The following is a 57,671-nucleotide window of genomic DNA, read 5'->3' on the forward strand; positions in this document are numbered from 1 at the left end:
TTGTAAATTCTGCTCTTTTGTGAATTTATTAATCTGATCTAGTATAAATTGCTTTCTTTTGTCCAGCTGGAGAATTACGCTGTTTTTTTCTAGCAATTCAAAATAGTCTTTAGGTGCTTTAATAGTTAACGTCGCATCACTTGAGAGAAATCGATGGCCATATGTTGTGTTAGATGCTGTGATCCCTGCAAAAGACACAGGTATTATTTCGTCATTTAAAATGCATAAAATGTTTTTAATTGGCCTAACCCACCTTTCTTTTCCTTCGCCCCATCTCATGCTCTTCAACCAAGAAAAGTTTTTGAGCATTTCCTCCAGTTGATTTTTGAGGAATTCTCTGATGTTAAATGAGCAGCTTTCTCTTTTAATGAAGTAAAAATCCTCATTATTTACTTTTCGAACGAGCAAATCTTCTTCATTTTTCTGATATTTTCTTAAAAAACCTTCGATAGCACTTTTTGGTGCGTTAATGTTTGGTCCCTTAACTTCGTTATTGGAATCCTTTAGCTCCAAAGCATTTATGTTGTCAACAAATAGGGTAATGCGACGTGCCGTTACAAAAACCTCCATTGATGTAAATTTTACATTATTTTTGTTAAAAACATTGGCAATACAGCTCTTAACTTGAGTTGCAGCTACATTCTGCATTCTTGGTGGTATTTCTTCTGAAAGGCACTCAAATAACAACTGCAACGACATACGCTATTTACTCATGTACAATTCGCAACATTTTTTTGTCAGCTCTCTAACTCTACCAATATGCGCTGTACGTTCATTGACACCAAGCACACCTCTTGCATCAAGCAGATTAAGTAGGTGACTAGTTTTAATACATTGGTCATAAGCTGCCATTGGTAGCTCCTTTTCAATAAGGAACTTACATAATTTTTCCGTATCTTCAAATTGCTGCTGTACCACTTTAGTATCATAATAATCTAACGCTAGATAAGAAAATTCATATTCTCTTTGTTTAAAAATATCTCCGTAAGTTACACCGTTATCGTTCCAAGTTATATCGTAAACATTATCTACACCTTGTATGCACATTGCTAAACGTTCCAACCCATATGCAACCTCACCAGGAATCATCTTGCAGTCAATCCCTCCAACTTGCTGTATATAAGTAAGCTGTGTTACTTCCATTCCATTGCATGTAACTTCCCATCCAAGTCCTGATGCACCAACACTTGGGTTTTCCCAATCATCTTCAACAAACTTAATATCATATTTTTCTGTAGATATGCCAAGAGCTTTTAAGCTATCTAAATAGACGTTTTGTAAATTATTACCAGATGGCTTTATTATAACTTGATATTGGTGATGTTGATACAAGCGATTAGGATTATCACTATAGCGTCCATCTGCTGGCCTAATTACTGGTTGTAGATATGCAATTTTTGTCGGTTTTGTATCAATTGCAGACATAATTGTTGCAGGATGTAATGTACCAGCACCAACTTCAGATGTGTATGGGTGAAGTATAACGCACCCTTCACCAGCCCAAAAATCTTGCAACTCTTTTATTATACTTTGTAAATTCACACAAATTGCACACTTTTTATACTAAATATATAAATAAATAAGTACTATTCAATATTTATTTTTTTTGCAGCACTATGTAAATAATCACCTAAAACTGCTGAACTTTCCCTCACATACTGAATTATGCTTTTATTTAGGACAATTGCATCATGCATAGTTAAATCGCAGAATATAAATGCTGTTAAATACAGTAAAATCACCGCATAAAATGTGTGAAAAATCCCCTCAAATGTAATTGACATTGCATTATTATAGCTGAGTTGTATTGAACTTATTGGCCATGGTTTTATCACTTCTACGACATTAAAAAATACGTAAGGTATCATAAGAAAAAAGAAAAAGTGCATAAAATCATTAAACCAAAATGGGCATTGAAACATCTGCTTACATATACTCCCATAGAGTTTACTTACAGTATAATAAATTGACATTATTGCTGGCATTGAAAGTGCTACAGTCAATACTTGCCCTGACGCTATTTGTATTACTATGTCTTCACCACTGTTTGCTGAAGGGGCCTGAGCATGAAAAATAAATATTCCAATTAATTGCATTACTAACATAACTATTGCCAAGTTTGTAAAAATAGCAGCTACAACTATTCCTGAATTTGGCATTTTATATAGTAAAAAGTCTCCTCCATACGTGAGAATTAATATAACATCGACAATAAATAATATTAAAAAAGAAGACCAATAGTTCTGCCAACCTGGTAAATATCCTATTCCCAAAAAAGAGCTTACTGTTTTGGCAGGAAAAACCTTACCTAGCATCTTTCCCAAAAATTCAAAAAAAATCCCCATGCTCTAAGTAACACTTGGTTTATATTATTTATAATACTGTATTGTAACGGACTTATCAATAACTTAAAACATGTATTGGAAAATTTTAGGTAATATGCAGCAACAGTAGAAGAACATGCGCCAAAAATTTAGTAATTTTATAGGGCTTGTGCACTTAAATTTTTTGCAATATCAAGTGCAGCGTAAGTGAATATTGCACTTGCACCCGCACGTTTGAAACCAATCAAAGATTCATAAATCACCTTGTCATAATCTAGCCAGCCATTATTTGCAGCAGCTTTTATCATTGCGTACTCACCGCTTACTTGGTAAGCAAAAATCGGAAAATTAAACTTATCACTTGCTGTTTTGATAATATCCAAATATGGCATACCTGGTTTAATCATAATAAAATCTGCACCTTCATTTATATCCATTTCAATTTCGCACATTGCTTCGTGCGCATTTTTATAATCCATTTGATAACCACTTTTGTCTATAGAATGTGATAGCCCACATGAACCAACGACTTGCCTGAATGGAGCATAGAAGCTAGAGCAATATTTCACCGCATAAGATAATATTAATACGTCTTGAAAGTTATTATCATCTAATGATTTTCTGATTCTTCCTATTCTACCATCCATCATATCAGAAGGAGCAACTATATCACATCCTGCCTTCGCTAAAGCAAGTGCTTGCTTACACAGTACTGATATAGTTTCATCGTTTTCTACATCCATCTGATTATCTTTTAAAATGCCGTCATGGCCATGAATAGTGTATGGATCCAGTGCAACGTCTGCAATAATACCAATTTCAGGTACCTTTAATTTTACAGCACGGATTGCTTTGCAGATTAAGTTGTCAGAATTATATGCTCCCTCAGCGTTTTCAGATTTTAGTTTACTATCAACTACAGGAAAAATTGCAACAGCATTAATTCCTAAATCTTTAGCTTTCTTAACTATAGACACTAATCCATCTATTGAATAACACTTTACGCCTGGTAAGCCAGAAATTGGTTCAGTTGTTTCTTCTCTGTCGTGAACAAACAGAGGAAGAACCAGATCATTTACTGATAAACTATTTTCACTTGTTAAATTGCGAACCCATTTGCTCGAGCGCCTGCGCCTTAATCTTGTATTTGGAAAATTAAACATTGGACCCAGGTAAATTCCCAGTAAACAGCAACACTGCTGAAATGAGTACCACCCAAAGCACCGATATTGGCAGAAACACTTTCCAACCAAGGCGCATTAGCTGGTCATATCGATAACGAGGTATTGTTGCTCTAATCCAAATAAATACGAACAAAAGTATAACTATCTTCAAAACGAACCAAATCAAACCTGGAATTTTGTAAAGTAAACTGAACTCCAGCGGCGGATACCATCCTCCTAGAAAGAATATCGTCATCATAGCACTTGCTAGAATCATATTTGCATATTCTCCAAGAAAAAAGAGGGCAAAAGGCATGGATGAATATTCAACATTATATCCAGAGACAAGCTCTGCTTCAGCTTCTGGTAAATCAAATGGGTGACGATTAGTTTCTGCAAGCAAAGAAATAAAAAATATTATTCCTATAGGCATTAGTAGCAAATCAACCCAAAATGGCATATTGTGTTTCGCTACCACCATCTCTCCAAGGTTCAACGTACCAGCTGTAACAACAACTGTAGCAACTATTAAGCCTATTGAAACTTCATATGAAATCATCTGAGCAGCCGACCGTATAGCGCCAAGAAATGCATAATTAGAATTGCTTGACCAGCCTGCAATAATTACGCCGTATACTCCCAGCGACGATATAGCTAGCACATAAAGCACTCCAACATTAATATTTGCTATAACCTTAGGAATCACTACTTGCTGGCCATTTTCTACAATTACTTCAGCACCAAACGGTATAACTGCCCAGGCAATTAATGCCAAGATAAAGGTAAGCATTGGAGCCATAATGAACAGTATGGTGCTTGCTCTAAATGGTATTATCGGCTCTTTAATTATCAGCTTAATAGCATCTGCAAATGGCTGCAATAGCCCAAAAGGTCCAACTACACTTGGGCCGTGTCTCAGTTGAATTGCACCAATAACCTTACGCTCAAAGTATACCAAGTACGCAACTGAAAGTAGTAGCGGTACTAAAATAAATAAAATATTAACTAGCGTGTTCATAAAAAGCTTTAGTACAATCTGCCATTATTTTTGAAGCGCGACTTATTGAATCCGTCATATAAAAATTACACTCCTTTAAAGTAAAAGGTGTATTACTTAAGCTTATTTCACCGCTGCTGATTGGAATCCATTTATTTTTTATCACTTGATCAGCATTTCTAAAATGTGGACCGATAGTATCCAATTTTTTTCTCACGTCAAATAAACTATCATATGGTAAGGAGAGATCCAAATATTGCGAGAGATTTTTAATAATCAACCAATCCTCCTTTGCTTCACCTGGAGGAAATACAGCTAAATTTGTTCTTTGCACTTGACCTTCAGTGTTTACATAAGTTGCATATTTTTCTGTATATGCAGCACCAGGCAAGATAACATCTGCCACATGTGCACCCTTATCACCGTGATGACCTTGATAAATCACAAATGTGTTTTCTAATTTTGATGTATCAATTTCATCTGCACCAAGAAGATAAATGACTTCTATCTCACCACCTTCTGTATGCTCCAGTATTTGATTAGTGTCTTTTCCACCTTTTTCAGGAACAAACCCAACGTCCAGACCACCAACTCTTGCTGCAGCTTTATGCAGCATATTAAAGCCATTCCAGTCATCTCTGACCATGTTAAATTTTTCTGCAATTTTGCCAGCTAGAATTAGAATTGATTCAGAATCATCTCTTATTAATGCATCTTGACCAATGATCAGCATAGGGTTTTGGGCGGCTACCAGCAGCTCACAGAACTTATGATTTCCATTTGCTATTTTACTCAAAACATCAGGATTATCGCCCAATTTCTCAACATGATACAAATATTCAATGTTAGGACCAACACTTGCAATAGGAAAGTTGCCCTGTAAATATCTCTTTCTCAATCTTACATTAATGATCGGTGCTTCTATCCTTGGATTTGTATTTATAAGCAGACACAAATCTGCATTCTCTATACCTTCAATAGTGGTATTGAACACATAAGATCCGCGATTACTTGGTATAAGCTTTGCACCATCTTGCCTGCAGTCTATATTCCCCGAGCCGAGCTTCTGCATCACTTCTTTGAGTAGAAGCATAGACTCACAATCTGCTAAATCACCTGCAATTGCAGCTATTTTATTTGATTTTGTATTCTTTAATTTCTTTGCAGCAATAGTTAATGCTTCATTCCAATCAACTGGGGCTAATTTACCATCTTTTTTTACATAAGGTCGATTAAGACGCTGAACTTTTAGTCCATCATAGGCAAAGCGGGTTTTATCTGATATCCATTCTTCATTTACCTCTTCGCTCAGTCTTGGTAATATTCGCATAACTTCCAGGCCACGATAATCAACTCTAATGCTACTTCCCACAGCATCTAGCACATCTATAGTCTCACAATGTGATAGCTCCCATGGACGCGCTTTAAAGGAGTAAGGCTTTGAAGTTAAAGCCCCTACCGGGCAGAGATCTATGATATTTCCAGATAATTCAGAACTAATATGCCTTTTTATGTAAGTGCTAATCTCTACATTTTCTCCCCTTCCGATTCCTCCAAGTTCATTTGTACCTGCAACATCAGACAAAAATCTAACACACCGAGTGCAATGAATGCATCGATTCATCGCAGTCTCAATCAGTGGTCCGAAGTGTTTTTTTGGCACAGCCCTCTTATGTTCATCAAGTCTGCTGGTTCCTTTCCCATAAGCCATCGTGATATCTTGCAAATCGCATTCACCACCTTGATCGCAAATTGGGCAATCAAGCGGGTGGTTAATTAGCAAAAACTCAAGCACACCTTCACGTGCTTTTTTAACCTTAGGGGTATCAGTGTGAATAACCATCCCTTCTGCAACTGGCATTGCACAAGAGGCTACTGGTTTTGGAGGCCCACCCTCAACTTCAACCAAACACATTCTGCAGTTACCAGCAATTGCTAAACGCTCATGATAACAAAAACGTGGAATTTCAACGCCCACGACTTCACAAGCTTGAATTATAGTGAGCCCATGCTCTACTTCACATTCCTTAGAATTAATAGTAACTTTAACCACAACTATTATACAGCTTCCCACTTTATAGGATTGCCGCTTACCTCATCTTCAACCAGATTGCCGTTGTCATATTGAGCAGACACATAATTCATGCGCGAGTCACGATCTATATATCTAACAGGTTTCACCGGTTTATCTTTATACGTTTTTTGCTCAGCTTTCCTACGCTGAGTAGGGTTATTCTTACTAGCTGTCTTTGCTTTCCCACCTGCTGCCATATAAACTCCTAAAAACTTTTCATTCTATTTTAACACTTAAGTATATAGCGTCAATATTTAATAACTTTAAAATTTCAATAGATCTCTTATTATAATCATCATTTGAATAAAAAGTCACTTCTTCCAGTGCTTGACCAGAAAAAAAGAAATATATATCAGCTACTTTCATAACACTATTTCTCGAAAATAAACGTTCATGTAGTCATGAATAAACCGGTATAAAGACCTTTAATCATTCGCTTCGTAGTACTTCTCAACCAACTTATTAAGTAACCTTACACCAAAACCTACTGCTCCTCTTGGACAAATGTCAGTACCTTTTTCGTGCCAAGCAGTGCCTGCGATATCTAAATGTGCCCAGCAAGTTTCATTCACAAAACGCTGTAAAAACTGTGCAGCCATTATGCTATCTCCACCAGAGCCTGCAGGAGCGATGTTTTGAACATCAGCAATCGGTGAATAGATGATTTTGTCATAAGCTTCATTCATAGGAAAACGCCATAACTTCTCATTTACTTCATTTCCGACATCAATCAGACGATCCGCTAATTCATTATTGTTGGAAAAAAGACCAGCATATTCGTTATTTCCAAGTGCAACCACTATAGCTCCAGTTAAAGTTGCAAGATCAATCATAAATTGTGGTGAAAATCTCTCTTGCGTATACCACAAAGCATCTGCAAGTATGAGTCTTCCCTCCGCATCAGTGTTTAGCACTTCTATCGTCTGTCCAGACATTGAAGTTACTACATCACTCGGCCTTTGGGCATTACCACCCACTGCATTCTCTGCAAGTGCAACTACGCCGATCGCATTTACTTTTGCTTTTCGTCCTGCTAAAGCATGCATCACTCCAACCACAGCAGCAGAGCCTGCCATGTCATATTTCATCGACTCCATACCACGTGAAGGTTTGAGTGATACTCCACCAGTGTCAAACGTTATACCTTTACCAACAAAAGCTATTGGCTTTTGTTCTTTAGAAGCCCCATTCCATTTTATCACTACTAATTTTGGTTCTTTACTGCTTCCTTGTGCCACTCCAAGCAAGGCTCCCATTTTTTTCTCTTCCATCTGCTTTTTATCAAGCACTTCGATTTCAAGGCCAAGCTTAGTAAGCTCTTTTTTTATATGATCAGCATAGGATTCTGGATATAGAATGTTAGGAGGCTCTGTTATAAAAGAGCGCGCAAGGAATATACTCTCACCTTCTTGCCTTAAGTGCTCAAATGATTTTTCAGCATTACTTAATTGTTCATCTTTTACTAATACTGTAATCTCCTCTACCTCTGTAGTTTTTTCATCCTTTTTAGTTTTATACTTATCAAACTTAAAGCTACGCAGAAACGCACCATATGCAACATTTGCTGCACTACCTTCGACTAAAATCGCTGCTTTCTTAATTTTTAATCTGTTTAGCTCACAATATATTTTACCACCAATATTTAATTCTTTATTTTCATCCCATTCATCCTTCTTACCAAGTCCGACAACTATAACATTTTTTTCCTCTGATGAAGGAACAGAGAAAAATTCACCAAAACCTCCACTAAAGTCACTAAATTTCTTGATGTTATCCATAACTTGCTTTTCTTGTAAAACTCCACAATCACTTACAATTTCGTCACCTTCAAATAAACCTGTGACTATTGTTTTAAAATCAGATGAAATTTTAGAAATCGTTACCTTCATTGCTTGTAGCTCCATACTTAAATTAGGTAATGTTTACCAAATTGGCTGAAAAATACAAGTTTTATTTCTTACTAGAGAACTTATTATATCCGCCCAAGGTAATATTAAACGTATAGGTTTTAACGGCCCAATCATTATAAGTAAATGGTGCTATTAGAAGGCTTGCAAGCCCGCTATCAATAAAATTCTCAAGAACAGAATCAGCACAATTATCACAGTTATGGTCAGCAAAAAACATTTGTGTTGTGAATTCTGGAAAATCTGGATGTTGAACTAAAAAATTGATATGTGGGGCTCTGTCACCAATTCCACCAGGTGCTATTGTAATGAAATTATAATAGCCAAGATTATTCACTATAAATCTTCCTGATCCAGCAAAATTTGGATCATCCTCTATATTCTCATCGTAATGGTTCATGCCGCGTGAATTCGCGTGCCATATAGAAACTACAGCATTTTGTATTGGTAAACAGTTTATATCAGTAATTCTACCTACTATATTTATTAATTCTCCTGTTGCACTATTTGGAGAACCAGGTTTTCTTCTTAAATTATTTGAAGAGTTAAAATTTTTTGGCCTTGCATCAAGGTCATATATTTCTGGAGTTTCAATGCAGTTGAGCAAAACAGGATCAGCTGCAAATAGCGGCAAACTGAATACCGTTTGTACTAAAAGCGCTAATAAGATATTTTTCACATTCATTTCATTTATAATAGACTTCTTGCATAACCATATAACAAACTTTTATTGGGAATAGAAACAAAAAACTTACTTGACAAACTCCGCCAGCTCCCTTACCATGATACTGAAGGTATTCAGTTATCTTCATCTGTGCAGATTAAACAGCAAGAAAACAACGTAGTTGGCGTCTTATTTTTAATTTTTTGCACTATGTGCACCTTATGTCTTCACAACATTTCTGGGTTTTTACCTACATAAGCTGAAACGCGCTTATAAGTCGTTTAAGACAGTATAGTACGCCAATTTGCAGGATTAGAGAGTGAACACTAATTACCACGGGGTTTCTTTTGCCTTTTTTTCTGCCTAGTAAATTTCTTAAACATTTTAGCTAAGGTTAGTTGCACTTAAAAGCAGCTAAATTGCAGTGTTTAAGACTTAAAAAACGCCAAATACTGAAAATAGATAATGACCAGGGCTTCTTTTGCCTTTTTTTTCGTTTGGTAAATTTCTTAAATATTTATGGCTAAACGACAACCGTCATCCCGCTACGTGTTAGCGGGATCTATGTTAAGAGATACCGCGAATGAATCGCGGTATGACGTAGGGCTACAGGTGTCATCCCAGTGCTTGACACTGGGATCCAGCTTTTTGGTAATTTTACCGAAAATGTTTGCTCGTTTACAATCAATTTTCCTGGATCCCAGTGTCAAGCACTGGGATGACAGGAGAAGGAGGCTACTTTCATGACACCATTCTTTTTTCTGGATCCAAGTAGTCAGGGCACTGGGATGACGAGAAAGGAGCACTGGAATGACATCATAGGGGCTACTTTCATGACATCATTCTTTTTCCTGGATCCCAGTGTCTGGGCACTGGGATGACAAAAATAAGGAGGCTACTCGGATGACAGGAGAAGGCACTGCCGTCATAAAGGAACCAGTGTCAGCTACTCGGATGACACCTTTTTTCTGCTTAGTTTAGGTTATGCAAGAAGTCTAGTGCATGAACTGGTCCTTTTCGGATTTTAGCGCTGTCTGCACGAACGTCTAGCTTAGGGGTAAGATAGGAGAAAAATTAGGGCCCGCAAATTAATCCAAACACATAAGTGTAGTGTTACCACCGAATGCTGTAGTGTTAACACTTACAACTTTTTCTGTAGAAAAACGCTGTAAATAATGAGGACCACCAGCTTTTGGCCCAGTGCCAGATAGTCCTCTACCACCAAATGGTTGTATCCCAACTGCTGCACCTATCTGGTTACGGTTGATGTAGACATTTCCAACTGATATTTTTTTGCTTATTAAATCGATCTGATTTTGTATACGGCTCTGCAAAGAAAATGTAAGCCCATATCCTGTATTGTTTATATCACTTATAACTTCATTTAATTGTGACTTGTTAAAACGTATGATATGCAAAATAGGACCAAATACTTCTTGCTTTAATTGCGAAATTTTTTGTATCTCATAAATATATGGAGGAAAGAAATAACCATTATGAGAATTTGTATCCATGGGTACTTTAAATAACAGATTTGAATCTTCGTCTTCTGACATTTTTTGCGTATGTTGAGTTAGCATATCGATAGATGCTTTGTCAATTATTGGACCAATATCAGTACTAAGTTGTATTGGGTCACCAATCTTGAGTTCTTGTGCTGCACCACATATCATTTTTATCTGCTTCTCTGCTATGTCCTCTTGAATAAACAGCACTCTAAGTGCAGAACAGCGTTGGCCGGCACTGCGAAACGCAGAAAGTACAACATCTGTAGTCACTTGCTCTAAGAGAGCGGAGCTATCAACAATCATAGCATTGAGCCCTCCTGTTTCAGCAATAAGCGGCACAATAGGCCCATCCCTATCTGCAAGCATTTTATTAATTGTTTGAGCAGTTTGTGTTGAGCCAGTAAAAGCTACTCCAGCAATTCTATTGTCTGGAACTAATATTTTGCCTAAATATCCACCATCCCCAGGAATGAGGTGTAACAGATTTTTTGGTATCCCAGCTTCATGTAGTATCTTAACAGCTTCGCAGGCAATAATCGGCGTTTGCTCTGCTGGTTTTGCCAGCACTGCATTACCTGCTGCAAGTGCAGCTGAAACCTGCCCAATGAAGATAGCAAGTGGAAAATTCCACGGTGATATACACAGGAAAACTCCTCTGCCTTCAAAAAAGATGAAGTTATCTTCACCCGTTGGACCTGGCAATTTTTTCCAGTCGCTCAGTTCATTTTTTGCTATCATTGCGTAGTAACGTAAGAAATCCACTGCCTCTCTTACTTCCGCTATTGCATCAGATAAAATTTTTCCTGCTTCTACGATCAGAATGTAAATCAACTCTTTCATCCTTTCTTCAAGCAAATCTGCAGCTTTTTCAAGGCATTTAGCGCGCTTTTCTGCTGAAACATTCTGCCATTCAGTAAAAGCATTATGTGCTATTTCAAGAGCGTTTAAAGCTTGAGCACTTGTTGTATTTGACACTTCTCCAATTACATTTTCTAAATGTGCAGGATTCACCACTTCAGTAAATTTGGCATCATCAAAAAGTGACTGTCCGTCAATTATTGGCCCAACTTGCCATTTTTTTTCACTAAAGCTCTTTATATCATCTGCAAATTGTGAGACTATCACCGAGTCACTAATATCCATTCCCAAAGAATTTTTTCTTTCTGGTCCCAAAATATCTTGTGGTAATGGAATGCCTGAATGAGATTCATAATTGAAACTTATAGCTTTTTCCAGTGGATCTGAAATTAACTCATCAATTTTAATGTTAGAATCATTTATTTGATTAACAAACGAACTATTAGCTCCATTTTCAAGAAGGCGTCTTATAAGATAAGGCAACAAGTCACTATGTTTACCAACTGGTGCGTAGACACGACAGCTAACATTTGTTGCAAGCTCTGACATTGCATAATCATATAAGTCTTTTGCCATTCCATGTAAGCGTTGAAATTCAAATCCAGGGTGGTTTTTATCAGCAAGTTCCATGATAGAAGCAAAAGTATAGGCGTTATGAGTTCCAAAGCATGGGTAAAAGCTGTTTGGTTTACTCAAAAGTTTCTGTGCGCACGCGAGGTAAGATACGTCAGTATAGCTTTTTCTTGTAAATACTGAGTAATCATTTAATCCCAATTCTTGCGTACGCTTGATTTCTGAATCCCAATATGCACCTTTTACAAGTCTGACCATAATTTTGTGATTTGATCGAATAGCAACATCCTCTACAAAGTCAAGAACAGACAAAGCACGTTTTTGATATGCTTGTACAGCCAAGCCAAGCCCTTCCCACTCAGAAAGTGATTCATCAAGCCGTAATTGTTCAAACAAGATTAAGGACATTTCAAGCCTTTCTGTTTCTTCTGCATCTATGCATAATGAAATGTTGTATTTTTTTGCTTCATGACAAAGCTCTAGCAGTTTAGCTCTCAACTCTTCAGCTATATTATCGAATTGACCAAATTCATAACGTGGATGTAACGCAGACAATTTGATTGAAATTCCATGCGATTTAAAACAATCATTTATTTCAGTGGATTCACCTATAGCTTTTATTGAGTGCATGTATGAATTAAAATACTCTTCTGCATCTTCAGCTGTGTGAGCAGCTTCGCCAAGCATATCAAAAGAGTATAAAAACTTACTATTGTCATCTAGTTTTGCATACCTTAAAGCTTCTTCTATGGTTTCTCCAACAACAAAATGATTACCAAGCATAGACATTGCTTGTTTTACTGCTTTGCGAATGATTGGTTCTCCTAAATTCTTAAGTAACTTAGAAATTGCGTAATAGAACTTCGAATCGCCTTCATTATCTCTCAATATACTGCTACCTATCATCAAGCTCCATGTGGAAGCATTGACAAACAACGAAGAAGAGTGCCCTAAATATTTATTCCATTCCTGATTGGCAATTTTATCTTTGATTATTTCGTCTATTGTATAATCATCTGGTATTCTAAGTAGCGATTCAGCAAGGCACATCAATGCTATTCCTTCATCATTGGAAAGCGAGTATTGCTGCATAAAGGAATCTACAATACTTAATTTATTGTGTTTGATTTTTTCAATAACTTGTTTTGCAATATTATAAATTCTACTTTTTGAATCAGCTGAAAGCTCTGCTTTTTCTACAAGATAACGTATATAACTCTTTTCATCAGTACGATAAAATCCTTGTAAACGTTTTCTCAATTCGTTAGGTTCTTGTATAGAGGTAATCATAATTATCTATAAAACACCTTTGCTATATGTAAGGTAAAATTATATCATAACTTCGCGTAGAATAAATTATTATTTATAAAAGAGCCAGGGCTGGCTAAAAGAAGTCTAGTACTTACTTAACTTTACTAAGCCAAGAGAAGTATGTAGCTCAATACTCCACCATCCATCAAGTATTTAACCTCAGTTGCAGTTTGTACACAGCATTTGAGTTGAATTGATTGTTCAGAACTATCCTTTCTTTTGATGATACATTCTAAATTTCCACTTGGCACTATTTCACCTTTTATGCTTATTATCTCACTACCATCAAATATCTTTCTGGTTATTCCATTTTGGAATATAAGTGGAAGAACACCCATGCCGACCAAGTTGGACCTATGTATACGCTCAAAGCTTTCTGCAATTACAACTTTAATCCCCAACAATAAAGTACCTTTTGCTGCCCAATCCCTACTTGAACCTGTGCCATACTCCTTTCCTGCCACAATGATGAGAGGAACATTACTTTCTTTGTAGCGCATTGCTGCATCAAAAATCGACATAGTTTCTTGAGAAGGAATATATTTTGTATAGCCGCCTTCGATGCTTACCATTTCATTTTTTATTCTAATGTTAGCAAAAGTCCCACGCATCATTACATTGTGATTACCACGACGAGACCCATACGAATTAAAGTCCTGTGGCTCAATTCCAAGATTTTTTAAATATATACCTGCAGGACTACTTGAGGCAATATTTCCAGCAGGGGAAATGTGATCAGTGGTTACGCTATCGCCAAACATTGCCAATATTTGTGCACCTTTTATATCGATTGTTTTATCTTTATTATTTTTAGGTGATAAATTATCAAAATAGGGCGGATCTTGTATGTAAGTGCTGTTTGCATCCCAATTATAGATTTCACTTTTTTCACACTTTATCTTTCGCCAATGTTCATCACCAGAAAAAACATCCTTATACTTTTGTATAAACATCTCACGTGTTACCACATTTTTAACACAATCTTCGATTTCATTGTTTGTTGGCCATATATCTTTGAGATAGACATCATTTCCATTCTTATCTTTGCATATTGAATCTTTTGTCAAATCAGTTTGCACAGTACCAGCAAGTGCATATGCAACAACAAGTGGCGGAGATGCCAAGTAATTAGCTTTGACTAACGGATGAATTCTTCCTTCAAAGTTACGATTACCAGATAAAACTGCAGCAACAGTTAAATTTTTGTTTTTAATGCCATCTTCTATATCTTTATTAAGTGGACCAGAATTCCCAATGCAAGTTGTGCAACCATATCCAACTAGATTAAAACCCAAAGCATTTAGATCTACCTGCAATCCAGACTTTTCTAAATATTCTGTTACAACTTGTGACCCTGGAGCAAGAGAAGTTTTAACCCAAGGCTTTGATTTTAATCCAAGTTTAATTGCATTACGAGCTACAAGACCTGCAGCAATCATCACACTTGGATTTGAGGTGTTAGTGCAGCTTGTTATTGCTGCAATAACTACACTTCCATCTTGAAGCTTATCACTTTCCTTTGATTCGTTAACTGAAAATGATTTAGAAAAAGACTCTGCCACTTGTGAAAGAAAAACCTTATCTTGTGGTCTTTTGGGACCAGCCATTACTGGCTTCACGCTTGATAAATCAAGCTCTAGTGTGTCAAAAAATGCTAACTCATTATTGCCACGCCACAATCCTTGCTCTTTCGCATAAGCCTCAACTAGCTTTTCTGGCCTTCCGGTTAAGCTTAAATAATCTAGCGTTTTCTGATCAATTGGAAAAAATCCACAAGTTGCGCCATACTCTGGGGCCATGTTTGCTATAGTTGCCCTATCTGCCAAAGATAAATAATCTAAACCATCACCATAAAATTCTACAAACTTACCAACAACACCCTTTGTTCTTAGGATATTGGTAACCGTCAGCACTAAATCAGTCGCAGTTACTCCTTCCGGCAGTCTGCCAATTAATTTAAATCCAACTACTTCTGGAATCACCATACTAATTGGTTGACCAAGCATCACAGACTCAGCTTCTATGCCTCCAACACCCCAACCAAGGACTGATAACCCGTTAACCATCGTAGTATGGCTATCCGTACCAACCAAAGTATCAGGATACAAAACCCCATCCTTATTACATACAACTTGCGCTAAGTACTCAAGATTCACTTGGTGGCAAATCCCTGTGCCAGGCGGTACTACTCTAAAATTTGTGAAGGATGATTCTCCCCACTTTAAGAATTGATATCTCTCCAAATTTCTTTTTACTTCTAGCTCAACATTCTTACTGAATGCGGAAACACTTCCATAACTATCTACTTGAACAGAATGGTCGATCACAAGATCAACGGGCACAGACGGATTTATGCTGCTTGGATCGCCTCCATTTTTCTTGACATAACTCCGCATAGAAGCTAAATCGACGACAGCAGGAACCCCTGTAAAATCTTGCATCAACACCCTTGCTGGCTTGTAGCTAATTTCATGATTAGCATGTTTATTAACGCAACTTGCTAGTATTTTTATATCATCCAGCTTTACGTTTACTCCATCTTCATTGCGCAATAAATTTTCAAGCAGAACCTTAAGTGAGCAGGGCAATTTAGTTACATCTATTCCTAAAAATTCACTAGCACTACTTAGGCTAAAATAGTTGTATGACTTCCCGTCAATGTTTAAAGTCGTTTCTGCGTTTAAAGAATTATTCATCAGGTTACATCATATTAGTTAAAATTGGAATTACTACCGTTACTTTTTTGTTGTTGACTTTGCTGCTCGTACATAGTTTCAAAATCTATAGGATCTAGCATTAGTGGGGGAAATCCACCACTACTTGTAACTCTTGCAATTATTTCTCTTGTAAAAGGGAAAAGAAAAGTAGGTCCGCCAATAAACAAAGCTTGTCTTACCTCTTCCTCACTCAACTCTTTTAAATTTTCTATTGAAAAAATGCCACAATATTTCGTCTCACAAATGAAAGCTACGCCATCTTTTATACCTTCATCTTTTATCGTTGCTCTGACTTCTATATGTAAAGTAATTTCATGGAAAGATTTTTCTTCATTTGCTCCTTCTTTGTTTTCCATCCCTTCTAATTTTGCTGAATTGATATTAACCATTACATTAATATCGGGAGCTTTACCTGAAGAAAGGAATGGCGAATTTGGATTCTCAAATGATAGATCTTTAATATATTGACCATGAATTCTCATTTTTTGCTGCGACATTTCTTACGTCTCCTTTAATTGAGTTGAAGTATTTAATACTTTCCTATAATATCCATTTACAAATGAATGGCAAACCTAATTATAAATTGATATAAAATAAACATATTTTCATTAATAATTAATAATGTTCGGATACTTTATATGCCAAGGAGTTGAGTTACTATGATAGAGCTTGTAATATACGCTTTATTAGCAGCGTTCATTTTTTCACGTTTGTATAATTCTTTAGGAAGGTCAGCCAACCTCAACCTAAAAAAGCTAACTAGTGTATTGGATGTAAGCCGAAGTAGAAAAGATGTAGTAGAAAACATTGAGGGTTACATTGATAGCAATGATGAAAATTCAATAAAAGTTACTTATGAACAAATATTAAAAAAAAACAAAGATTTTTCTATTTCCCACTTTATAGAAGGTTCAAGCATAGCTTTTGAATTAATAATAAAATATTTCAATCAAGGAAATCTGTCCCAGTTAAAATCTCTCTTGGATAAAGATTTATACAACAACTTCGTAGAGAAGATTAAACATCGTAAAGAGGTGTACGAATCTATAATTGTTTCTATCGTTTCACAAAAGATTTTAGAAATAAAGCTAGTAAAAAATGTAGTGTTTATTGCAGTATATTTCCTTTCAGAGCAAATTAACTTCGTTAAGAATAATAAAGGAGATATCATATCAGGTAGTACATCCACCATTAATAAAGTTGAGGATGTATGGCAATTCAAAAAAAATATTAATTCATCAGACCCAACCTGGTTGCTTGTTTCTATTAACTATAAGAAGACAAATAATGATAAGACAAATGGCAAGCAAGATTAGTTTTATTTGAAATGGAAAGCAAGCTACGCGAAATAGTACTTGATACTGAAACAACAGGTCTTGACACTGGATCTGGTCATCGAATTATTGAAATAGGGTGCGTGGAATTAATTAATCGTATTCCAACAGGTAAAGTATTCCATCGGTACCTTAACCCAGAAAGAGATATACCTTATCACTCGTTTAAGATTCACGGTATTAGTGAAGAATTTTTAGAAGATAAACCATTATTTTCAGATGTTGCACTTGAATTTCTTGACTTTATATCTAATGATATTTTGGTAATTCACAACGCTGAATTCGATGTTAAGTTCCTTAACATGGAGTTAAGCAAGCTGAATGCTGGGTTAATTTCCTCAGATAGAGTGCTAGATACATTACCTCTTGCGAGGAAAAAATTCATAGGATCACCTGCTTCTTTAAACGCATTATGCAAGCGTTTTGATATATCGTTAGAGGGTAGAGAATTGCACGGAGCACTAGTTGATGCTCAATTGCTTGCTAGGGTATATGTTGAACTCACAGGAGGGTTACAACCCTTTTTATTTGATAATGAATGCGATCAGGACAGTAACTCTACATTTGTTCAGCATAAAGTGCGCAATCTAACTCCCAGAAAACATTTACCAAATAGTGAAGAAATTGATGAACATAAGAAACTGTTAGACAAAATTAACAATCCACTTTGGAAGAAATATATTGAATAGGTTAACCAATAAAGATACAATTTGATTTTACTGAGAGCGTTCTAATGGTAAGGTTTATAAGATTGTTATCTAATATAATAGCAGCATTAGCAGTTGTTTTTTTAGGTTATTGTTATTTCACTAAAAAAGGCATATTTGTCCCAGCAGCGATTCACAACGCGGAAGTTAAGATAGGCGGAGATTTTTCTTTAATTAATCAGGACGGACAGATTCTGCGCAGTAGTGATTTTAAAGATAAATACATGATGATTTTCTTTGGATTTTCCTCATGTAAAAGAATTTGTCCTATGAACCTTGGGATAATTTCAGAAACACTTGCAAAGTTAGATGAGAAAACTAACAACAAGCTACAAACATTCTTCATCACAGTTGATCCTGAGCGCGATAGCACGGAAAGACTTAAAGAATTTCAGCAGCAATTTGACCATAGAATACAAATGTTAACTGGTGAAAGAGAAAAAATAGACGAAGTAGTTGCAAAATATAAAGTACATGCAAGCAAAGTAGACGGGGAAGAAGAAATCAACCATTCTTCGATAATATATCTTATTGGCCCTGGAGGAAGATATGTTACACACTTTGCAGCTGATTTAAATTCAGACGAAAGTCAATCTGATAAGATTTTGGCTGAGATAAGAAAATACGTAAACTGAATTATAGATTTTTCTGTTAATTACGCAACTGCATGAGCATTATAATTTAATCTCCACCGGGAAGACGCATTGGAATGACACTATTTGCTGTCTTCAAAAATAAACGTTCGTAAAGGTATCTGTTCAGCAGAGTGGCAAAATAAGGTAGACGAGAAAAGACAACTATAGGAACAAATGGGTGTCATGCCAGTGCGTGACACTGGCATCCAGTCCTTTTGCACAGTTTCATCAAAAACGTTGTAAAGGATTAACCGCTTTCGCGTTTACCAACTTAGTGCCCAATCTGGATCCCAGTGTCAAGCACTGGCATGACAAGAAAGGGAGCACTGGAATTTTTGTTTCAGTATTTGTACATTAGCCATGCATCTGAACAGATACTCGTAAAGTTGTGCTTTTAACATGGGTTATCAGTTTAAAAATGTTGCTAACTAGTATATCTGAATGTAACATCAATTAACGTGTATAAATGAAGCAATCTAATGGAAAATAGTTATAATGCCGATGCAATAAAAATCTTAAGGGGTCTTGATGCTGTAAGGAAACGTCCAGGTATGTACATTGGTGACACTGACGATGGATCTGGCTTGCACCACATGGTATATGAGGTTGTTGACAACGCAATAGATGAATCTTTAGCTGGATATTGTGATAAAATTGAAGTTAGCATAAATAAAGATGGTTCAGTATCTGTAACTGATAATGGTCGTGGCATTCCAACTGACCTTCATGAAGAAGAAGGAATATCAGCAGCAGAGGTAATAATGACTCAACTCCATGCTGGTGGTAAATTTGACAGTAATACCTATAAAGTTTCTGGGGGATTACATGGTGTTGGAATCTCAGTTGTGAATGCATTATCAAGCTGGTTGGAATTAACTATTTGGCGCAATAAGAAAGAACACTTTATGCGCTTTGAAGATGGTGAGTCTATTGAACCTTTAAAGGTAGTCAACGAAAATACAAACAAAAGAGGAACTAAAGTCACGTTCATGCCATCAACAGAGACTTTTAATGGCATTAATTTCAGTTACTCAACGCTTGAAAGTCGTATAAGAGAATTAGCATTTTTAAATTCAAATATCGACATTACTTTACGTGATCTGCGCAATGAACCATATACAGAATCTCATTTCAATCAGAGCAATCAATCTAAAGACAATTTTGGTACAGCGAATTTTGTGCGGTACTTAGATAAGAATAAGATACATTTAACTAAAATTGCCAGTATGAAAGGAGATGCAGAAGATCTTGGCATCAGCTTGGAAATATCGATGGAATGGAATGATTCCTATTATGAACATATGTTATGCTTCACGAATAATATAAGGCAACGAGATGGTGGCACGCATTTGGCAGGATTTAGATCTGCACTAACTAGATGTATCAATAACTATGCAACTAATGAAGGGTTTTTAAAGAAAGCAAAAGTAAATTTAACTGGAGAGGATGTTAGAGAAGGTTTAACTTGTGTTTTATCTCTCAAGATGCCTGATCCTAAGTTTTCTTCACAAACAAAAGATAAACTAGTTAGTTCTGAAGCGCGTACAGTTGTGGAGAGCATAGTTTCTGATAAATTGGGCACAATCCTTGAAACTGATCCCAAATTGGCAGCAAGTATAGTAGAAAGAGCAATCAGATCAGCAAAAGGAAGAGAAGCCGCAAGAAAAGCACGAGAGTTAGTTAAAAGCAAAAACAATATTGATATTGCAACTCTGCCAGGAAAGCTTGCTGATTGCCAGGAAAAAGCCCCTGAGTTATCGGAATTATTTATAGTAGAGGGTAATTCAGCAGGTGGTACTGCAAAGCAGGGGCGTAATCGTAAAACACAAGCAGTGCTTGCCTTAAGAGGAAAAATTCTAAACGTAGAACGTGTAAGTTTAGATCGTATTTTTTCATCTGCAGAAATAGGCTCTTTAATTACTGCAATTGGTGCTGGAATAGGGAGTGAACACTTCAATATTGAAAAAGCTAGATATCATAAAATTATCATCATGACAGATGCAGATGTTGATGGTTCACATATAAGAACTTTGATTCTAACTTTCTTTTTTAGACACATGCGTGAAGTTATTGAAAAAGGCTACTTATACATAGCACAGCCACCCCTCTATAAAGTTACAAAGAATGCTAAAGACACTTATATTAAAGATGACGAAACTTTTGAAGAGTATATAATAAACTCAGCAGTTAAAAGATTAACACTAAGTGGTACAGCTACAGAATTTAACGACTTGCGCCTTATTTTGAATAAATGCGTTAGCATTTCTAATATTAGCAAAAATTATGATAGAGAAATACCACAAAATCTCTTAGAGTCATTGCTAATTTCAAGCAAAAAGAATGCTCTATCATCGGCTGATGAGATATTAAAGTATTTAAAATTAATGTACAGCGAATATACTTGGGAAGTAGAAATAAAAGATGAAGAAAAAGAAATTCACATCTCTAAATTATTTCAAGGATTGGCAGACAAATATATATTTGCACTTAGTATGCTTGAAGGCAAAGATATGCAAAACATATTAAGTTTGCTTGATGGTATAAGTAATTTATTTAATGGTGATTCATTTTTAAAATCACAAGAAACTGAAATAAGAATCACTTCTCCAAGTGCACTTGCAAAAATAATAATGGACTATGGTAAAAAGGGTTTAACTCTGCAGAGATTTAAAGGTCTTGGTGAAATGAATGCTGATCAGCTATGGGATACTACGTTAAATCCTGAGGCTAGAACTTTATTGAAGGTTGAAATAAAAGATTGTGAAGAAGCTGATTCCATATTTTCAATATTAATGGGTGATATAGTTGAACCACGCCGTGATTTTATTAATAGCAATGCACTCAACGTGCATGATGTTGATATTTGAACTTTTAGCAAAATGTACGAACGTTACGGGTTTAAGCAAAAACTGTGTCATTCAAGTGGCTGATACTGGAACCTTATCGTCATGCCACCGAAAACCGTCATACCGCCGCGGTATCTCTTAGCCGCTAACAAGCAGCGGGATGACGGTTGTCAGGGTAGCTGTCATCCCAGTGCCCAGACACTGGAATCCAGTTTTTGATCGCAAGTGTTTCATTTTAACTAAAGCCTACACTCACCAAATCCAATGCATTTACTTGCAGTTAAGTTTTCTGGATTCCAGTGTCAAGCACTGGAATGACAAGGCTATAGGTTGCAAGCGAACCGTCATCCCGCCGCAGTATCTTTTAGCATAGATCCCGCTAACAAGTAGCGGGATGACGGTTGTCGTTTAGCCATAAATATTAAGAAATTTACCAAGCGAAAAAAAAGGCAAAAGAAGCCCTAGTCACTGTTTATTGTCAGTATTGGCGTTTTTTAAGTCTTAAACACTGCAATTTAGCTGCTTTTAAATGCAACTCACCTTAGTTTAAATGTTTAAGAAATTTACTAAGCAAAAAAAAAAGGCAAAAGAAACCCCGTGGTAATTAGTGTTCACTCTCTAATCCTGCAAATTGGCGTACTATACTGTCCTAAACGACTTATAAGCGCGTTTCAGCTTATATAGGTAAAAACCTAGAAATATTGTGAAGACATAAGATACACATAGTGCAAAAAATTAAAAATAAGACGCTAACTACGTTGTTTTCTTGCTGTTTAATCTGCACAGATGAAGATAACTGAATACCTTCAGTTTCATGATAAGGGGGCTGGCGGAGTTTGTCAAGGAAGTTTTTCGTTTCTATGTTGTCAGCTACCTGAATATTGATCATACGGGTTCCATCTGTTATATATAATCTTTTTGAATACGAAGAAAACTGATGAGTGAGTATGATATTACGGTTATAGGTAGCGGTCCTGGTGGTTATATAGCAGCAATTAGGGCGGCACAGCTTGGGTTTAAAACTGCAATTGTGGAAAAAGAGAAAAATTTAGGCGGTATATGCTTAAATTGGGGATGTATACCAACAAAATCGCTACTTAGGGCGTCTGAAATTTATGGATTAATAAAAAGATCAGAGGAATTTGGTATAAAAGTAAAGGAAGCAAGTTTTGATATACAATCAATAGTGAAATACTCAAGAAACGTTGTTGATAAATTGTCAAGCGGTGTTGCATATTTGATGAAAAAAAATAACATCAAAGTTCATCAAGGCTTTGGTAAACTTGCAGGCAATAGTACTATAAAAGTTGCTGGCGATAAGGAAGAACAAGAAATTGTTTCCAAGCATATTATTTTAGCAACAGGAGTGAGGGCACGGAATCTGCCTGAAATAGAGGCAGATGGAGATTTAATATGGAATGCGCAGCACGCTATGATGCCGGGCAAATTACCAAAATCACTACTAATTATAGGGTCTGGTGCAATTGGAATAGAATTTGCAAGTTTTTATAGTACTTTGGGGGTTGATGTAACAATCATAGAGATAAAGAGCACTATTTTGCCGCTGGAGGATAAAGACATTTCAGGCCTAGCAGAAGAAATATTCACAAAACAGGGGATAAAAATATATACAAACAGTAGCGTAAAAGCTCTTACTAAAAGTAAAGACTCTGCTCAAGTGCTACTAAGTAGTGGCGAGAGCAAAGAATTTGATAGGGTGATTGTTGCGGTTGGAATTCAAGCAAATATTGAAAATATAGGTTTAGAAAATACAAAAATTAAATTAAGTCCTTCAGGTTTTATTGAAACGAATGAATGGTATGAAACAAGTGAACCGAATGTATATGCAATAGGTGATGTAGCTGGTCCACCATGTTTAGCACATAAAGCAAGCCATGAAGCAGTAATCTGCGTTGAAAGGATTGCTGGTAAAAATGTGCATGTGTTAAAGAAGGAATGCATACCAAATTGCACTTACTCTCATCCACAAATAGCGAGCATCGGCCTTACTGAGGAACAGGCAATAAAAGGTGGGTATGATGTAAAAATAGGAAAATTTCACTCTAACTTTAATGGTAAGTCTATTGCACTCAGTGAAACTGAAGGGTTAGTGAAAACAATTATAGACAAAAAAACAGGCGAACTTCTAGGTAGCCACATGATAGGTGCAGAAGTAACGGAGTTAATTAGCAATTTTGCTCTTGTAAAGCAACTAGAAGGAACAGATTTTGACATAAAATCTACGATCTTTCCTCATCCAACCATTTCAGAGATGATACACGAATCAGTACTTGCTGCAGATGATGAGTCGCTGAATAGTTGAACTAACGTTTCATCGTTTTGGAGTTGTCAGTGTCTTGAATGGAAGTTTGATCAGGTGCTTTGACTTCAACAGATTGGTTGCCAGCATCAGACTTCTTTAATCTCTCTTTTAATCCTTCTGCTGCCTCTTTCACTTCAAGCTTTGCCTTTGGATTAAGATTTTCTGGGCTTTTTCCTTTAGTATCCAAACCTTGTTGTAGGTTAGTGCTTTTCACTTTATTATGCTGCTCATGTTGAGGTAGATCAATAACCGAATTGAAAAGAGCTTTTATTATGTTTTTTACCAATCCTAAAAAACCTCCGCTTCTGCCTTCTTTTTGTTCTTGAGGCTTATTTTTCCCATTGGATTCTTTTTTACTATTACTTTCAGGCATTTTTAACTCAACTATCATAAAGCTTAATAAAATTCTACGTGCAAATTATTAAATAACAGTTAACAATCTAGGATTCATTATTTACAGATGGATATTATTTTAGCAACAGGTGGCACAGGTGGGCATATCTTTCCGGCCATAGCCTTAGCAAAAGCACTAAAGACACAAGGATACAATTGCATATTATTCACTGATAAAAAAACAAATAAAAATATCGACATAGAAAGCTATATTTTACCATTACGTAGACCAAGCGGCAACAAATTTAAGTTTTTCCTTTTATTAACGTATAGTTGTGTGCTAGCAATATATAAAATCAGAAAATTGAAGCCAAGATTAGTAATTGGTTTTGGTAGCTATGCTTCTTTTCCAACTCTTCTTGCAGCAAGGGTTCTTTCTATACCTATAATTTTACATGAACAAAATACAGTTTTAGGAAGAGTAAATAGATTCTTTTTCAAGAGTGCAAAATTAATTGCAACCAGCTTTCCGGAGACTAAATATGCAGAAGGTAATAAATGTATTTTTACGGGAAATTTTATTGATATAAAAGCACAGAGCCATTCTAGCAATGAGAAAGCCCTAAATATATTAGTCATAGCAGGTAGCCAAGGTGCAAATTTTTTTGATGACGTAGTAAGCAGCGTAATTTGTAATTTGCCTATTAAAATGAAAAAGAAAATTAGAGTGACGCAGCAATGTACGAAGAAAAATGTAAACAAGGTCAAGAGTCTATACAAAAGTGAAAAGATCGATTGTGAATTGAGTGAATTTTTTGATGATATGGAAAATAGATTGGCCAATGCTCACTTGGTAATTAGCAGAGCAGGAGCAACTTCAATAGCAGAGATCACTCTTGCTAGGCGCGCTGCTATATACATTCCTTACCCTGACTCAAAAGATAATCACCAATTTTATAACGCAAAATATATTGAAGATTCGGGAGCAGCTGTAATAGTTGAGCAGAATAGTGAAGCAAAAAAAAATCTACTAGAGTTATTAGTTGATCTACTCAATAATTCTCAAAAATTGCGTGATATGACCAATAATACAAAAAAAACAGGGATAAAGAATGGGACTACTGAGTTTGTTAAGGTAATTGTTCACAGGTTTAGTTGATGGCTGCTTGCTTTTTCTTCAAACACATCCCAAAGGTCTTTTTCTAGCGATATATTATATAATTTATTGATATAAACTACTCCCGTGGGTGAAGTTGTGTTAATTTCGAGCAGGAAGTCATCTATAATATCAATACCAACAAATATTAGCCCCCTTTTCTTTAATTCAGGACCAATTTTGTTACATATTTCATTGTCTCTATCGTTCATTTGAGCGGGCTCAAAACTTGCTCCAAGTCGCATGTTTGTTCTGATCTCTCCACTGATTTTTGGAACTCGTTTCATTACTCCAATTGGTTGACCATAAAGTAGCAATATTCTTTTATCTTTATCTATGTTTTTACAAAATGATTGTGCAATCACAGGGCATTCGTATTTTGCTGTCATGAGATCCACTACTACTTGAATACTATTCTCATCTCGTATTCTTATTACATCATTTCCGCCATAGCTATACAATGGCTTCAGAATAATATCTTGATAGTTGTAGTAGAAATCTCTAATCATCGATATATTTTCAGTGATCAAAGTCGGCGGAATTAGCTCTGGAAATAATGAAGTTATCAATTTTTCAGGACAATTTCTTATTTCTGTTGGATTGTTAATTACCAATGCGCTGGTTTTTTCTAAGATATAGGTTGTTGTAATGTAGCGCATATCAAAGGGTGGATCCTGTCTGATAAATATGATGTCCATTTCATTCAAGTTGATTGCTACATCCTCTTTAGAGATAAAACTAAAATCATCAACGCTGACTTTCTGAGCAAGAGCAATTGGATGGTTTAGCTTTAGTGCTAAATTGTTAGGAGCATAGACAAAAACTTCATGCCCCCTCCTTTGTGCTTCCTTTATTAGCACGAATGTAGTGTCAGTTTCAAAATTTATATTTTCATCCATCTGAAAGGCAACTTTCATTTATGTTCTCTACCTATTTTCACAACTGTACAAATGTTATAATTTGAAGGCGATTTTTGCCTAATGGCGTAATTTACTGTACTTATATCGTACATAACTTACAACTTGTTTTACTCCCTTTACTTTTCTTGCAATTGATATTACAGCTTTTAATTCCGCTTTATCTTGGGCTATACCCATCAAATAAACAACTCTATCAACCGTATTAACGCTATAATTAATTGATTTAATATTTCTTTTCCCCAGAAGTCTTGTTCTTATTTCCGCTGTTATCATGCCATCTACAGTAGTGTCTAGCATGGAAGCCATTTGAATTGGTATTACTCTTATTTCATTTATCACTTCTTTAATTTCTTTTTGCTGCCAAGCTATTTTTTCTGCTGTAAGTTGTTTTTCAGGAGTGTCAACACTTCCAATGAGCAATACTCTTCCTTCACTTACTTTAACTTTTATGGATGAAAATAGCCCATGTTTTAAGAGCCCCTTATTAATTCTGATGACCATAGTCGTATCATCAATGATATTTCCCAAGGATTTGTCCTGCATTGTTATTGCTGTTGATGTCGCTGTAGCCACCACACCACCTATTATAAGGGTTGTGCAACCACTTTGTGTAATCAAAAAAATTGCAAGTAAGAAGCTTGTTATTAATCTCATTATTGATTTTCAGGATTTAAAGCTTTCATTAAGAAATGTTAATAAGCTTTTTTGATTGTGTAAATACTATAAATTAAGTAAGACTTTAAACCTTGAATATTTTTAATGGAATACCTATAATAGGGTACTGAAAATTTCTTGCGGATATGGCGGAATTGGTAGACGTGCCAGGTTTAGGTCCTGGTGAGCTTGCTCGTGGGGGTTCAAGTCCCTCTATCCGCACTTTAAAGTCATGTAACTTAGGTTTTAAGGGAAAATTTATAATCACTGAATACACTTTTGTTTGTATAAAAACCTGTTCTTAAGGATTGTGTTTAACTTAAATTCTGGTAAAATGACTCTATTAAGATATGAATTAAAATGTTAATAAATAAATTATGATGTCTAATAATATACCTCAAAACACAGTCGAAGTAAGTAGCGTATATACCTACAAAGAGCTTAGTATAGATAAACTAAAGTATGAGTATGAAATCACAGTTGGTAGTGATTATATAAAACAAAAGGTAAATTCCAGGTTGCAAGAGATAGCAGAAAATGCAAAATCACCTGGATTTAGGGCTGGAAAGATGCCCTATGACCTTGTTGTTGCAAATTATAAAAACGAAGCTTTGGAATATGTGATAAATAATACAATTGATTATTGCTCAAGTGATTTGATGAAAAAAATTGAAGTCAAGTCTCACATTTATCCTAAGGTTGATGTTATATCATTACCAGATCTGGGCAAAGAAAATGAGGAGGGCAATTTTGTATACAAGCTATCTTTTGAGTCGATGCCTGAAGTACCGATGATAGATCTTGACAAAATAAACTTAAAGAAAATTGAAGCAAAGATTGAAGAGGAAGATATAAAAGAATTTATTGATTCTATTAAAACAAAGTTCCCCAATTTCGCCTCTGTTGATGATGCTTCTTATCAAGCGAAAGATGGGGATAAATTGATAATTGATTTTGAAGGGCGGATTAGGAATAAGCTCTTTCAGGGTGGAAGTAGCAAAAATTTTGCCGTTAATTTAGGGTCTGGCACATTTATTAATGGTTTTGAAGATCAATTAACTGGTATGAAAAAGGGAGAAACAAAGGACTTTAAGTTGAAATTTCCTGAAAATTACCAAGCCATTTCCCTTGCAGGACAGGAAGCTGATTTTTCTGTGCGAGTTAATGAGATTCAAATTGCCAAAGATTTTGAAAATGATGATGAAATAGCTAAGAGTATTGGTTTTAAAGATTATTCTTTGCTAATAAGTCATGCAAAAAAAATGATTGGTGATCAGTGCACCGAAATGAGAAATCTCTTAATTAAAAAGGAGCTATTTGATTATTTGGATGCTAATTATAGTTTTGATTTACCCACAGACATAGTAAAACAGGAGCAACAAAGAGTGGAAGGAGAATTGGGTGCTCAAAATGATTCTCGTAAAGAAGCTGAAAAACGTGTAAAGCTTGCTATGTTATTTATGAAATTTAGTGCAGAACATAAAATATCATTAACTCAAAATGATGTTTTGAATGTTATTGTAAATCAATATGTCAGTAAGGATGTACCATTTGACAGAGTACTTAAGCATTTTGAATCAAATAAACAATTTCAAGAATTAGTTAGAGGGCAAGCGCTTGAGTATAAAGTGACAGATTATATAATAGAAAAAGTTAGTAAAGAAGAGCAGATTATTTCTGTGAAAGAATTAAAGGAATTGTTTGGTAATATTTAATAGGAAAAGGTATGACTCTTATACCAATTGTAGTTGAACAAACTAGTCGCGGTGAGCGCGCTTATGACATATATTCAAGACTAGTGAAAGAAAGAATAATTTTCGTAACAGGTCCTATTGAGGACAACATGGCCAGTGTAATAGTAGCACAGCTTTTATTTTTAGAATCGGAAAATCCCGATAAAGACATTTGTATGTACATCAACTCACCAGGTGGTGTTGTAACTGCTGGTTTGTCGATCTACGATACAATGCAGTATATAAACCCAGACGTTTCAACTTTATGTATAGGTCAAGCTGCGTCTATGGGTTCCTTATTGCTTGCATCTGGTACAAAAGGTAAGCGCTACTCTCTACCTCATTCAAGAATTATGATACATCAGCCATCTGGTGGTTATCATGGTCAAGCAACTGATATAGAAATACATGCTAATGAAATTTTGCGAGTTAAGAAAAAACTAAATCAAATTTATGAAAAACATACTGGAAATTCACTGAAGAAAATTGAAGGAATGATGGAAAGAGATAAATTCATGGATCCTGAAGAAGCAAGGAAAATTGGCTTAATTGACAGGGTGATAGCTGAGCGTACAGATATTGAAATTGAAAATATTAAAGTTAAACAAAAGGTGGGTTAATGGATAACAATAATGATTTACACTACTGTTCTTTTTGCAACAAGGCGCAAGATGAAGTAGATAAATTAATTACTAACTCCTCGGATGGTTTAAAGGTGTTTATTTGTAATGAGTGCATAGAATTATCCCATAAAGCAATAAGTCAAAAGAAAGATAGATCTTTTAATTCAGATCGTATATCTGATATGAAGCTATTACTAAAGAAACCTGAGGATATAAAAAATTTTCTCAGCAAGCATGTTGTAGGTCAAGAACACGCGCAACACGTTTTATCTGTAGCTATGTATAACCATTGTCAATCCATGGTACAATTTCATGCTATAAGTGATATTGAAATCGAGAAGTCAAATATAATGCTTATTGGTCCCACTGGTTCTGGTAAGACTTTGCTAGCCAAAACACTTGCTAAAGTTTCAGATGTGCCATTTGCTATGGCTGATGCGACAACTTTAACTGAGGCAGGTTATGTGGGTGATGATGTAGAAAGCGTGTTGTCGCGTTTATTACAAGCTGCAAATTATGACGTTGCAAAAGCACAGCGTGGTATAGTGTTTATAGATGAAATAGACAAGATTACAAGAAAATCTGAAAGCACTTCAATAACCCGTGACGTTTCAGGTGAAGGGGTCCAGCAAGCTCTGCTTAAGATTATGGAGGGTACAGTTGCTTATGTTCCGCCACAAGGAGGGCGAAAACACCCACAACAAGAGTTTATACAAGTGGATACTAGTAACATACTATTTATTTGTGGAGGAGCTTTTGAAGGCCTCGATAAGATTATTGAAGCGAGAAAAAAGGGAACGTCAGTTGGCTTTGGAGCAGATATAAGTCAGTCTAAAGAGCAAAAGAAAAAGAATGCTTTACATGATGTTCAACCTGAAGATTTAATCAAATTCGGTTTAATACCCGAGTTTGTAGGGCGGGTTCCAATAACTGCTGTTTTAGATGAGTTGGATCATGAAGATTTAATACATGTGTTGACAGAGCCAAGGAATGCACTAATAAAACAGTACAAAGCATTGCTTGCGTTTAGCAAAGTAAACCTTGAGTTTTCAGATGAAGCAATATCAGCTATTGCTAAAAAGGCTATAAGCTATAAAACAGGTGCAAGAATGTTACGTGCTATCTTAGAGTCACTTTTGCTTGACGTTATGTATACATCTGGAAACGGAGATTTTGAAGGTAGCACTATAGTAATCACTAAGAAAATGGTAGAATTAGGAAAAGCAACGGTTAATCATAATAATAATGGCAATGTTATAACGGTTAATGATTAATTTGAGGCATATATTATGAACATTGAACGTGCTGTGAGCTCTAGTTTTACTGCATTGCCAGTATTACCTTTAAGAGATGTAGTAATTTTTCCAAATATAATGGTGCCTTTATTCATAGGCAGAGAAAAATCTGTTAATGCACTAGAATATGCAACAAGTAGTAGTAGTCACCAAAATGAGATTTTTCTTGTAGCACAGAAAGAAGGCTCTGTTGATAATCCAAAGCCTGAAGATCTTTATGAAGTAGGTGTGTTAGCAAACATTATACAACCATTAATAAAATTGCCTGACAATGCAGTAAAAGTTATAATCCGGGGGATAAGAAGGGGAAAAGTTGTAGAATATATTAGCTCTCATACTTTATTACAAGCCAGGGTAGAGTTAGACAATCATTATAAAGAAGATGAAGACAATATTGATTTAGAAGCTTTAAGGCGATCTGTTATAGACGCGTTCGATAGCTGGTGTAAGCTAAACAAGAAAAATCAGCCTGAAGTTGCCATTAACCCCATTGATCAAATCAAAGAAGTTGATCAACTTGTAGATACGGTAGCTTCACATTTAAATATAAAAGTATCGGATAAACAAAGCATACTTGAGGCTTATGACCCAAAAGAGCGTTTAAAAAAAGCTTTTGTTTTTATTGAGAGAGAAATAAGTATTTTGAACGCACAAAACCGTTTATATAAGACAATTAAATCGCAAGTTGAAAGCACTCAGAAAGTTTACTACCTTAACGAGCAATTGAAAGCTATACAGAAAGAATTAGGCGAATTTGAGAATGGTGATGAAGGGAATATACTCAATGAATTTGAAAAAAAGATAAATGAAACAAAGCTTTCTCAGGAAGCAAGAGAGAAAGCTATAACTGATTTGAAGAGATACAAGAAAATGAATCCCATTTCTCCTGAGGCTACAGTTATATCTAGTTACTTGCATTGGTTGCTTGATTTGCCGTGGGGAAAGTACAAAGATGCAAAAATTAACTTAAATGCAGCTAAAAAAATCTTAGATGAAAATCATTATGGCATAGAGAAAGTAAAAGATAGAATAATAGAATTTTTAGCGGTATTAAAAAGAGTAAAAGAGATAAAAGGTCCTATACTTTGCTTGGTTGGACCGCCAGGTGTTGGTAAAACTTCTTTAGCTAAGTCTATGGCAGGAGCAGTAGGAAGAGATTTTGTTCGCATAGCTCTTGGTGGTGTGCGTGATGAGTCTGAGATACGAGGACATAGGAAAACTTATATTGGCTCAATGCCTGGTAAAATCATTCAACACATGAAAAAAGCTAATTCATGCAACCCGCTTTTTCTGCTTGATGAAATAGATAAGATGGGTTCTGATTCGCGTGGCGATCCTGCATCTGCATTACTTGAGGTTTTAGATACTGAGCACAATAAACACTTTACGGATCATTACTTGGAAGTTGAGTTTGATCTTTCAAGTGTAATGTTTGTAGCTACGGCAAACAGCTTAAATTTGCCACATCCTTTGCGTGATAGGATGGAAATTATACAATTGTCCGGGTATACTGAAGATGAAAAAATCAGTATTGCTACACACCACCTTATTCCGAAGTTAAAGAAGGAGCATGGTTTGCATCAGAAGGAGTGGAGCATAACTAATGAGGCGCTATATGAATTGATACGTTTATATACACGTGAGAGTGGTGTGCGGAGTATGGAGAGGGAGCTTGCAAAGCTCATGAGAAAGGCAGTTAAAGAAATATTGACTGATAAAAATAAGAAAATATCCGTAGGGGTTGACAATTTACAAGATTATTTAGGGGTACGTAAATATACCTTTGGTATTGCAGAAAATGAGAGTTTAGTGGGAGTAGTAACTGGGCTCGCCTATACTGAAACAGGTGGTGATATTTTAATGATAGAATCAGTACTAATTCCAGGCAAGGGAGAAATAAAATACACAGGAAAGCTTGGAGAGGTTATGCAAGAATCTATAAAAGCTGCGTATAGTTATACTCGATCAAATTGTTTGTTTTTTGGTATAAATCCCGAAAAATTCCAAAATAATGATATACATTTGCATGTACCTGAGGGTGCTGTACCAAAAGATGGCCCTTCTGCTGGCGGCGCGGTATGTACGTCTATTGTTTCTCTTATGACAAATATACCAGTTAACAAAAATGTTGCTATGACAGGCGAAGTGACATTGCGTGGTAGAGTTTTAGCTATTGGGGGCTTGAGAGAAAAATTGCTTGCAGCGCTCAGAGGATCAATCAAAACTGTGATTATACCAAGTGAAAATGAGAAAGATATGCAAGAAATTCCTGCAAGCATCAAAGAGGGGATCAACGTAGTTTTTGCTAAGAATATTGATGAAGTTATGAAAGTTGCTTTAATGCACCCTACTACTCCAATTGATGGTGATGATAATCAAAATAGTATACCTTCCTCTATAGAAAATAAAGATGATACTTTTCCTATGTCGGAAACATTGAAGCATTAGATTAAGAAGATATTATACAATCTCCATTTCTCTTTTGTCCGGCAAAAATCCACCAACTTGTGCATCCCACAGAGTTTTATATATTCCATTTTTATCAAGAAGTTCCTGATGCGTGCCATCTTCTACAATCTTGCCTTGATCAAACACTAAAATGCGATCCATATGCAAAAGCGTAGATAGGCGGTGGGCTATTACTATTGTAGTTTTATCTTGCATCAACTCCCATAGAGATTCTTGAATATTACTTTCAGTCACAGAATCAAGTTGTGAAGTTGCTTCATCCAGAATTAATATAGGAGCATTTTTTAAAATAGCTCTTGCAATTGCAATCCGTTGACGTTGTCCACCAGAAAGTTTCACACCTCTTTCACCAACGAGTGAATCATAGTCTTGGGGTGATTTTGAAATAAACTCATGAGCATGTGCTTTTTTTGCCGCTTCAATTACTTCATCATCGCTAGCATTTGTTTTTCCATAGCGAATATTCTCCATCAAAGTCCTATGAAAAAGCGATGGATCTTGTGGGATCATTGCGATTTTTGCACGCAAAGAATCCTGCGTAACATTACAAATATCTTGATCATCTATGAGAATTGCACCATCAGTTACATCGTAAAGCCTTAATATCAGGTTCACAAAAGTAGATTTACCACCACCAGAATAACCAACAAGTCCTACCTTCTGTCCAGCTTTGATAGTGATTGATTTATTCTGGAAAAGAGGTTCGGTACCATCGTAATGGAATTTGACATTATTAAAAGTGATTTGCCCACTATTACATTTGAGAGAAACTGCATCAGGTTTATCCTGAATTTCGAAATGTATCATTAATGAAATTAAACTTTGCTTACATCTACCGACTGCTTTATTGAATTCATCGACCTCTGACATGGTAAACCACATCATATGTCCTGTTTCCATCGATAAACCTAATATTAAAGCAAAATCACCTATAGCCACTAAGTTTTTGCTGTAAAGATAAATTAGAAAACAAGCAGAAGAAGCCATCATAATGGCTATTAATCCTCCTTGTATGGAGTGCATGATAAATGAGTAAAAATAGGTTGCTGTATACGCTTTTTGCTGATTACACAAGAATGGAATCATTCTTGAATTTTCATAAGACTTTCTAGAAAAATTTCTGACATTACTTTGATTAGATAGAGAATCAACCAGCTCACCTATCACTATCGATTCTTCTTTAGCTTGAACATCAGACAGCGAAATAAGCTTTCGTGACATCATAATGCTTGCACTTGCAAAGAATATGAACCAGACAACCAATATGAAATAAAATACAGAATTTACAGAGTAAGCAGCTACGAAAGCAGCCAACAACAATGAAGCTCCTCTTAAGAAATTCGGTGCAACTCTGCTTATCAGAATTTCAATTCCATCTGCTAGATTAGTAATTTGTCTTGAAATTTTTCCTGATAAATTATCCTGATAAAATTGATTAGATTTTCCGAGTACATGATCCATCACTTTTCCAATGACACTATTAATAACAACAGGAATAAATCTACAGCGTATATAACCAATTCCTCTCCAAGTGAAATTATCAAATACGATAAAATTCACGACAATCAGGCTTGATGGTAATATTAAAATTGAAATATCTCCATTCTGCACATGTGGTAGAAGGTTGATGATGTTCTTAATCAGTATGCTGTTCAATGGTCCCCAAAACCCCGCAAAGATTGCAAGGGAGACAAAAATCGAGACTGATAATTTGTATGGCTTCAAAAAATGCCAGATGAAAGAATATAAAGTTTTAGGTAGCTGATGATTCATTTGAACATTCAATTCCTTCACTTTCCTTTTTCTTTGGCAAAAATCCACCAACTTGTGCATCCCATAAGGATATGACTTGCTTTGTTGTTATGTCATTCATATTTTTTACTTATTCTATCTCCCAGTTTAATTCAAGTAGATGATAACAATCATATTATAATAGTCCTTTTCATGGAAACCTTTTCTGGTAGATTGCTTTCTAGAAAAACATTGGTCAAGGTGCTAACTGTGGTTTATAATAATATAAATTATATCATAGTTGATTTGCATTTATCAGAGCTAGAGTAGAGGTATGTTTTATCTTACAAATTTTTTGCCTATTTTACTGTTCCTATTTCTTTTTGTAGGAAGTGGTATATATTTTACTGTTCTTGGCGTGTCAAATGCTTTTTATCAGTTATCTCCACTGGTAGCCATTGTTCCTGCCATAGCTCTGGGTTGGGTTTTATACAAGGGCAATACTGAAGAAAAAATGTATGCCTTTCTAGATGGGGTAAGAGATCGTAATATTATCACTATGTGCATCATTTTTTTACTTGCAGGTGCATTCAGTGAAGTAACTAAAGCAATCGGTAGTGCTGATGCCACAGTTAATTTGGCTCTTTCATTTATACCAACACAATTTTTACTCATAGGATTATTTTTTGTAGCAGCTTTCATCTCCACTGCTATTGGTACATCAATGGGTACCATTGCAACAATTGCTCCTATTGCAGTTGAACTGACACAAGCTGGGATTTCTCCTTCCTTAGGAGTTGCAACCGTTGTAGGAGGAGCAATGTTTGGCGACAATTTATCTATTATCTCTGATACTACAATTGTATCTGTGATGTCTCAAAAGGCTGACATAAAGAAAAAATTAAAACTGAATGCAAAAGTGGCACTAATTGCTTCTATATTCACAATAATTATATTATTTTATAGCTCAAGCAATAGTGCTGCTATTTCAGTTAAGGAGTATTCTTTATTGCTTGTGGCTCCTTACATCATACTTATATTGCTTGCAAACTTTGGAATCAATGTATTTACGGCATTGGTTTTAAGCATAACTTTTGCTGGAATCATTGGATTTATAAATAACAACAATTATGGGTTATTGTTTTTAAGCCAAAACATCACCAAAGGGTTTATGAGTATGCATGAAATTATGCTACTGTCATTGATGGTTGGCGGACTTTCAGGACTGGTAGGTAAAAATTCTAAGGAGTTTGCAGATAAACTTTCATCTTGGGTTATGATACAACATGGTGGACAAAAAACTGCGCAATTATTTATTGCAAAAATAGTCAGCATATTTGATATTTTACTTGCAAATAACACCATCGCTATAATTTTTAGTGGTGAAATTGCTAGAGATATTGCTAAGAAATATGAAATACCGCCTCACTATAGTGCAGCATGGCTAGGCATATTTTCTTGTGTATTTCAAGGATTAATACCGTATGGCGCTCAATTGCTTTTGGCTAGCACTATTGCTGGAGTTTCACCTTTGGCAGTTGTGCCACACGTATACTATTGCTATGTTTTAGGTATTATTGCAGTGTTATATATTGTATTGAACAAAATTGAGAAAAAAGATTGTGCTTAACATACAAGACAATACTTCACTTTGTAAAAGATGGATATTCTTAGCAGTATGTGCCCTTGCTTGCTCTGGATTGTTGTCAATAATTGTTATTTTTTTACGATTGCCTTTTATCTCCTCTCTTGTTCCTTCTGCACAATATATCTTTGATAATGCGCTGGTGATACACGTGAACTTGTCAATTTTGGTGTGGATGTGCTCTATAATATCTCTACTCTTTATTATAAATCTGCAAAACACCAATAATTGGTTTAGCCTTTCATGGGTTCTATCAACCCTTTCTATGCTGCTCATGTTTATATCCGCATTCGTTCCAAACACTGAAGTTATCAAAAGTAACTATATTCCCGTGTTACAAAACAAATTATTCTTATTTGGTCTTGGTTTGTTTACCACCAGTATATTAGTAAATGCAATGCTAGCATACACATCAAAAAAAGAGGTTTCATTTCTCTCTGTGGGGCAAGTTGGGCTGGTTATTACACTTGTTTCGTCATTTCTTTGCTTTGTTTTAGCATATCAAAATATGCCTCCAGGTCTATATCACTCAGATAAGAATTTATTTTACGAATATCTCTTTTGGGGAGGCGGACATTTATTGCAGTTTGCTTTTACTCAAGGAATGTTTTTAGTGTATTTAATAATCAGTGATGTTAGTTTAGCTTCAAGCAATAAAATTACTATTTTACCGCTGTTTATAAACACGATTTTGGCTATAGGTGCACCGTTTGTATATTTTGTTTATCCAATTGATAGCGCCAAGTTAATACAGTTTTTTACTTGGCATATGAGAATTGCTGGAGCAGTTTTGCCGTGCTTTTTGATAATATTAGTGTGCTGCAACATCAGGACTTTTACTAATGATAAAAGCAACTATTTATTACATTCATTTTTATTGTTCATTTATGGAGATGTGCTTGGAGTGCTGACTATTGAAGGAAATGTCACCATTCCCGCTCATTATCATGGTTCTGTAGTTGGGATCACTATAGCTTTTATGAATTTCATTTATTGGCTGTTACCTAAATTAAACTTTAAAGAGGTAAAAAGTTCCATGGTAAGATTACAGATTTATGCGTACAGTGTGGGGCATTTTCTCCATATTACTGGCCTTGTTTGGCTTGGTGGATATGGTGCCTTAAGAAAAGTTGCAGATCTGCCAAGTATTTCATCAATGTTGGCACGTGCTTGTTTTATTGCGGGTGGAGCTATATCAGTTATTGGTGGAATGTTGTTCGTAATAATTGTGCTTTTACATCTGTTAAAAGGCAAAGCGCGTACCAACTAACCCATAGAAACGAAAAAACTTCCTTGACAAACTCCGCCAGCCCCCTTGTTATGACAATAAGGGTATTTATGACTCAAAACTTGTTTTTGACCTGCAGGCTCAATGACAAAATTCAGTAAAAAACTTAGGGTATTTTTTGGCGGATTACATAAAATTATAGCGGCTGCATGTCTTTTAAATTTTTTCTACATTCAGCCAAACCGCGTTTAAACTAAGCATCAGCACATTATTACAGCGCCAGTTTAAATTATTATAGGGTCAAAACTCGCACCACGGGATTTCTTTGCCTTTTTTTTCTTTGGTAAATTTCTTAATGTTTGTAGCTAAAGCAATTTAAGAGACCGAAAATGGTCAGCGCGTGACGCTGGTTTATTATGCAGCCACTTATTTAAAGTTAAGTTTTCTGGATCCAAGTAGTCAGGGCACTGGGATGACAGCTACCCTGACAACCGTCATCCCGCTACGTGTTAGCGGATGAGATACCGCGAATGAATCGCGGTATGACGGTTCGCGGTGGCATGACGATAACCTCATCATCCCGCTACGTGTTAGCGGGATCTATGCTAAGAGATACCGCGAATGAATCGCGGTATAACGGTTCATGGTGGGATGACGATAAGCTCGTCATCCCGCTACTTGTTAGCCGGCTGAGATACCGCGGCGGTATGACGTAGGATTGCTGTCGTCCCGCTGCTTATTATAAGATTACTCATCCTTTTGAAAGAGGAGGAGATTTTTCTGAAATGTATTAAATAGGACTTGATCTGACACTTAAAATAAGTAAGTTATAAAATAATAAAAGAAAGGAGTGTTAGAAATGAGTACAATACAAACAAAAATACTAAAACCAAAGCTAGGGTTATTAGAGCTAGCAAAACAACTAGGAAATGTATCTCAAGCATGCAAAGTGATGGGATACTCAAGAGATACATTTTATCGGTTTAAGGAGTTATATGAAAATGGAGGAGAGGAAGCATTACATGAAATAAGTAAGAAAAAACCGCTATTAGCGAACAGAGTTTCCGACGATATAGAAAGAGCAGTGATTGGTATAGCAACAGAATTTCCAGCATATGGGCAAGAAAGAGCTGCAAATGAACTGAGAAAAAGAGGTATAATAATTTCTCAGGGAGGAGTAAGGTCTGTATGGCTAAGAAATGACCTTGAAACTCTCAAAAAGAGACTTAAAGCGCTAGAGACAAAAGTAGCTTAAGAAGGAATCATTTTAACTGAAGAACAACTTACAGCTTTAGAAAAAGTTAAAGAACAAAGGGAAGCTCATGGTGAAATTGAGACACAACATCCAGGTTATTTGGGTTCTCAAGATACCTATTATGTGGGCAATATCAAAGGTATAGGGCTAATTTATCAGCAGACTTTTGTTGATACTTATTCGAGAGTTGCAATGGTTAAACTTTACACGGACAGAACAGCTATTACAGCTGCAGACCTCCTCAACGATAGAGTTATTCCATTTTTTGATGAGCAGAAAATTCCATTATTACGCATTCTAACTGATAGGGGTACAGAGTATTGTGGCAAGCCAGAAAATCACGCTTATCAGTTATATTTGGGAATCGAAAATATCGATCATTCTAGAACCAAAGCCAACTCTCCACAAACCAATGGCATATGTGAAAGATTTCATAGAACCATGCAAGATGAGTGTTACAATATTATCTTTAGAAAGAAAATCTACAATTCTTTGGAAGATCTACAGATTGATGTTGATTATTGGTTGCGTTCTTATAATGAGACAAGGCCTCACTCGGGTAAGTATTGCTATGGCAAAACACCTATGCAAACGTTTTTTGATAGTAAATATATTGCTTTTCAGAAAAACATTGGTAGCATTAAACAAGAGCCTGATATTAGTTTTGACTACCTCAATTCTTCTGTCAGTTAATTCTTGTCTGTCACATTAAATCTTGTCTTTTACAAAATTTAAAAATACGTGTTTTTCTTACCTCTTGATTCTCCTTAGTAATCCTTTTGCTCACTTGCACATAAAGCATCGTGTTTCCATTTAATGCCAATTGTCCAGGATTATCAAACTTCAATAATTTTCTTTCTGTGAAACGTTGTTTTTCATCCAATACTTTAAATTTCCCGCTCTTGCCTGACTTTAAGTACCAAGAAACTAAAGTTTGATCCTTTAAGTTATGAGCGATTACAATCACGTCACCATTATCAACCTTTGCTGCTCTTGGTTGAAAGTAACTATTGCCCACATTTGCAGGACTATTATTATTAATATTCTTTTGTAATTTTCTTTTATCTAAATGTTCAACTGAAGGTACGTTGATTGATTGCTTGATTCCGTAAGTGTTAAAAGATAAGCCTTTAACGTATTTTTCTCCTTCTTCGCCAATTCCCTCTTCAGGAAAGATAACTCCAACTTTATCTATTTCAGCTGAATCTTCTATTAATGTGAGAGATAATTGATCTTTGAATTCATTTGCTACGCTGATATTTGTACCCCATTAGTATGTTTTTGATTGATATAATGGACTAATAAGTAATTTTACTTTACTGCTCCCATTACCATTATCTTGATAGCTGAGTCCATAAGCGATTCCATTTCCTTCAATTAATCCTACGTTTGCTGGGTTAAAACCTATCGCTTCTTTAACTTCCGGTGTATTTGAGTTGATCCCGAGTAATCTTCTTAATATGGACATAATTTTATTTAAAATATCAATAAAATGCTATTATGATTACCCCTGGTGTTAATGTCAATGAAAATTTTAACTAAAATTAAAAAATTAATACCTTTATAATCTGCAAAGCGAAATATGAGAAATGAGTAGCAGTAAAGAATTCGCAAACTGGGTGGATAAGCAATACCACTCCATAGATAGTATGATACTGCAAAACGCTATTTCTCAAGAAACCAACAATTGCAATTATTAGCCCTTCAGATATAATCTGTTGAAATTTACACGAGTCTCACGAATGACAGAAAAAGAAAAGCAGTTTAGTTTTATATCAGAAAACCTCAAGAAAGCAGAAAAGTTTATAGAGATGTATCCCAAAGGTAGAGAAGGAAGCGCTGTCATGCCTTTACTATACCTGGTTCAAGAGCAATGCGGATGGGTTTCTGAATCTGCTATGCGTTATGTTGCTGATATGCTGCATATTCCACATATTCGTGTATATGAAGTGGCAAATTTTTACACCATGTATAATTTAAAACCAGTAGGCAAATATCTAATACAAATTTGTAGAACAACTCCTTGCTGGTTGTGCAATAGTGAAGAAGTTTTAAATACCTTTAAAAAGGAACTTGGAATCAATATCGGTGAGACTACTAAAGATAATTTGTTCACTTTAAAAGAGGTTGAATGTCTTGGTGCATGCGTTAATGCTCCCGTTGTGCAGATCAATAATGACTTCTATGAAAATCTTACTCCTGAGAAAGTAGAAAACATCATAACAGAACTTTCAGGCAAATAGATGAAAGAAGAATTTGCATTCAAGATAATCAAGCAATCAGGTTCTGCAAAAGTTGGAACAATTAAAACTCCAAATGGAAGCGTAGAAACACCAGCTTTTATATTCTGTGCAACAAAAGCTGCAATTAAAGCTGCAGATATCGAGAGAATTAGTGAAGCAGGTACTCAGATAATACTTTCCAACACCTATCACCTAATGCTTCAACCAGGAGAGAATACTGTTGCAAAACTTGGTGGTTTGCACAAGATGATGGGATGGAATGGGCCAATGCTAACTGACTCAGGTGGATATCAGATATTTAGCTTAGGGCACGGATCAGTTTCGGAAGAGATAAAAGGAATAAGAAAAAAACAAAAAACTCTGATCAAAATTAATGAGGATGGGGCAATTTTTCGTTCTTACATTAATGGTAAAACTTATTGCTTGACTCCTGAAAAGTCTATACAAATTCAACAGAAACTAGGTGCAGATTTAATCTTAGTCTTAGATGAATGTACTCCATTTCACATAAGCAAAGAATACACAGCAAAATCAATGCTCATGAGCCACAAATGGGCTGAACGTTCTTTAAATGAATTTGAAAAAAACAATAATGGCAAGCAGGTACTGTATGGAATTAGTCAAGGCGGAATATATCAAGATTTACGTAGAGAAAGTTGTAATTTTATTAACGATTTGCCATTTTTTGGTCAAGCAATAGGTGGATCACTTGGTCAAAGTAAAGAGCAGATGTACGATGTAGTTTCTTTCACTATGGACCATCTGAAAAAAGATAGGCCTACTCATTTGCTTGGTATTGGTGGAATTGTGGACATCTTTCGCGGAGTTAGTCTTGGAATTGATACGTTTGATTGCGTGCATCCAACCCGTTTAGCAAGGCATGGTGGTGCGCTTATTAAAGTAAAAAATAGAGATTCTATTTCTTCAAAGTGCAAAGAGCATATTAATTTGCGAAATCAACAATTCGAGCTGGACAATAACCCAATTGAAAGTGACTGCTTATGTTTTACCTGCAGAAAGCATTCAAGAGCTTATATACACCATTTACTGAAAGCTAAAGAGCTCCTGGCTTACACACTCGTTACCATTCATAACGTTTTCTTCATGAATAAGTTAATGGCATCTATAAGGCAGGCAATATTGGATGATAGGCTAGATCAAGAGAAAAATAATTGGATTAGTGAAATACCATTGCACTTTGATTTGGCCTCTCTTTAAGTCTTTTCTTTATGCCGTTGATTTTTACTTCTTGTTATATTTACTTTATTTATCACACTATTAATTAGAAAGGTTATAATAAATAATTAATCTATTAATGTTAGTCTCTACCCATATGATTTGTAAGGATTAGAGGTGAAGATATGGCTAAAGGAAATAATACCCTATTAATATTTGATTTTGATAACACTATCACTAATGGACACATGCATAATACTTTTTCTAGGTTAGGAAAAAGTGATTTTAATTCTGCTGCGGAAGGTGCAGTGACTGATCACAATATAAAAGATTTTCTAGAAAACACAGACGGAATAAAAAATGAAGAGGGGCTAAAGTCTGCACTGCTATCTGCGCTTTCAAGCGGAATGGAAGTTAATATTGCATCCTACACAGGATATTCAGACGCTGTGAGAAGGGTTGTAGAGAATCATTTGGGTTTATCTAAAGAACAAGCAGGCGGTATTTCTGTATTTGGTGGGTTTCCAGGAGATTATGATAATGAGCTTCCAAAAGATCTCAAAGAACAAAAAAATCAAGTTGGAAAAAATTTACACATCTGTAAGGCAATTGTGGAGTATAAGGATAAACATGGTGAGTTGCCAAAAACTGTCATGCTAGTTGATGACGATGTAAAAAATATTCAAAAGATTAATGAGTTTGTTGCATCAATGAGTAAAAGAGAGGAATGGCTTAAAAAAAATGGGCTGAGTATTGAAGAGATACAAAAAATCAAATTTGAAGGTGCGCAAGTGCCTAAAGAGGATAAAAATGTTGATTATCTAAGAAAGGTACAAAAATTTATCAATACCAGCTTGGTGCAAGAACCAATTTATGAAAATTTAAGGAAAGAAGAATCACTATATGCTACAGCTAATAAAAGCACCATCTCCTTAAAAGAAGAAATGAAAGAAATTAGGCTTCTTCTGAATGAAGATGGTGTTAGATCAAAAAAAGAGATACATAATGTTCAAGATGCTTTTAAAAAACAAGTAATGGAAGCAATCAAAAAGCAAGGCTATAGTGTGAGTAGTGAGGAAAGAAAAAGTGGGATTACTGTTGAAGGAAGTAAACCAATAGACGTTCAGCAGATAATACAAGATAATTTTAGTCAATTCACAGAGTTACATGATAAGGCGCTTAATGATAACAAAAACGAAAATCTTAGGAAAAAAGAATCCATATATCAGAACAATGAAAATCGACCACCATTGCCTCCTAAAAAAAGGAAATCAAGTGATGGTATGGTTGCTGATGGTGAGAATAAAAAACAAGATATTAAGGACATGTCGTCATCCGAAACACAAGCAAACCCAACACGCTCAAAACGTCATGCAATGATGCTTGACCCTCAGCAAATAGAATCTATACACCAGAATGCTGAAGAGTTATCACCAGGTAAAAAATACGCACATATTCAAATCGTTTCCTTAGCACAAGAATTCAAGGCAATCAAAGCTTTTTTTCAAGATTGTATTCAAGAGGTAATAAATGCTATTTGCAATTTATTTAGAAGAGAAGTGGCAACAAAAATTGAAGGGCAGGGCTATAATGTAAGTAGTAAGCAAGGAAGTAGTGAAATTACTGTCAAAGGAAGTAAGCCAATAGATGCTTCAAGAATAAACAAAGATATTATTGTCGAGTCCTTAGCTCAAATAATCGAGAAAAAAGAGAAAGTCAAAGATCTTAACAATAATTATAAAGGTGATCAGCTAGGGCGAGAGATATCGAAATTATTGAACGCTGGTTCGCAAAAGGAAAATATAAACTCAAACTATAATGATGGAGAGCCTACACATCAAACCGTTCAAGAAGCACGGAACTATCCTCCGCAAAAGAAAGACATAAACTCAAACTCTGTGAGAGGAAACTATAATGATGGGGAGCCTATATTTCAGACTCGTAAAGAGGCATCGAATTATCCTCCGCAAAAGAAAGACATAAACTCAAATTCTGTGAGAGGAAACTATAATGGTGGAGAGCCTACACATCAGACCGTTCAAGAAGCACAGAACTATCATCGGCAAAAGAAAGGTATAGACTTAAACCCTGTAAGCAAAAAACCACTTGCACCAACAGTACCTCCTAAAAATTATACGGAAAAAGTTACGCAAAATAGAAATAATAATATTATTGAAAGATGAGGTCAAAGATTCGTATAATTTCTTGCATATCCGGTTCATGGCACATTGTTTCAACTTTACACTTCTTTAATCACTGTGCTAAATTATATTGTAAAGCAGCCAAATCAATATAATAGAATGCGCTAAGCTTTAAGCATAGAAACCACTTTATCGTAACTTGGTAATGATTTAATTTCTCCAATTGCAGCTAGAGTGGTTTTTTCATGCTGAGATAACAATTCTTTTGCTGCTTTTTTTACGTTAGCAGTGGTAACTGCACTAATTTTTTCTATTAATTCATTTTTACTGATGTACCTATTATAGTTACCGTAGTAGTGCCCCAATGTTTCAGCACGTGAGCTAACACTTTCGCGGGACATCAGAATTTGAGACTTTACTCGTTCCTTCACTCTATTTACTTCTTCTTCCTTCAGATCATCCGTAGACAACTTTTTCAACTCCGCCGTGATGGATTTTAAAAGCTTATCTAAGTTACTACTATCTGTGCCAGCAAAAATGGAAAGCATTCCTGTATCAGTATAGCTGGAATTAAAAGAATAGACAGAGTAAGCCAGCCCCTGCTTTTCTCTAACTTCCTGGAATAGACGTGATGACATCCCGCTGCCCAGTATAGAATCAAGCACTTGAAATGTGTGATATTTATCGTCATAGCGAGAAACACTAGGCAGACCAATTAGCAAGTGTACCTGATCTAATTTACGATGTTCTAAATACTCACCACCAGTACAGCTCGCATTTTGGCTTTTTTTCAGCTTTTTAGAATGAATCTTTGAGAGAAAATCTTTAGTTAACTGAGCAACTTCCTCATGCTCAACATTTCCTGCAACAGCAAATAGCATATTCTCGCCAAAGTAATGCTCATGTATGTAGTTATTTAGATCTTCTCGAGTAAACGATTTTACCGTATCTTGCGTACCTAAAATTGACTTACCAAATGGTTGATCTTTATAAGCTGCCTCAAAATATTTATCGAAAATAATGTCACTCGGTGAATCATTAGTTTGAAAAATCTCTTGTATTACAACGCCCTTTTCACGTTCCAATTCATCTTTTGGAAACGCAGAGTTTATTAATATATCCATTAATATATCAATACCAGTTTTTATATCTTTCTTGAGAACTTTTGCATAATAGGTGGTGCTTTCCCTACCGGTACTAGCGTTAAAGACCCCACCTATGTCGTCAAAAGCTTTTGCAATTTTAAACGCAGTTCTTGTCTTTGTTCCTTTGAAAGCCATGTGTTCTAGAAAATGGGATATTCCATTTTGATTTGCACTTTCCGCTCTACTGCCAACACCAACTCGTATGCTTAAAGCTACGGAATCAACATCACGCACCTGCTCAGTTATTATGCGCAGACTATTATCTAATTTTGTTACCTGAGGTGTATTCATCTTATGTATTCTTTTTTAAATTTTCTTCTGCAAAATCCCAATTAATCAAATAGTCAAGGAAAACTTTTATGTAGTCAATTCTATGATTTTGACAATCTAAATAATAGGCGTGCTCCCAGACATCCATAGTGAGTAATGGAACTTGGCCATAAATTAATGGCAAATCTGCATTTGGAGTTTTGGTGATTTTGAGCTTTCCTTTTTCGAGCACTAACCATACCCATCCACTACCAAATTGGCTTACTCCATGATTGGCAAATTCCCCACAAAACTTATCAAAACCACCGATATCATCTTGAATTTTTTTTGCCAGAAAACCATCATCTTTAGGTTTACCACCACCATTCTTCTTCATTGAATTCCAATAAAAAGTGTGGTTCCAAACTTGCGCTGCGTTATTAAATATGGGAACTTTATCGCTATTACCATGCACTTTTGTTATTATTTCCTCAATTTTCACATGTTGATAATCTGTATTTTCAACCAGCTCGTTGAGTTTATTTAAATATCCTTTATGGTGCTTATCATAATGAAAATCTAAGGTTTTTGCAGATATGTAAGGCTCTAAAGCTGTTTTATCATATGGTAATTCAGGTAAAGTAAAACTCATGACAATCTCCTTATTTTTGACCTACTTGGATGGTATGGTAATATGTGTTTTTGTGCAACATATAATTAATAGCTAAAACATTTAGGTATCTATTGTATTATTCTAAGTTTTATATCACAATAATGATTATTATATAATTTTCGAGGGTAAAGATGTCAGATGTATATGAAAGTCTTAAAAAAACATATGGGAATTTCCAGAAATATGTTAAGTATAGTACTATTCCTGCTATAAAAAAAAGTGATAACAGTAGAGTTCCACAAAATAGCTTCTATAAATCTGTATACTATATTGATAGTGCTTTAGGGCCAATCAAGGATATGATTGTAGGAGTAAATTATGATTTCGACACTCCAACAATGTGTCTGGGGAGAAGAAGTAAAAGAGTTTACGGTAAAGAGTATAATCTAGATCATGCTAATATTGCAAACTTATTACTTGTGCTCTATACAGGGTTTGCGTATGTTACGTATTTGCCATACAAATTGTTTTCACATCTAAAAGAAACAGACGGTCCAAAATCTCTTGTAGAGTATGCCAATAATTTGCAGGGCAACGCAGAAACACATGGTGAACCTCTCGCTAAATTCTTAAGTTTAGCTCTATCTTGCATTATCTCAACTGTCATCTGGACTGCCGCATTAACTATTACACCACTGGTTTGGGCTGTTGATAAAGTGGCAAGTAAGTTTAGTGACGCAAAGACTAAAGCTGCTAACCACCATGAAAATACTGTTACTGCAAGCTAATCTGCACAATATGGCTTTAACATCTAGCCATGGGCATTTTGTATTTGTGAATCTCAGGGGTGCAGGCCAGACGTCATACCACGATTCATTCGCGGTATCTCACCATAGATCCCGCTGACAAGCAGCAGGATGAAGGTTATCAGTAAACCTGAATTACTTTAGCTATGCAATGAGATTTCCTAAAAACACTTTGCAGCCAATCAATCCTTGATATAAAAAAAATTCCTTTAATAATAAGGCATGCTAATCAGGAATTTAATCAAACAAGCGACTAAAGTAGGAAGCAGTGAAAATGCAATACAATATATTGAGTATCTCTATCAATTTGAGAAGTTTAGAAACACATTAAACCTCACTTTATCACTAATCAAGCAAAATAGGCTTTCGTTTGAGATATATCAAGAGGGGTTAGTGGATATGGAAGAGGGAATGTGTAAGACAATCAGGTCTTCTGGTGTAAATAGGTATGTTATTGTGCTAAGAAGGTCAAACCCGTACATTATAGTGCATGAACTTTCACATATGGTTGAAAATGAGCTTAACTTGAGCCTAGAGCAGGAATTTCTCCATAAGGTTTACCAGGATATTGAGCAGAATTTAAGGCAAGCAAATGTTCTTGTGCAGAAAATTATTAGCCAAGTTATATTTAAGGAGATACAAGCTTATCAAACTGCAAAGTCACGCGCATCTGAATTGTTTGCACGCTATTTTGAGCTATTTGCTTGGGCACAAGAGGTTTATCCTAAGGATAAAGAATACTTAATTCGCACTCAAGATTTAAACAAAGTGTTCCTTGCTACTTATCAATGGAAAAAGAGCTGCCTGGATCCACAAATGATGGATAGAATAGATAAGGAAATCAAGGAATACAGCAATAAAACCGCCACTAAAGACGTAACCAAAGTGCAAAGCAGTTGGACTAATAAATTTTCTCCTGGGGGCAAAAAAATTAGCTCTATATTTGGAGATGACAATTAGCTTAGTATAGCTAGTGCAGGTTTTCCTACGTCATACCGCCGCGGCGCTAACACGTAGCGGAATGACGGTTGTCGGTAAATCTTTTAGTTATAGAAGTTAACTTTGCAGTTAACTTCTATAGCGTTTCAAGGTATAGTTTTTATAATAAAGTGTTCGAATATACATGAAAACCATTTTAGCTGTTGAAACAAGCTGCGATGAAACTGCAGTAGCGATTGTAAATAGTGACAAGCAAGTCCTTGCTCACGAAATTCTCTCCCAAGCAGAACACAAAAAACGCGGTGGGGTGATTCCTGAGATAGCTTCACGTGCTCATATGGAGCATTTAAGTGGTCTAATAAAAAGTGCCATGGAAAAATCTAACCTTAACTTTTGCGATCTGGATGCAATTGCAGCAACATCAGGACCAGGACTCATAGGTGGACTAATAGTTGGTACAATGATGGCTAAAGCAATTGCGCATGTAGCACAAAAACCGTTCATTGCAGTGAATCACTTAGAAGCGCATGCATTGGTTATTAGGTTACTGCATGAGGTAAAATTTCCATTTTTAGTCCTACTAATATCAGGTGGTCACTGTCAATTTTTAATTGCACAAGATGTAGGTAAATATATTAAACTTGGAGAAACGCTCGATGATTCACTAGGAGAAGCATTTGATAAAGTTGCTAAGATGCTGGGTTTAAGCTATCCCGGAGGGCCATTAATTGAAAAGTTAGCTAAAAAAGGCAATGGTGCAAGATTTAAACTGCCAAGAGCAATGATAAAACGTTCTGGATGTAATTTTTCGTTCTCTGGAATCAAAACAGCAGTAAAAAACTTAGTGCAGAAACTCGAAATGAGCGAGCAGGATGTGTGTGATGTATGTGCTTCGTTTCAAGAATGCATTAGCGACATACTATTAGACAGGGTTAGCAATGCAATTATTATGGCTGAATGTTTAAATATCAAAATCAATGACTTGGTGATTACCGGCGGAGTTGCAGCAAATAATTTCTTGAGAGAAAAATTGAAAAAACACATAAACTTAAATATATTTTTTCCCCCTAATAACCTATGCACAGATAACGCGGTTATGGTTGGATGGGCAGGAATTGAAAGGTTACAGAAGAACTATATAGATCCGCTCAATTTTGCACCAAGGCCGAGGTGGGAGTTGGACAGTTATTGAAAACTCTCAATTCTGAATTATAGCTAAAGTGACTTAGGTTTACCAACGATTTGAAAAACCGTCATTCCGCTACTTGTTAGCGGAATCTACACCGCGAATGAATCTATAGCTGTACGAACATTGTGATTTGAGAACAATTTCCACAAGGGAGGCTGTCATCCCAGTGCCAAGCACTGGAATGACAGCCTCCCCTGACAACCGTCATCCCGCTACGTGTTAGCGGGATCTCTTGTTAGCGCCGTGGCGGTATGACGTAGGATTGCTGTCATTCCGCTGCTTGTTAGCGGATGAGATACCGCGAATAAATCGCGGTATGACGGTTTGCGGCTGCATGACGATGGTTTATACCTCGTCATCCCGCTGCTTGTTAGCGGGATCTCTTGTTAGCGCCGCGGCGGTATGACGTAGCTCAGCTATAGGCAATGAAGGAAATATTAACTATACTTCTTTTTACCATTGTTTATATTTCCTATTTACATATATTAATATTTTATTCACTTAAAGTAAGTTAACTACCATTAATACTTCTGTAATAAAAATTGTATATGGTGCATGTAATCAAATTAAGAGGAAGATTGTGGAAATTACGCCATCAATAAAAAAAGAATTGAAGCAAAGTACTCTATATATTTGCCTAGAAAAATGCAAAAGTGCATTTTGGTTTATCTTTTGGTTTAGTGCGGGAATCAATTTATTAATGTTATTCCTACCACTTTATACCTCTCAAGTGCTTGATCGGGTGATATCAAGCGAAAGTGTGTCAACACTAACTATGCTGACAATTATCACTTTATCTGCATTTGCATGTTCTGCAATGCTTGAAACTTGTCGATATTTAGCCATGGCAAAAATAGGTGATTGGATCGATAAAACTGCAACACCAGATCTGATAGTAAGGTCAATCAGGCTAACGTCAGTGCAGAGCTCAACTTCGAGTGGTGAAGCAATACGAGATCTCGGGGTAATAAAAAATTTCATTACAGGAAATGGTATATTCTCACTGTTTGATACTCCATGGTCGTTAATTTACCTTGTTGTGATTTTCATGATACACACCTCCACGGGGCTTATAGCTATTGCTGGAATCATTATATTAGTCTCTATGGCAATATGGAATGAACTTGCCACTAAACGAATATTACAAGAAACCAACGAAGAAACTATACGGAATATCAATGCTATAGATGTTGCAACAAGAAATGCAGAAGTAGTTGAAGCTATGGGCATGTCAGAATTCATAGTCTCTGATTGGTGTAAACGAAATGATCAGAATCGAGCAATGCAAATTAAAGCACAAAATCGCTCTAATGTAATTACTGGAATCACTAAGTTTTTGCGCTCAACTCTGCAAATATCAGTAATTGGAACAGGTGCATTACTTGCAATTACAGCTCATAAAACTGCTGGTAGCATCATCGCTGCTTCAATTTTAATGGGTAGAGTATTAGCACCATTTGACGCTGCGGTTCATACTTGGAAGTTTTTAAATCAGGCTAGAATGTCATATGGAAGGCTACAAAGACTTATATTAACATCGCCAAAAAGAGAGCAAACGATGGCTCTACCAGAACCTGAAGGAAAATTGGAATTTGATAGAGTATTTTTTACTCCTTATGGAAGCAATAAGCCAACAGTAAAGGGAATATCATTTACGATAGAACCAGGAGACGTAGTTGGTGTTATCGGGGCCAGTGCTTCTGGTAAATCGACCATTGCAAAGCTAACTGTTGGTGTATGGAAACCCATATCTGGTGTAGTGAGACTAGATAGCGCTGATGTATACACTTGGAATCGAGAAAATTTTGGTAATTATGTTGGCTACTTACCTCAAGATATTGAGTTATTTAACACTAGTGTCAAAGCTAATATTGCTCGCATGAGACCAGATCCAAATCCTGAAGAAATAATCAAAGCAGCAAAAATTGCAGGAATACATGAACTAATACTAAGCTTACCAAATGGATATGATACAACAATAGGAGGTCCTGGAGGAGTAACGCTCTCTGGCGGCCAAAAACAGCTTCTTGGACTTGCTAGAGCTTTTTATGGTCACACAAAACTTTTAGTACTTGATGAACCAAACGCTAACTTAGATAGCAATGGAGAGGCATGCTTAATTAATGCAATTGGCATTGCAAGAAAGCAAAATACTACTACTGTTATCATCACTCACAAGCTACCGTTATTGTCCGTAGTTGATAAGGTGATCCTCATGTCAGATGGTGTCATTTACGCTATGGGACCAAAAGATGAGATTTTGAGCAAATTAGTTGCTCCATCATCAAATACCACAGAAGATGAGCGCTCTTCAGCAAATGGTTAGTTTACTTACACTAAATTCTGTATCTGAAATAACAACTGTTCCAGTATTACTAGAAATGTTTACCATTAGAAATAATATTACAAGAATAGTAAATAGATTAATAACTCCTATTAATTAAAGTTAATCGGCAGATAGTGTATATTTCTAATTAATGAGTTTTCTTAATTTATTAATTAAATAGCTTAATATTAGTAGTGATTTTATAGAAAAATTATAATATAAATAATGTTGCTGCGAAAATTTATAACAATATTTCCCTCTAACGTTTAATGAATTTCAATAAATTGCCTTTTTAATTCTAGATAAGTATACGTTTTGTTAATATGTTTAGTTCAAAATCCAAAAGTAAGTTTATGCTTTCTATTGGAGAAGAAGGCATAATGTTACTATATTTTAAAAATAATACTTTAAATAAAAGGTATTTTGTTAAGGGCAAAAACGATAAAGCAGTTTCCGATTTAATTTCATGTCTTTCGTCAGATAAAAAAGCACCTTTATACCTAGTGCTTAATCATGCAGATCAAAATTACTCGCTAAAGTTTATTACAAGGGCAAACAAGATTAGTGCTTATCTATCAGCAAAAACAAAGATGGAGCATTTTTCTCGTAATAATGACATAAGTTCAGTTTTTTTGGTTGAGAAGCCAAACAAATTCAATCAAAACTGGTGCTATCTTCTTGTTTCATCAAAAGCAAAGCATTTAGTAGAATATTGGTTGAATGTGTTTATTGAGATAGGCTCCAACTTTAAGGGAATATTAATGTTTCCTATAGAAATAAGTAATATAACAAAAAAGATTCTACATAAAGATCCTAATAATTGGAAAATTATAGTTGCTGCAACTAAAACGGGAGGCTATAGACAAGTGGTTCTTAAAGAGAATAAAATGGTATTTACGCGTTTGATACCATTTACTAATGATAATTTACCAGGAATTATTGCTGGTGGAATATATCAGGAAGTGCAAGATACTATTCGATCCTTAACTAAGTTTGGGTTTGAAAAAAATAACCCTATCGACCTTTGCATCATAGTGTCAGAAGATATTAAAGCTAGTTTATCAGTCATAAATTTTTCAGAGAACAGTGTGAACATATTAACTCCATATGAGTTAGGCAAACTATTAGGAGCAGAACTAGCTATAAGTGAAAAAGATAACTTTTGCGATACCATAATTTTGTTTCACAGCTTTAAGAATAAATTAGCAGCTATTTTTAATACAAAGGAAACTAAAGAATTTTATCTATTCAATTATCTTTATTTAAACTCTCCTCAAATTTTTCTATACTTCGCTTTGGTTTTAGTTGTAATTAATGCCCTTTGTTTGCTAAATTTGTATTCAAACTTCAGTGTCGCTGATAATTTATCCGCAAAGCAGAGCACCTTAAATAACCAATTAACAAAACTTAGCCAAAGCTATAATGTAAAAAAAATAGATGAAATTTATGACTTTATTAATATCAATAATATTTTATTAAAAATAGAATACTCTCCTCTTACACAAGTTAAGTATGTAGAAAAGTTAAAAGTACCAGGTATAGAGCTTCGATCATTTGAATGGAATTATAATGAGGCAAAAAGTTATATTACCACAACTTTAAGGTTTAATTTTCGATCCGGTAAAAATATTTCCTATCAATACGAGAAACTACAAAAAAATTTAAACGATAATTTTCGTACCTATGACATTAATATTTCTAACTTACCTGCTGCTAAAGGGCAAAATCTATCTATTGATGTTGAAATAGGAGAGGCAATGTAGATTAATGACTATCTCTCAATTAAAAAGAAAAGCTACAATTCAGTTTATATCGTATTTGTTATTATCTGTTGGATTAATAGGGTTATTAACATATGTTGTTATCTATAACGAAAAGGTTTATAATAAAAACCAAATTGCGATTGATAAAATACGTTCTATTAATTTACAGATTACTGGAATTCAAAAAAAGGAAGTTGTTCTAAATAAAAACCTAGATTTATGGAAAAAAATTTCTTCTTCAAATTTACACAGTAGCAGATACATTGCAAATTTAAATTTCGAGCTTAGCAGGTTATATAAAAAGTACTATATATTAGAACCTGAAATATCAATTTCTATACCCGAAGAAGTTGAGCTCCACAACAAAAGTGAACGCACAAAAGTAATAAAAAGTGAAGTGGTCCTAAATTTAAGTTCAATCAGCGATAAGCATATTTTTTTATTTCTACAGTCTATTCCAAATCTGCCCGGTTATGTTATGATCAAATCTCTTATTTTAAACAAGCAGAGAAATATTGATGCTGCAACTATGAATCAAATTTTGAATGGTAATATGATAGAGATAGTGAGAGTTAATATAGTCTTTGATTGGTATACTATATTAAGTAGATAAGGTGATGAACATAAAGCTGTTTTTTATTTTTACGCTACTCATTTCCAATGTTAATGCATATTGCAGTTGTGAAGATATCATAGAAAGCATAGAAATTTGTAAGGAGTATTCTTGCCGACAATATATTGGCAATGAAGATTTTATTGAGCATAAAATATTAGGATTAAATAGTGGAAATTTATGCGTATATATAGAAAAACAAGGTGATGATGAAATGGTTTGTCATCATTCTCAGTATGGAATGATGATAGAAAAAAGATATTTTGAAAGTATTCTTAAAGTTGGCAATCAAGAAATCGATGATTTTATTGATATAGCAAATTTGCGTGCAAAAGAGTGTTTCTTTATTAACAATCAAAAACTAAGCTATACAGATCGGGACGATATAATAAGAGAAGCAGTGGAAAGTGACTTTGACGTTTTGTCACAATATAGTAACGTAAAAAGCATTTTTTTTGATGAAGAGCCAGTTAATAGAATAGTCAATGAAATGGAAAAGTTCAATTTACGGTCTTCAAGAGCTGCAAAAGAGGAGGTGTCAGATAATTTCAACTGTAAAGTAGTGAGTTTAGACTCAATTTTATATCTTTCTCCCGATACATGGAAAATATGGGTAAATGGAAAGCTGTTTATAAATACTAAGGACTTAAAGGTGCACTCAGTCACTGAAAATTGTGTGACTTTTGTATGGGCCGTAGATCAAAAAGCAATAAAAAAGCATGCGAATGATTCTCAAAATGTATATCTTGGACAGGGAAGTGTTATGTTTACGCTTTATCCAAAACAAAAATTTGACTTGGATAGCTTATCTATTAAATAATTTAGTACATAGCCAAAGTGACTTAGGTTTACCGACAATTTGAAAAACCGTCATCCCGCTGCTCGTTAGCGGGATCTCAACATAGATACCGCGGGTGGGTAGCTATATATGCGCTTGTAGCTCAGTTGGATAGAGCGTTGCCCTCCGGAGGCAAAGGCCGTGGGTTCGAATCCCTCCAAGCGCACTTTTAATTAAATTTGACAATAGTACTTTCACATAAGATAATAAAGGGATTTATTTAGAGCATAATTATGTCTGGTGGTACCATAAACAAAGTCATATTAGTTGGTAATTTAGGAAAAGACCCTGAAATTAGAACTATGCAAAATGGAAAAGAGATGGCAAATTTCTCAATAGCCACGTCTGAAAGTTGGACTGACAAGCTTTCTGGTACACGCTCTGAAAAGACAGAATGGCATAATATCGTAATTTTTAGTGAAGGATTAGTAAAAGTTGTTAAAGATTTTGCGCGCAAAGGTAGTAAAGTTTATGTTGAAGGTTCTTTGAGAACTAGAAAATGGACTGACCAAAACGGTAGTGAAAGATACACAACAGAGGTGGTTCTATATAATTTTAATAGCGCTCTTACTCTCTTGGATTCGCGACCAAATTCCGATTACAAGCCAAGTGAATACAAGCAAAATGAAACAGAACAAAAAAATAAGCACGAAAGTTTTGACAACGATATAAAAGATGAACTAATCGATGATGAAATACCATTTTAACAATTTAAATTGAAATTTACATTTTTATGGACTGCTTGTGTTACTCCTTTTAATTGCAATGGGGATGAAATAGATTACTGCAGTTTGCAGCGTTTACTTACAATACAAGCTGAAGCTGAAAATGGCGTAGTGTTGCTAGGTAGCACAGGTGAAAGCCTATCGCTTACTGATTCTGAAAAGCGTACATTAGTTGAATTTGTATGTAAGCTAAAATTAAGTACGAAAATTATAATTGGTGTACCAGGGGTGAGTCTATATCAAACTCTTGAATGGCTTGATTTTTGCAAGGGTATGCCTATTCATAGCTATCTAATGACAACTCCCATTTATGCAAAGCCCGGAATTATGGGGCAGACTTTATGGTTTGAAAAGCTGCTTGAGAAAGCACATGTGCCGGCTATGTTTTACAATATTCCATCGAGAGCAGGAGTGAGTCTTCACGCTGAAACTGTACGCAACTTATCCAGCCACGAAAAATTTTGGGCTATCAAAGATTCAAGTGGCACCGTTGATACTTTAGCTCAGTATAAGAAAGTTGCACCAAACATTGAGGTATTTTGTGGAGATGATAATATGATATCAGGTATGGCTGCTAAGGGTGCGGCTGGTCTGGTTTCTGTTGCATCCAATATTTGGCCACGCGTAGTACATAAATATGTTAAGCAGTGTCTCAACTCTTCACTGTCATTCCAGCGCGTGACGCTGGAATCCAGAAGAAAAGCAACTACTCAAATGACAGAAAATGACGTAAAAAGTTCAACAGATATCTGGCAACAAGCTTGCAAAGCTCTATTTACTGCCAGCAATCCAATACCTACTAAAGCACTCCTGCATGACATTGGACTTATAGAACACAAAACTGTCCGCCTACCGCTCAGCACAGAAGACTTGCCTTCCGTTGGAATACTAAGGCAAGTGAATGCTTGGATGGAAAGAATTGGCTAGTCTTTAAAAATAACCAAGGTTAGGAAGAGTATTATCTGCAACACCATCAACTTTCACATCGCTGTCAACCGGGCTACCTGGTGGTGTTGGTGGAGAAGAAAAGCGTTCAGTTATTGCACTAAAAAGTGACATAGTAACCTTGCATGCTACTGCAGCTAAGACTGCTATAGCTAGGGGTGATTCAAGACCAAGAGCAGCTAAACCAGATCCAATTCCAAAAGAAACAACAGCCCCTGCTATAAGAGGTACAACACACTTACTCAATTCATCAAACGATTCAGCTTTTTCATTTATCTTTTTTTGGTCATATATATTACAATATATTTTATCGAAAAAGGTTCTATCTATAAGTAATAAAATGCCAACAAGCGTACACACAGCTAGCGGGGGCATAGAGCCAATCATTCCCCCTGCGATCAAAGGCGGTAAACTAGGACAATATTTAAGAGCTATGGTACTAGCTATGAGTCCCAAAGACCCTATGGTTACTGCTGCATATAATGCAAACTTTTTTTGATCAGGCATAAATGTCCCCTTTATTAATATATTCTTTCATTATTGCATAATTTTGCAACCAAAGTCAATTACATAACTGAGGGTTTTTAATTGACTTTGAGCGCACTTCAGTCTATACAATCCTAATATCTTAAGCTATAAGACATGTCAGATCTATAGCTAAAGTGGATTAGGTTTACCTACAATTTGAAAAACGACAAATTCGTCATTCCGCTACTAGTTAGCGGAATCTATGCCGAGATACTGCGGCGGTATGATGTGTTGCTTGGGTCAGCTATAGGACCTGTACCAGCACCATGACCTTACCCAGAAAAAATGGAGAGAAAGAAAGGAGTTTTTTTGTGGCAATCCAATCAATCCAATTAACAGCTTGCTCATTATAGTCTTGCAACTTTGATTTAATATACAATCCAAGTGTCATTTGAACACTCCCGAACTTATCACTTTATGCCACTGGTCTTCATCTAAAATTTCTACAC

Annotated in this window: 50 protein-coding genes, 2 tRNA genes and 1 pseudogene (2 of these 53 running past the window's edge); 30 read left to right on the plus strand and 23 right to left on the minus strand. The window is 35.5% G+C overall.

What is annotated here, in order from left to right; translation table 11 throughout:
• The 10 genes from glyS to ACE38O_RS05765 all read right to left on the minus strand — a co-directional run.
• Window positions 1-699, minus strand: the 5' portion of a protein-coding gene (gene glyS, locus ACE38O_RS05720; RefSeq protein WP_374698558.1) for a glycine--tRNA ligase subunit beta. 1,482 nt of this gene lie to the left of the window's left edge; 699 of the gene's 2,181 nt are visible here — the first part of the coding sequence; it begins with the start codon at window positions 697-699; the stop codon falls past the left edge of the window.
• Between the two features lie 3 nt (window positions 700-702).
• Window positions 703-1,542, minus strand: coding sequence for a glycine--tRNA ligase subunit alpha (locus ACE38O_RS05725; RefSeq protein ID WP_264329343.1), 840 nt, complete (start codon window positions 1,540-1,542; stop codon window positions 703-705).
• A 44-nt stretch (window positions 1,543-1,586) separates the two neighbouring features.
• Window positions 1,587-2,345, minus strand: a complete 759-nt coding sequence (locus tag ACE38O_RS05730) for a phosphatidylglycerophosphatase (RefSeq protein WP_374698559.1) — start codon at window positions 2,343-2,345, stop codon at window positions 1,587-1,589.
• Window positions 2,346-2,482: 137 nt separating this feature from the next.
• Complete coding sequence (gene hemB / locus ACE38O_RS05735) at window positions 2,483-3,487, minus strand: porphobilinogen synthase (RefSeq protein ID WP_374698560.1); 1,005 nt, start codon at window positions 3,485-3,487, stop codon at window positions 2,483-2,485.
• Complete coding sequence (gene nuoH, locus ACE38O_RS05740; protein WP_374698561.1) at window positions 3,480-4,505, minus strand: NADH-quinone oxidoreductase subunit NuoH; 1,026 nt, start codon at window positions 4,503-4,505, stop codon at window positions 3,480-3,482. The genes hemB and nuoH overlap by 8 nt, the downstream gene beginning before the upstream one ends.
• On the minus strand, window positions 4,489-6,537 hold the full coding sequence (gene nuoG / locus ACE38O_RS05745) for an NADH-quinone oxidoreductase subunit NuoG (protein WP_374698562.1): 2,049 nt from the start codon (window positions 6,535-6,537) through the stop codon (window positions 4,489-4,491). Before nuoG ends, nuoH begins: the two co-directional genes overlap by 17 nt.
• Window positions 6,538-6,542: 5 nt before the next feature.
• A complete protein-coding gene (locus ACE38O_RS05750; RefSeq protein WP_374698563.1) occupies window positions 6,543-6,755 on the minus strand; it encodes a hypothetical protein in 213 nt (70 codons plus the stop codon).
• A gap of 19 nt (window positions 6,756-6,774) precedes the next feature.
• Window positions 6,775-6,924, minus strand: coding sequence for a hypothetical protein (locus ACE38O_RS05755; RefSeq protein ID WP_374698564.1), 150 nt, complete (start codon window positions 6,922-6,924; stop codon window positions 6,775-6,777).
• Window positions 6,925-6,983: 59 nt separating this feature from the next.
• Complete coding sequence (locus ACE38O_RS05760) at window positions 6,984-8,447, minus strand: leucyl aminopeptidase (protein ID WP_374698565.1); 1,464 nt, start codon at window positions 8,445-8,447, stop codon at window positions 6,984-6,986.
• 61 nt (window positions 8,448-8,508) lie between these two features.
• A complete protein-coding gene (locus ACE38O_RS05765; RefSeq protein ID WP_374698566.1) occupies window positions 8,509-9,150 on the minus strand; it encodes a protocatechuate 3,4-dioxygenase in 642 nt (213 codons plus the stop codon).
• A gap of 498 nt (window positions 9,151-9,648) precedes the next feature.
• On the opposite strand from ACE38O_RS05765, the gene ACE38O_RS06120 reads away from it, so the two are divergent.
• The gene (locus ACE38O_RS06120) at window positions 9,649-9,876 is read left to right on the plus strand and encodes a hypothetical protein (RefSeq protein ID WP_410542004.1); all 228 of its coding nucleotides are present in this window, start codon (window positions 9,649-9,651) and stop codon (window positions 9,874-9,876) included.
• On the plus strand, window positions 9,873-10,010 hold the full coding sequence (locus ACE38O_RS05775) for a hypothetical protein (protein WP_374698568.1): 138 nt from the start codon (window positions 9,873-9,875) through the stop codon (window positions 10,008-10,010). The genes ACE38O_RS06120 and ACE38O_RS05775 overlap by 4 nt, the downstream gene beginning before the upstream one ends.
• Before the next feature lie 207 nt (window positions 10,011-10,217).
• On the opposite strand, the gene putA is transcribed toward ACE38O_RS05775, so the two are convergent.
• The 3 genes from putA to secB form a co-directional block, all read right to left on the minus strand.
• Window positions 10,218-13,358 (minus strand): bifunctional proline dehydrogenase/L-glutamate gamma-semialdehyde dehydrogenase PutA, encoded by a 3,141-nt coding sequence (gene putA / locus ACE38O_RS05780; protein ID WP_374698569.1) that lies wholly within the window; start codon window positions 13,356-13,358, stop codon window positions 10,218-10,220.
• Between the two features lie 125 nt (window positions 13,359-13,483).
• Complete coding sequence (gene acnA, locus ACE38O_RS05785) at window positions 13,484-16,075, minus strand: aconitate hydratase AcnA (protein ID WP_374698570.1); 2,592 nt, start codon at window positions 16,073-16,075, stop codon at window positions 13,484-13,486.
• Between the two features lie 14 nt (window positions 16,076-16,089).
• Window positions 16,090-16,593 (minus strand): protein-export chaperone SecB, encoded by a 504-nt coding sequence (secB, locus tag ACE38O_RS05790; protein WP_374698571.1) that lies wholly within the window; start codon window positions 16,591-16,593, stop codon window positions 16,090-16,092.
• Window positions 16,594-16,755: 162 nt separating this feature from the next.
• On the opposite strand from secB, the gene ACE38O_RS05795 reads away from it, so the two are divergent.
• From ACE38O_RS05795 to lpdA, 6 genes are all read left to right on the plus strand, one after another.
• Window positions 16,756-17,412, plus strand: coding sequence for a Tim44/TimA family putative adaptor protein (locus ACE38O_RS05795; RefSeq protein WP_374698572.1), 657 nt, complete (start codon window positions 16,756-16,758; stop codon window positions 17,410-17,412).
• Between the two features lie 11 nt (window positions 17,413-17,423).
• Window positions 17,424-18,119, plus strand: a complete 696-nt coding sequence (gene dnaQ / locus ACE38O_RS05800; protein WP_374698573.1) for a DNA polymerase III subunit epsilon — start codon at window positions 17,424-17,426, stop codon at window positions 18,117-18,119.
• 44 nt (window positions 18,120-18,163) lie between these two features.
• The gene (locus ACE38O_RS05805; protein WP_374698574.1) at window positions 18,164-18,772 is read left to right on the plus strand and encodes an SCO family protein; all 609 of its coding nucleotides are present in this window, start codon (window positions 18,164-18,166) and stop codon (window positions 18,770-18,772) included.
• A 479-nt stretch (window positions 18,773-19,251) separates the two neighbouring features.
• Entirely contained in the window at window positions 19,252-21,639 is a 2,388-nt protein-coding gene (gene gyrB / locus ACE38O_RS05810; protein ID WP_374698575.1) for a DNA topoisomerase (ATP-hydrolyzing) subunit B, read from the plus strand.
• A gap of 139 nt (window positions 21,640-21,778) precedes the next feature.
• Complete coding sequence (locus ACE38O_RS05815; protein WP_374698576.1) at window positions 21,779-21,991, plus strand: hypothetical protein; 213 nt, start codon at window positions 21,779-21,781, stop codon at window positions 21,989-21,991.
• A 564-nt stretch (window positions 21,992-22,555) separates the two neighbouring features.
• Window positions 22,556-23,941 (plus strand): dihydrolipoyl dehydrogenase, encoded by a 1,386-nt coding sequence (lpdA, locus tag ACE38O_RS05820; protein ID WP_374698577.1) that lies wholly within the window; start codon window positions 22,556-22,558, stop codon window positions 23,939-23,941.
• A 1-nt stretch (window position 23,942) separates the two neighbouring features.
• Here lpdA and ACE38O_RS05825 read toward each other — a convergent pair whose 3' ends face one another.
• Entirely contained in the window at window positions 23,943-24,332 is a 390-nt protein-coding gene (locus ACE38O_RS05825; RefSeq protein ID WP_374698578.1) for a hypothetical protein, read from the minus strand.
• Window positions 24,333-24,401: 69 nt separating this feature from the next.
• On the opposite strand from ACE38O_RS05825, the gene murG reads away from it, so the two are divergent.
• Window positions 24,402-25,433: an undecaprenyldiphospho-muramoylpentapeptide beta-N-acetylglucosaminyltransferase gene (gene murG / locus ACE38O_RS05830; RefSeq protein WP_374698579.1), complete on the plus strand. Its 1,032-nt coding sequence runs from the start codon at window positions 24,402-24,404 to the stop codon at window positions 25,431-25,433.
• Here the strand turns inward: murG and gshB are convergent.
• Entirely contained in the window at window positions 25,418-26,347 is a 930-nt protein-coding gene (gshB, locus tag ACE38O_RS05835; RefSeq protein ID WP_374698580.1) for a glutathione synthase, read from the minus strand. The two genes, murG and gshB, sit on opposite strands and share 16 nt — an antisense overlap.
• Window positions 26,348-26,407: 60 nt before the next feature.
• Entirely contained in the window at window positions 26,408-27,004 is a 597-nt protein-coding gene (locus tag ACE38O_RS05840; protein ID WP_374698581.1) for a BON domain-containing protein, read from the minus strand.
• Between the two features lie 140 nt (window positions 27,005-27,144).
• Between ACE38O_RS05840 and ACE38O_RS05845 the strand changes: the two genes are divergently transcribed.
• The 5 genes from ACE38O_RS05845 to lon all read left to right on the plus strand — a co-directional run bounded on the left by ACE38O_RS05845 (window position 27,145) and on the right by lon (window position 33,103).
• A tRNA-Leu gene (locus tag ACE38O_RS05845) sits at window positions 27,145-27,226 on the plus strand.
• A gap of 158 nt (window positions 27,227-27,384) precedes the next feature.
• The gene (gene tig / locus ACE38O_RS05850; protein ID WP_374699099.1) at window positions 27,385-28,719 is read left to right on the plus strand and encodes a trigger factor; all 1,335 of its coding nucleotides are present in this window, start codon (window positions 27,385-27,387) and stop codon (window positions 28,717-28,719) included.
• Between the two features lie 11 nt (window positions 28,720-28,730).
• Window positions 28,731-29,357 carry an ATP-dependent Clp endopeptidase proteolytic subunit ClpP gene (clpP, locus tag ACE38O_RS05855; RefSeq protein ID WP_164225183.1) on the plus strand — a complete coding sequence of 209 codons (627 nt, stop codon included), beginning with the start codon at window positions 28,731-28,733 and terminating at the stop codon, window positions 29,355-29,357.
• Window positions 29,357-30,634, plus strand: coding sequence for an ATP-dependent Clp protease ATP-binding subunit ClpX (gene clpX / locus ACE38O_RS05860; protein WP_353270108.1), 1,278 nt, complete (start codon window positions 29,357-29,359; stop codon window positions 30,632-30,634). The genes clpP and clpX overlap by 1 nt, the downstream gene beginning before the upstream one ends.
• 15 nt (window positions 30,635-30,649) lie before the next feature.
• Window positions 30,650-33,103 carry an endopeptidase La gene (gene lon / locus ACE38O_RS05865; protein WP_374698582.1) on the plus strand — a complete coding sequence of 818 codons (2,454 nt, stop codon included), beginning with the start codon at window positions 30,650-30,652 and terminating at the stop codon, window positions 33,101-33,103.
• 12 nt (window positions 33,104-33,115) lie between these two features.
• Here lon and ACE38O_RS05870 read toward each other — a convergent pair whose 3' ends face one another.
• The gene (locus tag ACE38O_RS05870) at window positions 33,116-34,780 is read right to left on the minus strand and encodes an ABC transporter ATP-binding protein (protein WP_374698583.1); all 1,665 of its coding nucleotides are present in this window, start codon (window positions 34,778-34,780) and stop codon (window positions 33,116-33,118) included.
• Window positions 34,781-35,189: 409 nt separating this feature from the next.
• On the opposite strand from ACE38O_RS05870, the gene ACE38O_RS05875 reads away from it, so the two are divergent.
• From ACE38O_RS05875 to ACE38O_RS05885, 3 genes and pseudogenes are all read left to right on the plus strand, one after another.
• Window positions 35,190-36,485 (plus strand): Na+/H+ antiporter NhaC family protein, encoded by a 1,296-nt coding sequence (locus ACE38O_RS05875; protein ID WP_374698584.1) that lies wholly within the window; start codon window positions 35,190-35,192, stop codon window positions 36,483-36,485.
• Window positions 36,478-37,770, plus strand: a complete 1,293-nt coding sequence (locus ACE38O_RS05880) for a cbb3-type cytochrome c oxidase subunit I (RefSeq protein WP_374698585.1) — start codon at window positions 36,478-36,480, stop codon at window positions 37,768-37,770. Before ACE38O_RS05875 ends, ACE38O_RS05880 begins: the two co-directional genes overlap by 8 nt.
• Window positions 37,771-38,587: 817 nt before the next feature.
• Window positions 38,588-39,676 (plus strand): annotated as a pseudogene (locus ACE38O_RS05885) (IS481 family transposase).
• Between the two features lie 10 nt (window positions 39,677-39,686).
• Here the strand turns inward: ACE38O_RS05885 and ACE38O_RS05890 are convergent.
• Both ACE38O_RS05890 and ACE38O_RS05895 read right to left on the minus strand, forming a co-directional pair.
• Complete coding sequence (locus ACE38O_RS05890; protein ID WP_374698586.1) at window positions 39,687-40,001, minus strand: hypothetical protein; 315 nt, start codon at window positions 39,999-40,001, stop codon at window positions 39,687-39,689.
• Between the two features lie 252 nt (window positions 40,002-40,253).
• Entirely contained in the window at window positions 40,254-40,451 is a 198-nt protein-coding gene (locus ACE38O_RS05895; RefSeq protein WP_374698587.1) for a hypothetical protein, read from the minus strand.
• A 274-nt stretch (window positions 40,452-40,725) separates the two neighbouring features.
• On the opposite strand from ACE38O_RS05895, the gene nuoE reads away from it, so the two are divergent.
• From nuoE to ACE38O_RS05910, 3 genes are all read left to right on the plus strand, one after another.
• Window positions 40,726-41,226 carry an NADH-quinone oxidoreductase subunit NuoE gene (gene nuoE / locus ACE38O_RS05900; RefSeq protein WP_374698588.1) on the plus strand — a complete coding sequence of 167 codons (501 nt, stop codon included), beginning with the start codon at window positions 40,726-40,728 and terminating at the stop codon, window positions 41,224-41,226.
• The gene (gene tgt, locus ACE38O_RS05905) at window positions 41,227-42,444 is read left to right on the plus strand and encodes a tRNA guanosine(34) transglycosylase Tgt (RefSeq protein ID WP_374698589.1); all 1,218 of its coding nucleotides are present in this window, start codon (window positions 41,227-41,229) and stop codon (window positions 42,442-42,444) included. It begins immediately after the preceding gene.
• Window positions 42,445-42,587: 143 nt separating this feature from the next.
• Window positions 42,588-44,585 carry a hypothetical protein gene (locus tag ACE38O_RS05910; protein WP_374698590.1) on the plus strand — a complete coding sequence of 666 codons (1,998 nt, stop codon included), beginning with the start codon at window positions 42,588-42,590 and terminating at the stop codon, window positions 44,583-44,585.
• Between the two features lie 122 nt (window positions 44,586-44,707).
• On the opposite strand, the gene ACE38O_RS05915 is transcribed toward ACE38O_RS05910, so the two are convergent.
• On the minus strand, window positions 44,708-45,979 hold the full coding sequence (locus ACE38O_RS05915) for a M16 family metallopeptidase (protein WP_374698591.1): 1,272 nt from the start codon (window positions 45,977-45,979) through the stop codon (window positions 44,708-44,710).
• 1 nt (window position 45,980) lies between these two features.
• Window positions 45,981-46,589, minus strand: coding sequence for a superoxide dismutase (locus ACE38O_RS05920; protein ID WP_374698592.1), 609 nt, complete (start codon window positions 46,587-46,589; stop codon window positions 45,981-45,983).
• Window positions 46,590-46,741: 152 nt separating this feature from the next.
• Between ACE38O_RS05920 and ACE38O_RS05925 the strand changes: the two genes are divergently transcribed.
• The 10 genes from ACE38O_RS05925 to dapA all read left to right on the plus strand — a co-directional run bounded on the left by ACE38O_RS05925 (window position 46,742) and on the right by dapA (window position 56,676).
• Window positions 46,742-47,338 carry a hypothetical protein gene (locus ACE38O_RS05925; protein ID WP_374698593.1) on the plus strand — a complete coding sequence of 199 codons (597 nt, stop codon included), beginning with the start codon at window positions 46,742-46,744 and terminating at the stop codon, window positions 47,336-47,338.
• Between the two features lie 240 nt (window positions 47,339-47,578).
• Window positions 47,579-48,316, plus strand: a complete 738-nt coding sequence (locus tag ACE38O_RS05930) for a hypothetical protein (protein ID WP_374698594.1) — start codon at window positions 47,579-47,581, stop codon at window positions 48,314-48,316.
• Window positions 48,317-48,479: 163 nt separating this feature from the next.
• Window positions 48,480-49,487, plus strand: a complete 1,008-nt coding sequence (gene tsaD, locus ACE38O_RS05935) for a tRNA (adenosine(37)-N6)-threonylcarbamoyltransferase complex transferase subunit TsaD (protein ID WP_374698595.1) — start codon at window positions 48,480-48,482, stop codon at window positions 49,485-49,487.
• Between the two features lie 577 nt (window positions 49,488-50,064).
• Window positions 50,065-51,810, plus strand: a complete 1,746-nt coding sequence (locus ACE38O_RS05940; RefSeq protein ID WP_374698596.1) for a type I secretion system permease/ATPase — start codon at window positions 50,065-50,067, stop codon at window positions 51,808-51,810.
• Window positions 51,811-52,133: 323 nt separating this feature from the next.
• The gene (locus tag ACE38O_RS05945) at window positions 52,134-53,573 is read left to right on the plus strand and encodes a hypothetical protein (RefSeq protein ID WP_374698597.1); all 1,440 of its coding nucleotides are present in this window, start codon (window positions 52,134-52,136) and stop codon (window positions 53,571-53,573) included.
• 4 nt (window positions 53,574-53,577) lie between these two features.
• Window positions 53,578-54,186 (plus strand): hypothetical protein, encoded by a 609-nt coding sequence (locus tag ACE38O_RS05950; protein ID WP_182184030.1) that lies wholly within the window; start codon window positions 53,578-53,580, stop codon window positions 54,184-54,186.
• 4 nt (window positions 54,187-54,190) lie between these two features.
• Entirely contained in the window at window positions 54,191-55,006 is an 816-nt protein-coding gene (locus ACE38O_RS05955) for a hypothetical protein (protein ID WP_374698598.1), read from the plus strand.
• Between the two features lie 110 nt (window positions 55,007-55,116).
• Window positions 55,117-55,190 (plus strand) — tRNA-Arg (locus ACE38O_RS05960).
• A gap of 67 nt (window positions 55,191-55,257) precedes the next feature.
• A complete protein-coding gene (gene ssb, locus ACE38O_RS05965; protein ID WP_374698599.1) occupies window positions 55,258-55,731 on the plus strand; it encodes a single-stranded DNA-binding protein in 474 nt (157 codons plus the stop codon).
• A 9-nt stretch (window positions 55,732-55,740) separates the two neighbouring features.
• The gene (gene dapA / locus ACE38O_RS05970; RefSeq protein ID WP_374698600.1) at window positions 55,741-56,676 is read left to right on the plus strand and encodes a 4-hydroxy-tetrahydrodipicolinate synthase; all 936 of its coding nucleotides are present in this window, start codon (window positions 55,741-55,743) and stop codon (window positions 56,674-56,676) included.
• Between the two features lie 3 nt (window positions 56,677-56,679).
• On the opposite strand, the gene ACE38O_RS05975 is transcribed toward dapA, so the two are convergent.
• Both ACE38O_RS05975 and ligA read right to left on the minus strand, forming a co-directional pair.
• Window positions 56,680-57,201 (minus strand): hypothetical protein, encoded by a 522-nt coding sequence (locus ACE38O_RS05975; protein WP_374698601.1) that lies wholly within the window; start codon window positions 57,199-57,201, stop codon window positions 56,680-56,682.
• 408 nt (window positions 57,202-57,609) lie between these two features.
• A protein-coding gene (gene ligA / locus ACE38O_RS05980) for an NAD-dependent DNA ligase LigA (RefSeq protein ID WP_374698602.1) crosses the window boundary here: on the minus strand, window positions 57,610-57,671 show its final stretch. Its footprint extends 1,936 nt past the window's final position; 62 of the gene's 1,998 nt are visible here — the last part of the coding sequence; its start codon lies beyond the right edge, outside the window; its stop codon occupies window positions 57,610-57,612.

The sequence above is a fragment of the Wolbachia endosymbiont (group B) of Limnophora tigrina genome, assembly GCF_964263235.1.
Classification (GTDB): domain Bacteria; phylum Pseudomonadota; class Alphaproteobacteria; order Rickettsiales; family Anaplasmataceae; genus Wolbachia.

Coding starts and splice junctions, on each gene's coding strand:
- ACE38O_RS05730 (WP_374698559.1), bottom strand. CDS start 2,345: ATGGGGATTTTTTTTGAATTTTTGGGAAAGATGCTAGGTAAGGTTTTT.
- hemB (WP_374698560.1), bottom strand. CDS start 3,487: ATGTTTAATTTTCCAAATACAAGATTAAGGCGCAGGCGCTCGAGCAAA.
- nuoH (WP_374698561.1), bottom strand. CDS start 4,505: ATGAACACGCTAGTTAATATTTTATTTATTTTAGTACCGCTACTACTT.
- ACE38O_RS05750 (WP_374698563.1), bottom strand. CDS start 6,755: ATGGCAGCAGGTGGGAAAGCAAAGACAGCTAGTAAGAATAACCCTACT.
- ACE38O_RS05755 (WP_374698564.1), bottom strand. CDS start 6,924: ATGAAAGTAGCTGATATATATTTCTTTTTTTCTGGTCAAGCACTGGAA.
- ACE38O_RS05760 (WP_374698565.1), bottom strand. CDS start 8,447: ATGAAGGTAACGATTTCTAAAATTTCATCTGATTTTAAAACAATAGTC.
- ACE38O_RS05765 (WP_374698566.1), bottom strand. CDS start 9,150: ATGAATGTGAAAAATATCTTATTAGCGCTTTTAGTACAAACGGTATTC.
- ACE38O_RS06120 (WP_410542004.1), top strand. CDS start 9,649: ATGGCTAAACGACAACCGTCATCCCGCTACGTGTTAGCGGGATCTATG.
- ACE38O_RS05775 (WP_374698568.1), top strand. CDS start 9,873: ATGACACCATTCTTTTTTCTGGATCCAAGTAGTCAGGGCACTGGGATG.
- putA (WP_374698569.1), bottom strand. CDS start 13,358: ATGATTACCTCTATACAAGAACCTAACGAATTGAGAAAACGTTTACAA.
- acnA (WP_374698570.1), bottom strand. CDS start 16,075: ATGAATAATTCTTTAAACGCAGAAACGACTTTAAACATTGACGGGAAG.
- secB (WP_374698571.1), bottom strand. CDS start 16,593: ATGTCGCAGCAAAAAATGAGAATTCATGGTCAATATATTAAAGATCTA.
- ACE38O_RS05795 (WP_374698572.1), top strand. CDS start 16,756: ATGATAGAGCTTGTAATATACGCTTTATTAGCAGCGTTCATTTTTTCA.
- dnaQ (WP_374698573.1), top strand. CDS start 17,424: ATGGAAAGCAAGCTACGCGAAATAGTACTTGATACTGAAACAACAGGT.
- ACE38O_RS05805 (WP_374698574.1), top strand. CDS start 18,164: ATGGTAAGGTTTATAAGATTGTTATCTAATATAATAGCAGCATTAGCA.
- gyrB (WP_374698575.1), top strand. CDS start 19,252: ATGGAAAATAGTTATAATGCCGATGCAATAAAAATCTTAAGGGGTCTT.
- ACE38O_RS05815 (WP_374698576.1), top strand. CDS start 21,779: ATGACGGTTGTCAGGGTAGCTGTCATCCCAGTGCCCAGACACTGGAAT.
- lpdA (WP_374698577.1), top strand. CDS start 22,556: ATGAGTGAGTATGATATTACGGTTATAGGTAGCGGTCCTGGTGGTTAT.
- ACE38O_RS05825 (WP_374698578.1), bottom strand. CDS start 24,332: ATGATAGTTGAGTTAAAAATGCCTGAAAGTAATAGTAAAAAAGAATCC.
- murG (WP_374698579.1), top strand. CDS start 24,402: ATGGATATTATTTTAGCAACAGGTGGCACAGGTGGGCATATCTTTCCG.
- gshB (WP_374698580.1), bottom strand. CDS start 26,347: ATGAAAGTTGCCTTTCAGATGGATGAAAATATAAATTTTGAAACTGAC.
- ACE38O_RS05840 (WP_374698581.1), bottom strand. CDS start 27,004: ATGAGATTAATAACAAGCTTCTTACTTGCAATTTTTTTGATTACACAA.
- tig (WP_374699099.1), top strand. CDS start 27,385: ATGTCTAATAATATACCTCAAAACACAGTCGAAGTAAGTAGCGTATAT.
- clpP (WP_164225183.1), top strand. CDS start 28,731: ATGACTCTTATACCAATTGTAGTTGAACAAACTAGTCGCGGTGAGCGC.
- clpX (WP_353270108.1), top strand. CDS start 29,357: ATGGATAACAATAATGATTTACACTACTGTTCTTTTTGCAACAAGGCG.
- lon (WP_374698582.1), top strand. CDS start 30,650: ATGAACATTGAACGTGCTGTGAGCTCTAGTTTTACTGCATTGCCAGTA.
- ACE38O_RS05875 (WP_374698584.1), top strand. CDS start 35,190: ATGTTTTATCTTACAAATTTTTTGCCTATTTTACTGTTCCTATTTCTT.
- ACE38O_RS05895 (WP_374698587.1), bottom strand. CDS start 40,451: ATGTCCATATTAAGAAGATTACTCGGGATCAACTCAAATACACCGGAA.
- nuoE (WP_374698588.1), top strand. CDS start 40,726: ATGACAGAAAAAGAAAAGCAGTTTAGTTTTATATCAGAAAACCTCAAG.
- tgt (WP_374698589.1), top strand. CDS start 41,227: ATGAAAGAAGAATTTGCATTCAAGATAATCAAGCAATCAGGTTCTGCA.
- ACE38O_RS05910 (WP_374698590.1), top strand. CDS start 42,588: ATGGCTAAAGGAAATAATACCCTATTAATATTTGATTTTGATAACACT.
- ACE38O_RS05915 (WP_374698591.1), bottom strand. CDS start 45,979: ATGAATACACCTCAGGTAACAAAATTAGATAATAGTCTGCGCATAATA.
- ACE38O_RS05920 (WP_374698592.1), bottom strand. CDS start 46,589: ATGAGTTTTACTTTACCTGAATTACCATATGATAAAACAGCTTTAGAG.
- ACE38O_RS05925 (WP_374698593.1), top strand. CDS start 46,742: ATGTCAGATGTATATGAAAGTCTTAAAAAAACATATGGGAATTTCCAG.
- ACE38O_RS05930 (WP_374698594.1), top strand. CDS start 47,579: ATGCTAATCAGGAATTTAATCAAACAAGCGACTAAAGTAGGAAGCAGT.
- tsaD (WP_374698595.1), top strand. CDS start 48,480: ATGAAAACCATTTTAGCTGTTGAAACAAGCTGCGATGAAACTGCAGTA.
- ACE38O_RS05945 (WP_374698597.1), top strand. CDS start 52,134: ATGTTTAGTTCAAAATCCAAAAGTAAGTTTATGCTTTCTATTGGAGAA.
- ACE38O_RS05950 (WP_182184030.1), top strand. CDS start 53,578: ATGACTATCTCTCAATTAAAAAGAAAAGCTACAATTCAGTTTATATCG.
- ACE38O_RS05955 (WP_374698598.1), top strand. CDS start 54,191: ATGAACATAAAGCTGTTTTTTATTTTTACGCTACTCATTTCCAATGTT.
- ssb (WP_374698599.1), top strand. CDS start 55,258: ATGTCTGGTGGTACCATAAACAAAGTCATATTAGTTGGTAATTTAGGA.
- ACE38O_RS05975 (WP_374698601.1), bottom strand. CDS start 57,201: ATGCCTGATCAAAAAAAGTTTGCATTATATGCAGCAGTAACCATAGGG.